Source organism: Aeromonas allosaccharophila (genome assembly GCF_000819685.1).
GTDB lineage: Bacteria > Pseudomonadota > Gammaproteobacteria > Enterobacterales > Aeromonadaceae > Aeromonas > Aeromonas allosaccharophila.
The window spans coordinates 1-57,671 of record NZ_CDBR01000040.1 but is presented as its reverse complement, the minus strand read 5'-3'; the positions used below and the strand labels follow the sequence as shown (position 1 = coordinate 57,671).

The following is a 57,671-nucleotide window of genomic DNA, read 5'->3' as shown; positions in this document are numbered from 1 at the left end:
CTCGGGGCGCCCCAGCCAGTAGGCGATAAACTCCCCCAGATCCTCTTCGCTGTAGCTGGCATCGATCACCCCGCACAGGCGGGCGAGGGCGGGCAGCTCCTCATCCGGTCGCCACTGCAGATGCATCTGGAAGGGGCGCTCCGGCAGCGGACTGCGCAGTTTCTGGGTCAGCAGCGGCAACTGGAATGGACACTGATGGTAGTGCTCACTCTCGGGCTGCGCCTCGATCTGCAGCAGGCCTGCCTCCATCAGTTCATCGAACAGCTCGGTGAGCTGGCGGGCATTGACCTGAAACGAGAAGCCGCAGGGATCGCCCGGGTCGACCACCGCCAGCGCCCGACCCAGCTCGGGATAGTTGAGCCGGGCCAGCTGATTTTCCAGCACCAGTCTGCGCAGCTGCAGGGTATAGAGACTGCGAGCCGGATGGGACAATCTGGGATGGGCAAGGGCGCTGTATTCGGCTGGGGTCATGGTCTTCTTCACGGGCTGGAATGGGGGCATTATCCCTTATGGCGCAGGCTTGCACAATTCGCACGGGAGGTGATGACCCGGTTAATCCTGACCCCTAGCCAAGAGGTCATGACGCGGGGGGCGCTGACAACGGATTGGGTCAGGCAGATGGCGTCTGGATATCGCCTCATCAATACGCGTGATGAAATCGAAAGCCGGGTAAACAGTCTCTTTTTGACGCAGGAATCGCTGCATTCCAGCCGATTTGGTCTAGTCTTATTACTTAAATAACCAATTGACTAATAAGGTTTTTATCAAGATGCCAAAAGCCGGGCTACGGATCCTGGTGGTGGAGGACGAAGCTGTTTTTCGCCACTCGTTAGTGAGTTACCTCGCACGGGACGGGGCAGCGGTGTTTCAGGCGGAGGATGGGATTGAGGGGATATCGGCGGCGGCCCTCTATCATCCCGACGTGGTGCTGTGCGATCTCAATATGCCCAATATGGATGGTCTCGAGGTGATCGCCTGCCTCTCTGCACGCTATCCCCATATTCCGGTTATCGTCATTTCGGCCCAGAGCACCATGGAGGCGGTCGCCAGCGCCTTGCGCGCCGGTGCGCGGGATTACCTGCTCAAGCCGCTGGAGGATTATGCACTGGTCGAGCGCAGCATCGAACAGTGCCTCAACGGCAGCGCCAATCGGGCGCAGCAGCTGGAGCTGATGGATCATATCGACTACTTCAGTGCCCACGACAAGGCGGCCAGCCGACTGCTGGCGGGGCTTAAACCGCCGGGCTTGCAGGAGTGGGGCCCCTGGCAGGTTACGTTCAAGGGGTTGGGCCATCTGTTCATTCCCGATACCTTTAAAGTTGAGGACAAACTGCTGGTGCTGGTGATGGAGCTGCCGATCATGGGAACGGATGCGGCATTTTGCGGGGCCTTGGTGCGTTCCTTGATGAACGTCCCCTACCGCCAGTTTCAGCAAAACGAGAGCCGTTTGCTAAGCCAGCCGCACCGGTTGCTCGACTACCTCAACCATCAGCTGATGGCGTCCGGGTTACGTCACTCTTTTGCCATGGCGGCGCTGCTGTTTGATCAGCACGATGGGCTGGTGTTTGCCAACGCCGGGCTCACCTCTCCCCACTGGTTGATGCGCTCCGGTGGCTTGCCCCTTGGTCTGATGCGCAGCAGCCATTACGCCCTGCACAAGCGCAGTTGGCATGAACCGTTTGCCCTGCAGTTTCGTAGCGACAGCGGCGGATCGCTGGATGTGCAGGTACGCCATCACTGATGCCGCCTGACAGCAGGCCAAAGCAAACAGGGCGCCCGCTGGGCGCCCTGTCTGTTTTTTACAATCCTGACCGTTTAGACGGCGGCGGAGTGCAGTTTCTTCTCTTGAGCTTGCGGCTCTTTGGCCGGGCCTTCGGCACCGTGCATCCAGTAAACCAGGCGGTTGGCCATGGTCAGCAGGATCAGGGCGCTCAGTAACGCAGCCAGGGCGATGCCACCGAAGATGGCGATCGGGCCCGCTTCACCCACGAAGGAGCCGATAAAGCCGGCTGCATAGTTGGCCAGGGCAACGAAGCCGAACCAGGCACCCATCATCAGGGAGGCCAGACGCAGCGGAGCCAGTTTGGTCACCATGGAGAGGCCGATCGGGGAGAGGCAGAGCTCGCCCAGGGTGTGGAACAGGTAAGCGCCAACCAGCCAGAACATGGAGGTCTTGACGGTCTGGTCACCACCTTGCTGCAGCACGGCACCGATCATGAACAGGAAGCCGACAGCCAGGAACAGCAGACCCATGGCGAACTTGACCGGAGAGTTCGGCTCTTTCTTGCCGAGCTTGATCCAGATGGCTGCCACGATCGGGGCCAGAGTGATAATGAAGAAGGGGTTCAGGGACTGGAACCAGGCAGTCGGCACTTCGAAGCTGCCGATCATGCGGTCGGTATACTCCTGGGTGTAGAGGTTCATCAGACCACCTGCCTGCTCGAAACCGGCCCAGAAGATGATGGTGAACAGACCCAGCACCAGGATGACCTTGATGCGATCCACTTCCTGCTTGGTCAGCGGTGCTTTCTGCTCGGTAGTACGCAGGGCTGCAGCACGCTGGGCGGCAGTGACACGACCGATGTTACCCAGGAAACGCTGGGCCATGGTGGCCTGGATCACCAGAGAGAGCAGCATGCCGATACCGGCGCCGACGAAGGCAGCTTGCCAGCCGTAGGCGGTGGCGGCAGCACCACAGATCACACCTGCCAGCAGGGAACCCAGGTTGATGCCCATATAGAAGATGGTGAAGGCACCATCACGGCGGTGATCGCCCTCTTCATAGAGGTCACCCACCATGGTGGAGATGTTCGGTTTGAACAGGCCGTTACCCACGATCAGCAGCGCGAGGCCGGCGTAGAACATGGTGTTGACCATATCCGGGAACATGGCGTGGGGCAGTGCCAGGGTGAACTGACCTGCGGCCATCAGCACGGCACCGATCAGGATGGCGCGACGTTGACCCAGGAAGCTGTCAGCCAGCCAGCCGCCGATCAGCGGAGTAATATAAACCAGACCGGTATAGATACCGTAGAGTTTGAGGGCATCTGCCTGACTCCAGCCCAGACCGCCGTTGGCAGTCAGGTCGGTCAGATAGAGCACCAGCACGGCACGCATGCCGTAATAGGAGAATCTCTCCCACAGTTCGGTACTAAAGAGCAAAAAAAGCCCTTTAGGGTGACCTAAAAAGGTCCCTTTTGACGGGTTATTCATTGGAACTTCCACCTGTGTCTTATATTTTTTTGAGTTTTTTCTGCAAGGGCGAGAAACACGCCTCAATCCTTATAGAGCATGCGTGAATAAATTACAACATTATGATTTGCTGAGAGTTTATTTACTATTGATTGATTTTTTGTTGCGCAAATGAAAAAGGAGCATCATTTGATGCTCCTTGAATACTTCTATAAAAAACAGATTTATCAGCGATTACAACTGCTTGACGAACTGCTTCAGCCAGCCGATGAATTCACCGTTCAGCTCCTGATGGCGCACGGCATATTCCACATTGGCTTTCATGTAGCCAAGCTTGCTGCCGCAATCGTGGCTCTTGCCTTTCATGAAGTAGGCGTTGACCTGTTCCTGCTCCATCAGCATGGCGATGGCGTCGGTCAGCTGGATCTCGTCACCGGCACCGGCCGGGGTCTTCTCCAGCAGCGGCCAGATATTGGAGGAGAGGACGTAACGACCCACCACCGCCAGATTGGAGGGGGCTTCGTCACGGGGCGGCTTCTCGACAATAGCCTGCATCGGCAGGGACATCCCCTCGCTCAGCGCTTCACCCTTGATATCGGCGATGCCGTACTTGTCCACTTCGCTCTCGGGCACCGCTTCCACCATGATCTGGCTGATCTGGTTCTCTTCGAACATGTGCACCATCTCGGCCAGGTTGTCCTGCTTAAGGTTGCTGGCAACCTCGTCGATCAGTACATCCGGCAGCAGCACGGCGAAGGGGTTGTCACCGATCAGGGGACGGGCGCAGAGGACCGCATGACCCAGCCCTTTGGCCTCGCCCTGGCGGACGTGCATGATGGTGACGTCTTTCGGGCAGATCTGTTGCACCTCTTCCAGCAGCTGGCGCTTGACCCGCTTCTCGAGGGTCGCTTCTAGCTCGAAGCTCTTGTCGAAGTGGTTTTCGATGGAGTTCTTGCTTGAGTGGGTGACCAGAATGATCTCCTTGATCCCAGCGGCGATGGCTTCGCGCACCACATACTGGATCAGCGGTTTGTCGACCACCGGTAGCATCTCTTTCGGGATGGCCTTGGTGGCTGGCAACATGCGGGTACCCAGACCGGCTACCGGGAGCACGGCCTTGCGAACAACAAGAGGAGTCTTTTTCATAGAAAACTATCCAGCGGGATTAAAGTGCGGCAATCATACTCCAAGAAAAATGGGGCATCCACCGGCTGCCCCATTTGTAACTGATCCATTCGACATTATTTGACTATTATCATATCCCTGTTGGCTTCCAGTGTAGCCGGGCCAATGCCATTGACATCCGCCAGCTGATCGACCGAGGTGAACTTTCCCTGTTTTTCCCGATAGTCGACGATGGCTTGTGCCTTCTTGTCGCCAATCCCTTTCAGGTTGGTGAGTTCGGCAAGGGTGGCGGTATTGATATTCAGTTTGCCGTCCTCCTTGGCGGCGGCTGTGGTTGTGGTGGTCTGCTTGGGCGCAGTTTTCTCCGCTGCCAGCACGGGTTGGCTGAACAGGGGCAAGCAGGCCAGCAGCATGACTGCAGAGAGTTTCTTCATCAGCATTTCCATTCCTCCATGATGTTGGATTGTGCCGAGTGGGCACTTTGAGAAATAGCGTATCGAACGGGTCTTTTTCACTGCAACTTCTGACAGGTCAAATTCTCATGCCGATGGTGGCGGATTTGCTATAAGCGCTCCGCCATGAATGCCGCCGTATAGCCAACCTTATGATCTGGAATGTATTTCAGATGCATCTTTGATTTGACGAGCACACGTCCCCGAGACGCTCTGCTCAAACCGTTGTTGAGGTGCCGGATGATATTATTCTGCGCAACACGGTGCGGATGGCATCTTTCACTGGTCTTCAAAAGAGAACCAATAAAAAAGGCTGCTCACCTGGGGTGAGCAGCCTTTGTGATCGGTTTTTTCAGGCTAGAGCTGATTAAGCTTGTTCGTCAGCCTGAGCTGCCTGGATACCGGTCAGAGCGATGGTGTAGACGATGTCGTCAACCAGAGCGCCACGGGACAGGTCGTTGACCGGCTTGCGCATGCCTTGCAGCATCGGGCCGATGGAGACCAGATCAGCAGAACGCTGTACCGCCTTGTAAGTGGTGTTACCGGTGTTCAGGTCAGGGAACACGAACACGGTGGCTTTACCGGCAACCGGTGAGTTCGGTGCCTTGGACTTGGCCACGTTCTCCATGATGGCCGCGTCGTACTGCAGCGGACCGTCGATGATGAGGTCGGGGCGCTTGGCCTTGGCTAGCTCGGTCGCTTCACGCACTTTCTCTACATCGGCACCGGCGCCAGAGGTGCCGGTAGAGTAGGAGATCATGGCTACACGCGGCTCGATGCCGAACGCGGCGGCAGAGTCGGCGGACTGGATGGCGATCTCGGCCAGCTGCTCGGCAGTCGGATCCGGGTTGATCGCGCAGTCACCGTAGACCAGTACCTGGTCAGGCAGCAGCATGAAGAAGATGGAGGAGATCAGGGAAGAGCCCGGGGCAGTCTTGATGATCTGCATCGGCGGACGGATGGTATTGGCAGTGGTGTGCACCGCGCCGGATACCAGGCCGTCAACTTCATTGCGCTCCAGCATCATGGTACCCAGTACCACGTTGTCTTCCAGCTGTTCGCGGGCAACCACTTCGGTCATGCCCTTGTTCTTGCGCAGCTCGACCAGACGCGGCACATAGCGCTCGCGTACCACAACCGGATCGATGATCTCGACGCGATCGGTCAGTACCACACCCTGCTGCTCGGCGACACGACGGATCTCTTCCGGGTTGCCCAGCAGCACCGGGCGGGCGATGCCACGCTCGGCACAGATGGCGGCAGCCTTGATGGTGCGCGGCTCGTCGCCTTCCGGCAGCACAACACGCTTGTTGGCATGGCGGGCCAGCTCGGTCAGCTGATAACGGAACGCCGGCGGGCTCAGACGACGGGAACGGGTAGAGCTGACAGTCAGCGACTCGATCCAGTGCTTGTCGATGTGGCCAGCCACATAGTCCTGCACCAGTTCGATCCGCTCGCGGTCATCTTCCGGGATATCGACGTTGAAGTTCTGCAGGCTGACGGCGGTCTGCCAGGTGTTGGTGCCGGTGATCATGATCGGCAGGCCGGTAGCCATCGCCTGTTGGCACAGGGCCATCACTTGCGGTTCAGGATGGTAGTTACCGGTCAGCAGCAGCGCGCCCAGCTTGACGCCGTTCATGGCGGCTAGGCAGGCGGAGACGATAACGTCGGAACGGTCACCAGAGGTCACCAGCAGGCTGCCCGGACGGAAGTGCTCGATCATGTTGTGGATAGAGCGGGCACAGAAGGTCACGGTCTGCAGGCGACGGCTGTCCAGCTCGCCCTTGTTCAGGATCTTGGCCGCCAGATGCTTGGCGAGATCTTTGGCGCGCGGGGCGATCAGCTGGGTGTTCCACGGGATGCAGCCCAGGATGCGCAGCGGGCTCTTGCCGAACACTTGCAGCACTTCCAGGTTGTGGGCGGCGTCAGACGCATGGTGATGCGCCTCGAACATCTCGGTCAGATCAGGGCGGGTTACGCCGTGCTCGTCAACCGGTGCACCCACCTTGTTGATCACGCAACCTACGATACGGGGGTTGTTGACACCACCGAAGTTGGAGCAGGCCAGCTCGATGCGCTCTTTCAGCTTCTGGCTGGAGTCATGGCCCGGATGGGTCACGAATACCATGTCAGCGTCCAGTGCCTTGGCAACGTCGTAGTTCAGCTTGTTGGCAAAGGGCTGCTTGTCGGTCGGCACCATACCTTCGACAACCAGCACTTCGGCACCGCTGGTTTTCACGTGCTCTTCGAAGCGGGCCACGATCTCTTCCAGCAGGATGTCGGTGTTGCTGGCGCTGATCATGTTCTCGGCGTAGGAGAGGGCGAACGGCTCGGGCGGATTGATGTTGGCAGCTGCGCGGATAACGGCGGTAGAGCGCTCGGTACCGGTTTCACCCGGACGCGGCTGGGCAACCGGTTTGAAGAAGCTGACATTGACCCCGTGACGTTCCATAGCGCGAACAACGCCAAGACTCACGGAAGTTACGCCGACACCAGTGCCGACCGGGATAAGCATAATAGTGCGTGCCACTTTATACCCCTTGTTCATTTTTTGGGATCAGGAAAAGGCCGCCCTGGTGGGCGGCCTCGAGGTTACTGCGTCAATTAAGCGCCGACCAGTTCCAGCGCGTCGTGGGCAATCACCCACTCTTCATTGGTCGGGATAACCAGGGCCTTGGTAGAACCGGCCTTGGTGATCTCGCCGCCCTTGCCAAAACGAGCCTTCAGGTTGGCGTCGTGATCGACGTCAAAGCCCAGCAGACCCAGCTTGTTCAGGGTGATTTCACGGATAGGTGCGGAGTTTTCACCGATACCACCGGTGAAGACGACGGCGTCCAGACGACCATCCATGGCGGCGGCGTAGGCACCGATGTACTTGGCCAGGCGGTAGCAGTAAACGTCCATGGCACGCTTGGCTTCTTCTTTGCTGTCGTAGTTGTCTTCAACGAAACGGCAGTCGGAGGTCACTTCGGTCAGACCCAGCAGGCCGGACTCTTTGGTCAGCATGGTGTTGATATCGGCAACGCTCATGCCCAGCTTGTCGTGCAGGAAGAAGATGATGGCCGGGTCCAGATCGCCGGAGCGGGTACCCATGACCAGGCCTTCCAGCGGGGTCAGACCCATGGAAGTATCGACAGACTTGCCGTTCTTGATGGCGCAGACGGAACCGCCGTTGCCCAGGTGGCAGTTGATGATGTTCAGCTCTTCAACCGGCTTGTTCAGCTGCTTGGCAGCTTCCAGGCTGATGTAGTAGTGGCTGGTGCCGTGGGCGCCGTAGCGACGGATGCCGTTCTCTTTGTAGAGCTTGTACGGCAGGGCGTACAGGAAGGCTTCTTCCGGCATGGACTGGTGGAACGCGGTGTCGAATACGGCCACGTTCTTGTCAGCCAGCGCAGGGAATACGCGGCGCGCTTCACGAATACCGATCAGGTGAGCCGGGTTGTGCAGCGGAGCGTAAGGCACAGCTGCTTCGATACCGGCAATCACGTCTTCGCAGATGACAACGGAAGAGGTGAAGCGCTCGCCACCGTGAACAACACGGTGACCGATGGCGATCAGGTTCTTGGCCAGTTCCGGATTGAGCGGCAGGATCTTGTTGACGATGAAGTCCAGTGCTTCCTGGTGAGCGGCACCTGCGCCCAGATCGGCACTGCCTTTCTCGCCATGCAGTTTCCACTTGATGCGGGCGTCGTCGAGGTTGAAGCACTCGGCCAGGCCGGACAGCAGGTCATCACCGGTGGTTGCGTCAATGACAGCAAACTTCAGGGAAGAGCTGCCACAGTTAAGAACAAGAACCAGCTTACTCATGAATAAATCCTATCGCAGATTGGGTTGTGTAGGCGGATGCGTTGGACGCGGTGCGGCCAAAAACTTTCAACTTATCCTTATGAGGGTTGGCAATCTGTTGCTTGCCCCTTGTATAGTGATACAAGACCCGAAATCCAGACGTCCCTGACAGGTCAATAGCAAGACGCTTTTGACGCAAAAATGGGCGTACAAAGGATAACCCGATTGTTGAAAAATAACAAAGTCATCCTCAACCTTTGTTACTTTGCATCAAATTTTGTCGAGGTTTTGCCGTTAGTACGTTCAAAAAGCGCTCGGAGGTAGTATGAGCATGAACATTTTTGGAACTAAGTTACAGCAAGGGCGCCATTATATGACGCTTTGGCCGCGCCGTCCCGAGCTCAATTCGATGTTTCCTGAAAATCGGGTGATCAAGGCGACAGAGTTCGCCCTCAAGGTAATCCCCGCGCTGGCGGTGCTGAGCGTGATGCTGCAGTTCCAGTTTGGCGAGCTGCACTACTGGCCCTCCGTCATCACTTCCGTGCTGTTTCTGCTCAGTTTGCCGCTGCAGGGTTACTACTGGCTCGGTCAGCGTGCCGACACCCGTTTGCCCCCTTCGCTGGCGAGCTGGTATCGGGAGATCAACGGCAAGATGAACGAGCAGGGTGGCCGCCGTCAGCTGGTGTCACAGCCCCGCTATGAAGAGCTGGCTGATACCCTCAAGGCCGCCTTCCAGCAGCTCGATAAATCTTTTCTCTACGAATAATCCGCTTCAGATGCAAAAAGGCGCCAGTGGCGCCTTTTTTGTTGCGGTCGGTGTGCGGATCAGGCCGCCAGTACCTTGCGGATCTCCTGGATGGAGAGCTTGTACTGACGCGGGCACTGACGCCATACAGTCAGCATCCGCTGGTATTTGTCGCGCATGGCGATGTCGCTGGAGAGCTCGTCGCACGGGCACTTGAGCTCGGGGAAGCGCTTGTCCACCTCCAGCAGGAAGCAGACGTAGTCAGCCAGCTCCCGCTCCTGGCTGCGGCTGTAGCCGTTGAACTCCAGCCGGCTGGCGTTGATCTCGCTCTGATCGGTTGCATCCAGATTGCCCCATGAGATGGCCAGTGCGTGGTGCAGTTCCAGGGTGTCGATCACCTCCTGGCAGGTCGCCAGATCCAGATGGCCGAAGCTCTTCTCCAGCTCGAGGATCTGCAGGCAGTAGCCGCGCTCGATGATGGTGCTGGCGCGCTGGTAGATGTCCGCCTTCTCCGGGTTGAGTTTCGCCAGAATTTCGTACTGGTTGCTCAGGATCAAACGCTCAGTGTTGCTCATGTTCATGGGGTATCTCGCTGGAAGATGATTCTGGGGTCACGTTAACCCATATATAAAATGAATTTTTTGATCTGGGCGGGGGAGTTGGTGAGAAAAATCTGCAGGCGAGGGGCGGCTGGCCAGACAAAAAAGGCCTGCGTGGCAGGCCTGTCAATCACGCAGGGGAAGGTTACCCCTTGAGGAAATCCAGCACCACCTGATGGTGATCGCTGGTCTTGAACTTGTCGAAGTGGTGGGCAATTTTGCCCTCTTCGTCGATCAGGAAGCTCTGGCGGTGAATGCCGTCATACTCCTTGCCCATGAACTTCTTCGGGCCCCAGACGCCAAAGGCATCGGCGACGGCGTGGTCTTCATCGGCCAGCAGGGTGAAGTTGAGCTGGTCCCGCTCTTCGAACTTTTTCAGCCGTTTGGCCGGATCCGGGCTGATGCCAAGCACCACCACATTGCGGGCGGTCAGCTCGGCGTTCACGTCGCGCAGGCTGCAGGCCTGGGTGGTGCAGCCCGGGGTCATCGCCTTGGGATAGAAGTAGACCAGCACTTTTTTGCCGCGCAGGCCAGCGAGGCTGACCTGATTGCCATTCTGGTCGGGCAGGGAGAAATCGGGGGCGGGGCTGCCAGCTTGTAGTGGTTGCATGGGGTCTCCTCGGGTAAAACGCCCTCAGGCGTGTTTGCGATTGACGATAAACTCGAACGATTCGGCACCCAGTTGACGACAGAATTCGGCGAAGGCGGTTTGCGAACCTTCCACTTCACCCTTTCTGGCCAGATTGAGCTGAAAACTGATCTTCAGCAGGTTGAACGGCTGCTGCTCCAGGGTCATGGATTGCATCGCCTGGATGTTCCAGCCATGTTCGCTGAAGAACTGGGTGCACTGGCTTACGATGCCGGGCTCGTCGCGGATCAACAGGTCGGCACTGGCGCGGACGTCATATTGCAGGGACTGGTGGCGTTCGGTGCGTTTCATCATGGTGATGAGATCCCACTCCTGACTACGCAGGGGCAGGCTGATTTCGAGTTGCATCAAGCTGTTCCAGTCGCCCGAGAGCAGCATGATAAAGGTAAATTCATTGCCGAAGATGCCAAGGCGGCTGTCCACAATGTTGCAACCACAGCCACTGACGTGGCGGGTCACTTCATTGACGATGCCAGGCCTGTCCGTGCCGATGGCCGTTACGACCAGGTAGTGAGTCATAAATCTTCTCTCGTCCGTTATTTCGTTGCGAAAGCCGCGCTGGCAAGCCAACCCTCCGGCCCTGATGACCACTCCCTGAGGGGCGCTGCCGACTTTCATCCATTGCTTTTTGTGCCGGATGGTATCACGGCTTGCCCCCTCTCTCCCTTGTTTTTCAAAGGGGGCAGCTTTACCATTACGCCCCTGAAAATCGGGAGAAAAGTCCATGTTACGCGGTAGTATTGTTGCGCTCGTTACCCCCATGCTGGCTTCAGGTGAAGTCGATTGGGCCAGTCTGGCCAAACTGGTCGACTATCATGTCAGCGCCGGGACCAGCGCCATTGTTGCGGTGGGTACCACGGGGGAATCGGTGACCCTGAGCGAGCAGGAGCATATCGCCGTCGTTGAAAAGACCGTTGAGTATGCCGCCGGACGCATTCCCGTCATCGCCGGTTGCGGCTCCAACAATACCGCCCATGCCATTGAATTGACCAGACGACTGGCCAAAACCGGCGTGGTGGCGGGCCTCTCGGTGACCCCTTATTACAACAAACCCACTCAGGAAGGTCTCTATCGTCACTATTGTGCGATCGCCGAGGCTAGTGGTCTGCCCCAAATTCTTTATAATGTGCCCGGTCGAACCTGTTGCGATCTCAAACCGGAGACCGTGGCCCGTCTGGCCAAGGTTCCCGGCATTATCGGTTTGAAAGAGGCAACCGGCGATTTGAGCCGCACCCCGCTGCTGCGCGAGCTGTGCGGGCCGGAGTTTGCTCTCTACAGTGGCGATGATGCCACTGGTTGTGATTTTATGCTGCAAGGTGGCGATGGCGTGATTTCGGTCACCACCAATATTGCAGCGGCCCAGATGGCCGACATGTGTCGTGCTGCGCTGGCCGGTGATGCCGGGCAGGCGCATGACATCAACAATCTCTTGATGCCGTTGCACAAGACTCTGTTCTGTGAACCGAGCCCCACCCCGGTGAAATGGGCCTGTGCCCAACTGGGGTTGATTGCAACAGCCACCTTGCGCCTGCCGCTGGTTGACCTCACCCCCGAGGGCGAGCAGCTGATGGCGCGAGCACTGACCACAGCGGAGTTGATGGCGAGTGTTTAAATCTAATGGAAAGGGAAATAGAGCCCGTTTGGTGCTGAGCGTTGCGACTGTGGCCGTCTTGGCCGGTTGCAGCACCCCCCAGGATCGCAAAATGGCCAACCGCGACTTCGGTTATGAAGATGCCCGCCTCGAGGGCCGCGCGTTCTTGATCCCCGCAGGATTGAGTGCCCCCACCTTCAACAGCCAGTACGATATTCCGCCGCTTCCCGAGAGCAGCCGTGAAGGTGCCCTCGGCGCCCAAGTTGATGTGCGCCCACCCGCTCAACTGCTGACCGTGGTACCGGGCAGCCAGGTGGTGCAGAGCGCAACCGAACCGACCGTTGCCTTCTATGCCCTGAGCACCAGCCAGAGCGTGGAGCGCGATACCTGGTCGTTCCTGATGAACTTCCTGGCCAAATACAAGGTCACCACCGAGAAGCTGGATCAGCAGGATGGCGTATTGCAGACCGGTTGGTTTGACAACACTGTCGCCCTCGATGGCTGGGGTGAAGATGACGAAGACTTCAAAATCCGTCAGCGTTACCAGTTCACCGTGCGCAACGATGCCCAGCGCCACGCCGTCAACATGTCGGTTCGGGTGCTGGATCACGAAGAGACCATCGATGGCGAGACCAGCAACAAGCTGACCCCTGCCGATGCCCAGCGCTATGCTGCGCGAGTGCTGAACCAGTTCTCGCTCTATTACGACAGCCAGCTGAAAGCCCGCGAGCAGCACAAGTCCAACGATGGCATGGGTCTGCAACTGGGTCTGGACAACAACGAGCTGAGCGCCTGGATTGCCGAAGGCTCCTTTGATCAGGTGTGGCGTCGCCTCAACCAGGTACTGCCTGCTTACGGTTTCACCATCAAGGATACCCAACAGTCTCTGGGCTGGATCGACGTCGAGTACGAAGAGCCGGGTGCCGAGTTCTGGAAGGCGAAAGGGAGCGAGCCGTTCAAACTGGAGGAGGAGAAATACCGCTTCCAGCTTGGCGAAATGGCGGGAGGCAAGACCTCCATCACCCTGTTCGATAAGGACAAGAAGCCGGTATCGTCCGGGGTTATCTCCCAGATGTATATCAGCCTGTCCGAGGCGTTCGCCAAGGGGCTGGCCGATCAGGCTGCAGCAAAAGCAGAATAAATACAGGGGCCTTGTGCCCCTGTTTTGTTATCAAAATCCCCCTGAAAACGCGGGGATTCCGAGCGGTTTTCGATGATGCGAGCCCCCTTGCCAGCCCGTTGCAAACAGAGCGCGCAGGTGAGTAACTCGCGATGTTTACCCCCCACAAACAGGAAGTGTTATTAGCCATGAGTCTTGCAGATCAAGTATTGGCGGTGAATGACGATTTGCCGATCCGTACCGATAAACCTGTCCATTCCGGCAAAGTGCGCAGCGTCTACTGGTTGACCCCCGAAGACAGTGCCCGGCTCATAAAAGAGAAAGGCTATGATGTGCCGGCCGATGCGCCCCTCGCCCTCATGGTGATCAGCGATCGCATCTCGGCTTTCGATTGCATCTGGCAAGGTGTGGATGGCCTGAACGGCGTACCGGGCAAAGGGGCGGCGCTCAACGCCATCTCCAGCCACTGGTTCAAGCTGTTCAAGGAGAAGGGACTGGCTGACAGCCACATTCTGGATATTCCGCACCCCTTCGTCTGGATCGTGCAAAAAGCCCGTCCGGTGATGATCGAGGCGATTGCCCGCCAGTACATCACCGGCTCCATGTGGCGTGCCTACAAGGATGGCGAGCGCGAGTTCTGCGGCATCACCCTGCCGGAAGGGCTGAAAAAGGATCAGAAACTGCCGGAGATCCTCATCACTCCCTCCACCAAGGGCGTGCTGAAAGGGCTGGATGGCGTGCCGGAAGCCGATGACGTCAACGTCTCCCGTGCCGATATCGAGCGCCACTATAAAGGCTTCAACTTCAGCAAACCGGCCGACATCGACCGCTACGAAGTGCTGCTCAAAGAGGGCTTCAACGTCATCAGCGACGCGCTGGCCGGGCTGGATCAGATCTTCGTCGATACCAAGTTCGAGTTTGGCTACGTCCACGATGCCGCCGGCAACGAGAAGCTGATCTACATGGATGAAGTGGGCACCCCCGACAGCTCCCGTATCTGGGATGGCGCGGCCCTGCGCGACGGTCAGATTGTCGAGAAGTCCAAAGAGGGTTTCCGTCAGTGGCTGCTCAACCACTTCCCGGATCCGGACATCCTGCTCAACAAGAACCGCATGCCGGAACGTTTTGCCCTGGCCCGCGACAACAAGCTGCCGACCGAAGTGATGATGGATATCTCCAACACCTATGTCGGAATCGCCGAGAAGATCATCGGCCACAAGCTGGCGCGTTCTGCCAATCCCAAGCAGGAGATCATCGAGGTGCTGCGCGATCAGTACGGTCTGATCGACTAAGGGTTGCTCTCTTTTTTTGTCGTCAACAAACAAACGTTTGCTGATAGCGAAGGAGATAGGCAGAGAAACAGACGGGCCCCGCTACGGGGCCCGTTTTTATTGCTGGTCTGGCGGCAAGCGAGCGGCGATCAGCCGTTGACCCTGAACACCTGACCTGTCTGAATGCCCAACACCGACTTCTTGTAAGCCTGCGCCACCTTGGCGGCTGGCACCGGCACGAACCCCGGGAAGAAGTCGGCGTATTTGTCCATCGACTCCGCCAGCACGGTCGGGCTTACCACGTTGATGCGAAGGCCTCTGGGTAGCTCGCAGGCGGCCGCTTTCACAAAGTGATCGATGGCGCCGTTGACGGTGCTGGCGCTCACGCCCCAGTTGATCGGCTCCTCGCTTAGAATACCGCTGATCAAAGTGATGGAACCCTTGTCAGTTAGATAGGGAATGGCGGCTCGGGTCAGGTTGATCTGGCCCATCAGCTTGCTCTCCAGTCCCACCTGCCACTGCTCGTCGGTCATCTCGGTCAGGCCGTTGAAGGCCACGCTGCCGCTGGCGACAACCAGTGCATCAAACTGGCCCACTTGGGCAAACAGCGCCTTGATGGAGGCGGGATCGCGCATGTCGACCGTGGCATCGCCACGGCTGTGGCCGACCCGGATCACCTGATGATCTTTGGCAAGCAGTTCACTGACCGCGGAGCCGACGGTGCCGGAGGCACCCACAATCACAATTTTCATCTGCATCACTCCTGGTTGGGATGTATCGATTCTAGCGCAACATAAAATGCGAAAAAGCGCGTAAAATAAACCCATTGTTTCCATATTGGAGCTAATGATGGATATCGCCCATCTGGCCAGCTTTTATGAGGTGGTGCTGCGCGGCAGTTTCTCGGCTGCGGCCGATACGCTGGGGGTCAGCAAGGGGATGCTGAGCCGCCACGTCAGCGCGCTGGAGTCCTCCCTCAATGCGCAACTGTTGCAGCGCACCACCCGCCGCCTCAGCCTGACCGAGGCGGGCAAGACCCTCTACCAGCAGGCGGGGGAGATCTTCGCGCTGGCGCGGCAAGCGGAGCAGGATATTCAGGCGCTGACTGAAGAGGATGGTGGCCGCCTGCGTTTTACCTGCCCGGTCAGCACCGGCGATCGCATGGTGAGCGAGCTGCTGACCAGCTTTGCCGCGCTCTGCCCGGGGGTGGAGGTGGAGCTCAACTTCACCAACCAGATGGTCGACATGAGTCAGGGGGAGAACGACATCGCCCTGCGCGCCATGAACGAGGTGCCGGACAATCTGGTCGCACTTCCTCTTGGCCGACTTAAGGATGTAGTGGTGGCCAGCCCCGCGCTTGTAGCGAGAGAGGGGCGTCCAGCCACTCCCTATGAGCTGAGCGGGCGCAGCTGCCTGTTGCAGGGGCACAATCCGGCTTGGGAGCAGTGGCACTTTATCCGTGAGGGGGAAGAGGCCCACATTCTGGTGCAGGGCAAGGTGCGAGCCAACCACTACAGCACCGTGCTGCAATTGGCGCGCGCCGGTATGGGCTATGCCAAGTGCCCGCTGATGCTGGTGGAATCGCTGCTGACGGCAGGAGAGCTGGTGACCGTGCTCGACGAATGGCAGAGCGGGCTGCATCAGCTCCATGTACTGCATGCCCAGCAGCGGCGGGTGCCGCGCAAGATCCGGCTGTTCAAGCAGGTGCTGGCCCAGTGGTTTGCCGAGCGACCCCGCTACCTGCTCTGAGCCGCGTTATTTTTCTGTCATCTTCGGCTGCTACCCTGCGCCCATCATCGGCATCAGGAAGATCAGCGGGAATGAAGAGCAATAGAAGGTTGACCGGGTTTGTGCTGCTCTGTGCAGCGTTGGCGGCGGGCAGTGCGCAGGCTGTGGTGGAAGTGAAGGTGCCGGAGAATTTTCGCATCCTCGCGGTGAGCAACGGCACCCTGCAGGATGAGCAGCATGCCACCCTGGCGGATGGCGAGCAGCAACTGCTGGTGCGCTTCGAGGGGGTGATCCCCAGTCGCAGCAGCAGCGAGAATGACCGGCAGGTGCGCTCCGAGCCGCAGGTGGTGCGCTATCAGGGCAGCAATCAACATTTGCAGCTGATGGCCAGCGTACCGGGAGACGAGCGGGGGATGCAGGCGTATGCCAAGGCACCAGTGGTAGCGCTGCAGGAAAATGGCCGGGCACTTGCCATCCAGCAGGATGCGCTGGTGACCAGTGGCATGCTGCTTGGGGTGGACTGGAACGGCAAACTGGCTGAATACAACCGCAGCGGTGGCAAGGCTGCGCTGACGGCCGTCGCCGTTGCTGCGCAGCCAACGGCTACGCTCGCCAGCGGGGCACAACCCGTTGTGGCTGCCAGCGAGCTGGAAGGGCAGTTACAGCAGTTGTTCCTGCAGGCCGATCCGGCCCTGCGCAAGCGCTTTATCGGTTGGGCCGTGCCGCAGCTTTAAGTTTTCCGCCCGTTGCAGTAACGTGGACACTCCTTTTTCAGGCGCTCTGTTCATCGTACTCAACGAGGTTTTCATGTTTGAATTGCATTCACGCCTGCAGGCAGATACCCGGTGGCTCGGGGATCTGCCCCTCTGCCGTGTCTTGCTGGCCAAAGACAGCCAGTATCCCTGGCTGATCCTGGTACCGCGAGTGGCCGATTTGCGGGAAATTCACCATCTGGCGCCGGAGCAGCAGCAACAGCTGATGCAGGAGTCCTGCGCCGTTGCCGCCCTGATGGAACAGGCCCTCAGCCCGGACAAGATCAACATAGGGGCGCTCGGCAATCTGGTGCCGCAACTCCACCTTCACCATGTCGCCCGCTTTGCGACAGATCGTGCCTGGCCCGGCCCCATCTGGGGAGCTCATCCGGCCGTGCCTTACGAGCCACAAGTTTTGGCGCAGCAGGCCGATACATGGCGTGCCCGGCTCGCCAAGCTGAGCGGTTTCACCCCTGTGGCTGCTGATAACGGAGTCAACTGAGAGGCGTGTCGCTATTTCAGTCTCCGGGCCGCGCCATCTGTTAGAGTTATGGTATAGATAAGCCCATTTTCGATGTTCAGGAAGGTCCCATGATAGTGACAAGATCCGATGACGATGCCGTATTGACCACAGAGGATGTGCTGCTCAGCCTGTGCAACTCGGTGACGGACGTTTTGAGTGCCGCGACCATGAGTCAGGTGCGTTTTTCCGGCATGGTGCAGCGGATCAGCAAGACCTGCCTCAAGCCCGATATCGGCTGTTTCGTGCTGTTCGATGGCGGTTTTTCCGGTCTGGTGGTGATCAACTTCTCCGCCGCCGCCGCCATGGAGCTGTACGAGAGCTACATGCTCAGCATGGGGCTCTCCAAGGAGGATCTCGCCATCTCCCACACCTCTGACGAGGTGAGCAACGTGATGGGCGAGCTGATGAACCAGATCGTCGGCAGCTTTACCGTCAAGGTGGGCCGGGATCTGCAGACCCACATCACCCAGAACCAGCCGAAGATGCTGGCCCTCAACAAACAGGTGATGCTGAGCGTCGATACCAATCTCGACAGCCCGGAGTCCCGCCGCGTCACCTTCTTCACCGCCCGCAACAACATCTTCTATCTGGAGCTGGCGATGGATAAAACCGAGTTCATCCGCATTCACAATGAGGGGATGGAGCATGAGGAGCTGGATCCCGATGCGCTGATCGCCCAGACCAAGCTGGATGCTGCCAAGCCGGTTCAGGCAGCAGCCCCGGTCGCCAACGATCACGACGATCTGCTCGACTCCCTCGGGATTTGAGGCGCAAGCCAGACGACATCAAGGCCACTTTCGAGTGGCCTTGTGTTTTTGCGCTGTATCGGGGGTCAGAAGTTGTAGAGCAGGCCGGTGCTGAAGCGGGTGGCTTGTGAATCGTAGAAGCTGATATCTGAGCTGGATTTGCCATACGCCGCGCTGGCGGTCGCCGAGAGGGCGCTAACGCCAAACAGGTTGTGCCAGAAGAAGATGGCGTTCGCCGCAAACTCGTCGGCATCGGCGTACTGGCCGAAGAGGGGGTTGGCCTCGTCATAGTTGCTCTGGCCGAGGTAGAGGTTGCTGACAAATGACCACTGGGCGCCCCGCTTGGCATAGGTCAGCTGTATGCCGCTCTGCTTGTAGCGCTGGGCGCGCCCGTCGAGATCCGCATCGCGATAGATCAGCGCGGGCTCAATCACGTGGCCGCCGCTCAAGCGCCACTGATAGGAGAGTTCGAGGGCGTGGATCTTGCCGTTGCGATCGAGGGCTGAGGCGTAGTTGGTATGGTGGATGGCGTCGTATTGCTGGCCGCTGCGCTCTTCATCCACGTCGATGTTGCGGGTGGTCAGGCTGCCATTGAAATTGCTGCCCCAGATATTGTCCCAGCTTGCCCGCACGCCGGTCGAGTTGATGTCGGTCGAGCTGCGGGCCACCCCCACGGCAAACGGATCGCTCCACTGCTCGGTTGGCATGGCGCTGAACACCAGCGAGCCGCCGACAATCCCCTTGTCCCCCAGCTCCTGCCGCAGCCCCAGTTGCTGGGTGAAGTCGAAGCGAATGGCATCCTGGATCAGGTTGCCGAGAAAAATTTGGGTGCGGGTATCGGCAAAGGTGTAGCGGATGTCGGCATTGATCAGCGGCGTGACGGCCGAACTGCTCTGCGGGCTGCCCAGACCGGAGAGGGTGTTGTGGTCATCATCGCCGCTGTAGAAGTTGGATTCGTAGTTGACGACATTGATGCCGCCCAGCAGAAAACCGGACCAGCCGGACTCTTTGGGTATGCTTCCCAAATCGGCATGGGCGCTGTTGGCGACAAGCAGGCCAAGGCCCAGCAGAGAGATGTGACGCATCGAAGTGTTCTCCTGATCCGATCGTTCGGGATGAAAAGATGAGGTTCAAGTTGCCGACATTCGTCAGCCAGCTCACAGAATCGTGACGCAACGGGATGAGATAAAGAAGAGTTCCCCCTGTTGTGCTGGTATTCTGTACCGCGAATATCGGGGGAAAACAACAAGATGAAACAGATTAAATCCTGGGCGCAATATTACGTCGATCTGATGACCAAGCTGGGACTGGTGCGATTCAGCATGTTTCTGGCGGCGGGCATCATAGTGCTGGCAGTCGCCATCCAGATGGGGGTTACCCTGTTCCTGCGCGGCAATATCGATGTGATCGACTTCGTTCGCTCGGTCTTCTTCGGCCTGCTGGTGACCCCCTGGGCCGTCTATTTTCTCTCCATCGTGGTGGATCAGCTGGAGGACTCCCGCCAGCGGCTGACGCGCATGGTGCGCAAGCTGCAGGATATGCGCGAGCGGGATCTGGAGCTCAATACCCAGTTGCAGGAGAACATCAGTCGCCTCAATGCCCAGATTGCCGAGACCAACCGGGCCGAGAGCCTGCGTCTGCAGGCCATCGAGGATCTGGAGAACGAGGTGTTCCAGCGCGAAAAAGCCCAGCTCCATCTGGGGGAGCGCACCGCCCTGTTGCGATCCTTTATCGACTGTTCTCCCGATCTGGTCTACTACCGCAACGAGGATGAGCAGTTCTCCGGCTGCAACCGCGCCATGGAGGAGCTGACCGGCAAGGTGGAGGCGGAGCTGATCGGCCTGACCCCGTTCGATGTCTACAAGCAGGAGATCGCCAACAAGATTGTCGAGACCGATCGGCAGGTCTTCGCCAGCAACGAGCCGCTCACCTACGAACAGTGGCTGGAGTATCCCGATGGCCGCAAGGCCTATTTCGAGCTGCGCAAGGTGCCCTTCTTCGATCGCTTCGGCAAGCGGCTCGGTCTGCTCGGCTTTGGCCGCGACATCACCGAGCGCAAGCAGTATCAGGACAAGCTGGAGAAGGCGAGTCGCGACAAGACCACCTTTATCTCCACCATCAGCCACGAGCTGCGCACCCCGCTCAACGGCATCGTGGGCTTGAGCCGGATGCTGATGGATACCCCCCTCGATCCCAAGCAGCATCAGCAGCTCAAGACCATCCACCTGAGCGCGGTGACTCTGGGCAATATTTTCAACGACATCATCGATCTCGACAAACTCGACCGGCGTCGCCTCGAAATCGCGCCGACCCGCATCGACCTGCCCGCCTTCCTCGACGAGCTGGAGACCCTGTCGCGTATTCAGGCGGAGCAGAAGGGGCTCTATCTGCACTTCGATCGCGACGGTGACATGCCGCAATTCGTGATGGCCGATGGCACCCGCCTGCGTCAGGTGTTGTGGAATCTGGTGGGCAACGCGGTCAAGTTTACCGATGAGGGGGGGGTCACCGTGCGCTGCCTCGCCCATCCTGCCGACGAACCGGGCAAGCTGGCCCTGCACTTCGAGGTGGAGGATACCGGAGTCGGCATCCCGCGCGCCCAGCAGGAAAAGATCTTCGCCATGTACTATCAGGTGCAGGGCAAGAAGCACGCCACCGGTACCGGCATTGGGTTGGCTGTCTCCCGTCAGCTGGTGCAGGCGATGGGTGGCCAGCTCTATGTGGACAGCGATCCGGGCGAGGGCTCCTGCTTCACCGCCGAACTGGAAGTGGCCTGTGCCGAGCCGGTGCTGGCCGAGCCGGAAGAGGAGATGCCTTCCCTCGATATCCTGCTGGTGGAGGATGTGGAGCTCAACGTGACGGTGGCTTGCGCGTTGCTCAACAAGCTGGGTCATCAGGTGCAGGTGGCACGGGACGGTACCCAGGCGCTGGCGATGGCCAACCCGGATGACTTTGACCTCATTTTGCTCGATATCCAGCTGCCGGACATGACCGGCTTCGATGTGGCGGAAAAACTGCTGGCGCGTTATGGCGACAGCCTGCCACCCATGGTGGCGCTCACCGCCAACTCCACCGGCGATCGCCAGTACTACCGGGATCACGGCATGCAGGATGTGATCAACAAGCCGCTCGGCTCCAAAGCGGTGCGGGAGGTGATTGGCCACCTGTTTGCCGGTCTGGCCGAGGATGAAGCGGACGAGCAGGCGGATGCGGGCAATCAGGATGCGCTGCTGGACTTGCCCTTCCTCACCGATTACGCCGATACCGTGGGCAAGCCGGTGCTGCTCTCCAGTGTCGATCTGTTCGAGAAGATGATGCCGGACTACATGGCGGTGCTCGACTCCAACATGATTGCCAAGGATCAGGCCGGCGTGGTGGAGGAGGCGCACAAGATAAAAGGGGCGGCAGGCTCCATCGGCCTGCGCCGACTGCAGCAGACGGCCCAGCTGATCCAGAGCCCGGATCACCCCGCCTGGTGGGAAAACGTGGAAGACTGGATTGAGACGCTGCGCCGCGAATATCCCGGCGATATCGCTCGTCTGCGGCGCTGGTTGTTGTCTTGAGGCGGGTGGTTGTCATGAGTCTGAGGGACGTTGCTGGCAAGGAGCTGCAAGATGTATAGCCGTTTGATTACCCCCGCGCGCATCCACTCCTGGGGTGACGAAGATCTGCTGGAGGCGACCGAGCAGGATCGCGCCCGCATCGTGCAGGCCGCGCCGGTGCGCCGGTTGCAGCAGAAGACCCAGGTCTTTCCGCTCGATGTGAAGGCCTCGGTGCGCAGTCGCCTCACCCACTCGCTGGAGGTGCAGGAGACCGGTCGCCAGATCAGCCGCCGTATTCTGGCCGCCTTGCCTGCAGGCATGGTCTGCGAAGGGGCCTTTATCAATCTGGTGGAGATGTCCTGCCTGCTCCATGATGTGGGCAACCCGCCGTTTGGCCACTTTGGCGAGCAGGTGATGAGCCAGTGGCTCGGCGAGATGCTCGATCCCCTCTATCAGCAGGCGCTGGCGCAGCCCCCCTCGGCCCAGTGGGCTGAATTGCGTCAGGATCTGCAGCTGTTCGATGGCAACGCCCAGAGCCTGCGGCTGGTGCATAGCCTGCACGAACTCAACCTGACGCTCGGGCAACTGGCGGCGCTGTGCAAATACCCGCAGCAGCCCCAGCCGGGAGTCCACTACGGCCAACATCATGGCTGGAGCAGCAAGCGCGGCATCTTCTTCAGTGAGCAGCCGCTCTACCGCGCCCTCGGCCAGAGTCTGGGGCTGGCCCCCGGCTGTCGCCATCCGCTGGTCTACATCATGGAGGCGGCGGACGACATCTCCTACTGCATCGCCGATCTGGAAGATGCGGTGGATCGGCGGATCCTGACACTGTCAGAGCTGCTGGTGGCATTGCGCCGTGCTGATGGAAGCGACTATCTGGCTACGTTGCTGGATGAGGCATTGGCCTCTGGTCGGGGCTTTTTCCCCCATTTTCGCCAGCAACTGACCCGGGATCTGGTGGCGCTGGCGGCGCAGAGCTATGTCAGCGAACATCAGGCCATTTTGCGGGGCTCCTACCCGCAAGCACTGCTGCACGGTCAGGCGCCGGCGGCGCGGGTGCTCGATATCCTCAAGCAGGTGGCCCGCGAGCTGGTCTTTATGCGCCCCGAGGTGGAAGCGCTCGAGCTGGAAGGGTATGCGGCGCTGCGCGGGGTGCTGACCAGTTATGCCTGCCTGTTGGCGCTGCCGGCGCGGCAATTTGCCCGCCTGCTGGCCGGGGAGGGGAGTCAGGATCTCTTCTTCGCCCGTCGCCTCTATCACCGCCTCTCGGCCCGCCACCTCAAGGCCTACCGGCTGGCGATCGCCACCCCGGACTCGCGCTTTGCCTGCCAGCATGAGCAGGAGTGGTATTACCGGGTGCGGCTGCTGCTCGACTACGTCAGCGGCATGACAGATACCTATGTGCTAGAGGAGTACAGGCTGCTCTCCGGGATCTGATGCCCGGGGTTACCCCTGGTCAGGCAGCATAAAATGCCAGGAAAACGTTTAAAAAGGAGTCGCAGGAGGCTTGTTTTAAATTCGGATATTTTTTAGACTTCTGCAACCTGTTCAACTTTTACCCGGTAAGGAGACGAATATGCAACATCTGATGCTCAATATTGCATTCTCTCGCGGCACTGCGTGCGGCGTGAAATCTCGTGCTCTTTTACCGCGTGGCGTAAACAGGTAACCCCTGTCTTTTTATCACCCGCGGTTCGTCCCGCAGGGTGATATCCACTTTCTCCGGGAGAACCGCATGTTCTACTGGAGAATGTCATGTCTATCGAACTGGTTTTACTGCGCAGTGTTGAATCCCTGGTCCAGAGAAGGATTGCCCGGGTCGAGCGTCGTCTCGTGCAGGTCAATCTGTCACCCGCCCTGCTCAGGGATATCGGGCTGGAAGGGTATCAGGGTCAGATCTCCCTCGTTCGCGAGCGGGAGTATCAAACCGGCTTCCGACTCGGGAATCGAATAACCTGATGGAAGGGGCCTGTATGGCCCCTTTCTTGGCATTGATGGCAGACCCCGGTCTGCCATTTTCATTTGATTAAGCTGTGGTTAAGTTAAAGCGCGAATATCCATTCGCGAATTTTGCGAAATTCTCTATTATTTGCGGCCGACTTTTCTTTGGATTCAGGTTATGAGCCGCACTCGCCGTTTATTTCAGTTTATATTCCTGCTGCTATGGTGTGTGCTGGGACTGGGCGAATCTAAAGCAGGGCTTAATCCATTGGCGCTTACAGAGGCCGAACGTCAGTGGAGCGCGGCCCATCACGAGCTGATCATCGGTATGCCGATGATGGGCTCGCCCCCTTATAGCTACAAGGATGCGGTACAAGGGTTCAACGGTCCGGTGCCCGAGATGGCGCTACTGATCGCCAGAGCGCTCGGCTTGCCCCTGCACTACAAGGAGTTCACCTCCTATGACGAGGCGCTGAGCGCGTTGCAGGCGGGCAAGGTGCATATCATCATCAATTTTCAGCCCGGAGATCAGTGGGAAAACCAGATAGCCTCGGTGCCCTTCCCGTTCTTCATTCCGCAGGGGGTGCTGCTGAATCGCACGCTCACCCGGCTCTCTCTTGACGAGGCTCGCAAGCTTAAATGGGTCTGCATGGTCGGGACTGACTCCTGTGGCCAACTCGAGGCGCTGGGTCTGGTGCCGGTCAAGGCGGTGGAGCGGCGCAGCGAAGCCACCTTCATGCTCAAGCAACAGCTGGCGGATGCCTATCTGGCGGATATGCCATCGCTATTGTCGGAGCGGGCACAAAACCCCAATGCCGGTTTCTCGATTGTCAAACCGCAGTGGGCGCCGGTCTCCTCCCTGTCCGTCAATATGCTGCGCAACAACCCCGGGCTCACCAGCCTGATAAACCGGGTCATGCCCGAGCTGCCGGTGACGGATATGCGTCCGATCCTTGAAGCCATCAATGGGGGGCAGACTACGGCATCGGGGGAGATCACCACGGTCAAATTTACCCCCGAGGAGCAGGCGTGGCTGCGCACGCATCCGATCTTGCGCTACGGCATCTCGCCGCACTGGGTCTCGATGAGCGAGTTCAATTATCGTGGCAAGCTGGTGGGCTACGTACCCGATATGGTGGCCCTGCTGCGCCGCTACTCCGGGCTGGAGTTCTCGCTGGTGCGTACCGAATCCTGGCGAGAGACCCAGAATTTGCTCAAAAGCCACCTGATCGACTTTATTCCGGTGATGAGCCCGTCGGCAGAGCGTGAGCATCTGGGGATTTACACCCCCAACTACATGTTTGTTGACCGCGTCATCGTGGGAGGGAGAGAGAGCAAAAACCTCTCCGACATCGAATTGGTGCGAGGCACGCGGGTCGGCATTGTGGATGCGTCCATTGACGAGGAGCTGTTAGCCTCGCTGGGGGCAATTCCGGTGGAGGTGAAGGATGACAGCCGCCTGCTGCGCCTGCTCGATGAGGGGCGGGCCGATTATGTGCTGCTCACCATGACCACCCTGCCAGCAGCCCTGGGGCGAGGCTTTGAAGATCGCTATCGAGTGGTCTACTCCGGGCAAAACTTGCGTCTTCCCGGCGCCATGGGGGTATCCCCTGCCGACCCCATGTTGCAGCAGATCCTGACCAAGATCCTCTATGCCATCCCCCAGCACGAAATTGACAAGCTTGAATCCCGTTGGTTGACAATGCGGCTGCAGACCGGCCTGGATACCCGCACCGTGGTGTTGTGGTTTCTGGTCTGCGCGGGGGGGGCGCTGGTGTTCTTTACCATCTTCTGGCACTGGAACCAGACGCTGCAGCGGCAAAATGATCAGCGAAAACAGGCCCAAAAACAGCTCAACGAGCAGCTGGCCTTTGTCCAGACGCTGCTCAACTCCTTGCCGAGCATGGTGGCACTGCGGGATCGCCAACAGAACCTGACCCTCTGCAACAAGGCGTACCGAGAGGCCTTTATCGGCGCCGAATCCGGCGGGGATGGCTGGAGCTATATGCAGACCGAGGAGCGGGAGCAGATGCTGCGTGAAGAGCTCTCGGTCTGGGAGACTGGCGCCATGTATGAAGGTGCCGGCTTTACCCGGCGGATCGATGACTCCCAGTTCCATGTGGTCTATGTCAAGTTGCCCTATCGGGGGCCTGACGGAAAAATCCAAGGGGTATTGACCGTACTGACCGATGTCAGCGCCCTGAAAGCCGCCGAAGACAAGGTGCGCGAAGTGGAGGCCATGCTGCGGGACATGACCGACAGCATGCCGGGGGTGGTGTACCAGTATCAATGGCACCGTTCGGGTCAGGGGCGTTTTCTCTATGTCTCGCAAGGGGCGGGGGAGACGCTGGGGGTTCCCTCCCAGGCCTTGATGTCCGCCAAGTCCGAATGGAAAGCCTTTGGTGTCAGTGAGGAGGCTTTGCAGGAGTTCACCCGTCGGGTAGCCGCCAATGCGCCAACACTGACCCCTATCGACTGGGAGGTCAAGGTGCCCCATTCTGGTGGGGAGCGTTATATCCAGGTGCGAGGCAGCTTTGTGGAGCAAGGGCCGGATACCCTGCTGCTCAACGGCATGGTGCAGGACATCACGGCCCTCAAGCAGCAGCAGTATGAGTTACATGAGGCCCGCGCCAGCGCCGAACAGGCCATGCAGGCCCGCAGTCGCTTTCTGGCCACCATGAGCCATGAGCTTCGCACGCCGATTTCGGGGATGCACGGCATGCTGGAGCTGCTGCGGATGAGCAACGTGGACGATGATCAGCGCTATCTGCTGCGCAACGTGGTCACCTCGACCAACAACCTGCTCTATCTGGTCAACGATATCCTCGATTTCTCCAAGATCGAGGCGGGCCAGCTTCATCTGGATTATCAGTCGAGCCCGTTGCAGTCGGTGATTTGCGATGCGGTTCGTGGTCATGCCGCCCAGGCCCATGGCAAGGGGTTGCAAGTCGAGTTCAGCTGGGAGAGCGAGGTGCCGGATCGGGCGGATATCGATGCCATCCGGGTGGCGCAGGTGGTCTCCAACCTGCTGAACAATGCGGTCAAGTTTACCGAGCGCGGGGTGATTGCCATTCGCGTCAGGTATCGGGATCAGCAGCTCGCCATCACGGTAGCCGACTCCGGCATCGGGATCGCCGAGGAGAAGCAGGCGCTGCTGTTCACCCCGTTCGAGCAGCTCGACTCCGATATCAATCGTCGTTATGGCGGCACCGGGCTGGGATTGGCCATTTGCGATCAACTGGTGCGCAAGATGGGGGGCTCGCTGAGCCTCAATAGCCGGGCCGGTGAGGGGGCCAGCTTTTGCTTCACCATCCCGCTGAGCAACCCCCACTGGGATCTCCCGGCGCTGACTGGCAGCGAGTGGTGGTATCTCGGTGACGACCACCTGCTGGAACAGACGATGGCGCGGTTGGGGGCCAAATTGCACCCTATCGATGCCAACCGGTTGGCTCGGGGGGTCAATGGCCTGCTGCTGGCCGACGAGCGCTGGCTGGCGCGCGATCTCGGCCACAACTGGTTGGAGCGGGTGCAGCAGCCCGGGCTCAAGGGGATCGTCTTCTCCCCTGACGAGGTGCTGCGCACCCGGCTGGGCCCGGCGCGCTGGTGGCGGCTGGGGCTTTCCCCTCTCTATCCGGACCTGCTGCTGGAGAGTGGCCGCGAGTTGCTCTGCGGGGTCGTCAATCCGGTGATGGCAACACATGCCGACAAGTTGAACGGTCGGGTACTGGTGGCGGATGACCATCCGGTCAACCGGGCCCTGCTGGAGCGCCAGCTGGGGATCCTGGGGGTCGAGTGCGTGGTGGTAGAGAACGGCGAGCAGGCGCTGCAGGCCTGGCAGGCAGAGCCCTTCTCGCTGTTGCTGACCGACTGTCACATGCCGGTGATGGATGGCTATACCCTGACCAACACCCTGCGGGCCAACGGCGATCAGGCCCCCATCATAGGGGTGACGGCCGATACCTCGGAGGAGGCATCGGCCCGCATGGTCGCCGCCGGCATGAACGGCATGCTGATCAAGCCTTATATGCTGGAAGCGCTGCGCCAGACGCTGGTGCAGTGGCTGCCAGCCTGCGCAGCCGTGACGCCGGAGCCGCTCACCGGCGCGTCGGCGCTGGCTGCCCGCTGGATGGCGCTGTTTGGCGATGAAGAGGATGCCAGAGCCATGGCCAGCGAATATCTGGCCTCCAATCTGCTGGATCGCGAAGAGATGATGGCGGCGCTGGCGGTCCGCAACGGGGACGCGTTGCTGGAGATCGCTCACCGCATCAAGGGGGCCGCCCGCATGGTGGGGGAGTGTGCCCTGGCCGAACAGGCCGAACTGCTGGAGAGTGCCGCACGGCTCAAGCAGCTGGATGAGTTTGCCGTGCTGGGGCAGGAGGTTGATCTGCTGATCAACCGGGTTACCTACGAGACAGGATTATGGCTGAATGAACAAGCGCGAGCATGAAGTGGTCATCATGGTGGCTGAGGATCACACCTTTCAACGCAAGGCGCTGTTGCATCAGATCCGCGGCCTGGGCTATCGGCAACTGCTGGAGGCGCGGGACGGGGTGGAGGCGCTGGCGCTCTGCCAGCAGCAGAGAGTCGATATCCTGCTCTGTGACCTGCGGATGCCCGGCATGGATGGCATGGGTTTGCTGCGCCGTCTCTCGCAGGCGGGCTTTCGCGGCGGCATCATCCTCTCCAGCGCACTGGAGGGAGATGTGGTCGAGGCGGTGCTGCGCATGAGCGCCGCCTATGGCCTGCATGTGCTGGGGCGGCTCGACAAGCCCGCCCGGCCGGGGCAACTCGCACAGCTGATTCAGTCATGGTCTCCCGCCCGGGAGCCCTCCCGTCAGGAAGAGGGGCACAGGATCGATCTCGATCAACTCAAACGCGGCATCGAGCAGCAGCAGATCTTGCCCTGGTATCAGCCGAAGGTGAGCTTCGCCACGGGTCAGTGGGCCGGGATGGAGGCGCTGGCTCGCTGGCAGCATCCTGAATATGGACTCATCTCGCCGGGACTCTTTATCCCGATGGCGGAAGAGCACGACCTGATTGCCCCCCTGACCGAGATCATCATTGGCAAGTCGTTGAGTGATGCCCACCTGTGGGGGGAAACCGGATTGTCGATCAATCTGTCGATGAATCTGTGTGCCAGCTCCCTCAATGACGGCAGTCTGTGCCAGACCCTGATTGACCAGTGTCGGCACTGGAGTGTGGATCCGGCCCTCATCACCCTGGAGGTGACCGAGAGTGCTTTCATTCGTGACATCGGTGCCATGCTGGAGGCGCTGACCCGGCTGCGGATGCACGGTTTTGGCCTCTCCATCGATGACTTTGGCACCGGCTACTCCTCGATGCAGCAGCTGGCGCTGCTGCCCTTTACCGAGCTGAAGCTGGATCGCTCCTTCGTCGATCGCTGCCATGCCGATCCGGCGCACCTGGCAATTATCGAGTCCAGTATCGAGCTGGCCCGCAAGCTCGGGCTCAAAACGGTGGCAGAAGGGGTGGAGGACGAGGCGACCTGGAACCTGCTGGCCAGGCTAGGCTGTGACCTCTGCCAGGGCTTTTTCTCCGCCCGCCCGATGCCGCACAGTGAGTTGGCAAGTTGGCACCGGACTTGGCAAGATAGATTGCCTACACTGATATCTATCTGATTCTGTTGGCTAGCTCCCCCCGTTTGAACAAGGATGTTCATGAAAATCTCAAGCAAGCTGTTGCTCAGCTTCGGTTTTATCAACCTGCTGATCCTGCTCTCCTCCACCCTGGTCTATTACCGGCTCACCCAGATCAATCAGGCCCAGTACACCCTGCTGGAGCAGGCGTTGCCCGCCCTGCAGCGGGATGAGGCGAGCCAGAAGGCGCTGGTGGCGACTGTCTCTGCCCTGCGTGGCTATCTGATCCTCGGCAAGGATCCGGCTCAGGCCTCCCGCCTCAAGCAGGAGTGGGAGTCGGCCTGGCAGGCTATCGCCCATCAGACGTTCAGCCCGGCGCTCGCCCAGTCTCTCGAGACCTTCAAAAGCCATCAGGAGAAGGTGTGGGCCATCGCCCAGAGCGAAGAGAATCTGCCTGCCCACACCCTGATGCTGCAGGAGGCGGGGCCGCTGGCGGAAGCGGCGCTCGATCAGCTGCAATCCTTTGCCAATGAAGAGGTTGGCACTCCTCAGGATCAACTCTCCGGCGATCGCCGCATGCTGCTCAAGCAGGTGGGGGATGCCTACAACAGCCTCGCCAACGCCCTCTCCGCCCTGCGGGATTTTCTCATCTCAGGCGATCCCGAATACCGCAGCAAATATCAGGATTACTACCAGTTTCACCAGCAGCGGGTGGCCGAGGTGCAGCAGCAAGCCGCGCTCTTTACCGAGACTCACAAGAGCCTCTGGCAGCTGTTTGAAGAGATGGCGACTCCCTTCTCCGAGCTGGTGGGGCAGGTGATCGAGAAGCGCCAGGCGCCGGATTGGGATAAGGCCAACTACCTGATGGCTACCGACATCGAGCCGATGCAGTTCACTCTCAGTGAACAGCTGGTCCAGCAGGTGGGGAAAACTCGCGCCGAGGTGGCGCAGATCTCGGCGCAGATGACCCGTGCCGGGAGCGCCATCAACCAGACCCTGCTGCTGGCTACCGGCAGTGCCATCGTGCTTGGCATGCTGGTCGCCTGGCTCTTTAGCCGCCGTCTGACCCGTGACATTGCCAGCCTGGTGACCCGGGCGGGGCAGGTTGCCGATGGCCGACTGGCGGCCGAGCCCTTGCCGATAACGGGGCAGGATGAGTTGGGAGAATTGACTGGCTCTATCAACCGGATGTCTGTCCAACTGCGCCAGTTGGTAGGTGAGTTGCAGGGGGCGGTGGGGCATGTAGAAGAAGCCTGTGGTGAGGTAGGCAGCACCACGCGGGCCATCGTCGTGGATTTGACGGTGCAGGATCAGCGGGTCGATGCGGTGGCGGCGGCTATCGATCAGATGTCGGTCAGCGCCCGGGATGTGGCCGGCAATATCACCGCCGCGGCAGGTGGCGCCCAGCAGGTGCAGCAGCAGACCCGACAGGGGCAGGCCGCGCTGGCGCGGATGACCGACGCTATGCAGCAAATTGCCGCCATGATTGGGCAGGCCAACGAGGCAATGGGGCTGCTGGCGCATCAGAGCGAACAGGTGGGGCAGATCACCGAGGTGATCGCCACGATCGCGGAGCAGACCAACTTGCTGGCCCTCAATGCGGCGATTGAGGCGGCGCGGGCTGGCGAGCAGGGACGCGGGTTTGCGGTGGTGGCTGATGAGGTACGCCAGCTGGCGACCCGCACCCATCAATCAACCGCCGAGATCAGTCAGACCATTGCGGCCATCTCCCAGCAGACTCGCCAGACGGTGAGTACCGTCAGCAGCGGTACCCGGCTGGTGGAGCAGGGGCGGGAGGTAGTCGGCTTGGTGACCGATATCCTGAGTGCCATGAACCAGCTGGTGCAGTCGCTGTCGGGCCAGCTGGAAGCCATTTCGGTGGCGACAGAGCAGCAGTCGCGGGTGGCCGCCGAGGTGGCCGGGACGGTCGATGACATTGCCGCGCTCAGTCGACAATCCTGCCAACGCAGTCAGCAGGGGGAGGAGATAGTGGCCAGACTGGCTGGCGATACCGGCAAGCTGACGGCGGTGATCGCCCGCTTTGATCTTGAGGCATGAGATGGCGGGATCACCCCGCCCTTGCCATTTATCCGGTCGTTTGGACTGTTGGTTTAGTCCAGCCGTCTGAAGGCGTGGTTATCGAAGCTGCTGGTGGTCTCGCGATTGAGCAGGCTGACCAGTAAAATCGCCCGTTTGTCCCCATCAGGTTCCATATAGATGGCTTCGAAGCCAGCCAGTGGCCCCTCTTCAATCAACACCTTGTCGCCCGAGCAGGGCAGGTTGGCGTAGCAGGCTCGTGCCTCGTCGCTGTCATCACGGCTCATCAGCTGATAGACCAGCTTGCTGCTGATCGGGGTCCATTCACTGCCAAAGTGGATGATCCGGCTGATGCCACGGGTCGATTTCAGGGTGACCGGTGTCACCTCTTCCAGATCGACGAAGATAAACAGATAGTTGGGGAACATGGGTTCCCGTACCGGAACTCGCTTGCCCCGGCGCAGCTTCTCGATCTCCACCATGGGGTAATAGGATTCGATACCCTGGGCATCGAGGTGGGCGCGGGCGCGGGCCTCTTCTTTTGGCTTGCAGTAGGCCAGATACCATTTTTTCATGTTATGAGTATGTTCGTGTTGCCGTGCTCGCGGATATGATAGCGGCGCCAATAAAAAAGGCCACGCATTGCGTGGCCTTTTTTGCCAAGTGAGCAATTACCAACCTTTTACCAGGCCGCCCTTGAACAGCTCCAGACCCTTCTTGTAGACCTCGTCGGTCTGATAGGACTGGACGAACTGTTTGACCTTCTCGTCATCCTTGTTGTTGTCGCGAGCGACGATCAGGTTGACGTAGGGGGACTCCTTGTCTTCAACAAACAGGCCGTTTTCGGTCGGGGTCAGACCAATCTGACCGGCGAAGGTGTTGTTGATGATGGAGAGATCCACATCTTCCAGTGAACGGGGCAGTTGGGCTGCTTCCAGTTCGACAATCTTGAAGTTGCGCGGGTTGCTGGCGATATCCAGCACGGTGGCTTCCAGACCGGCGCCATCCTTCAGGGTGATCAGGCCCTGTTTGGCCAGCAGGATCAGCGAGCGACCCAGGTTGGTCGGATCGTTCGGTACCGCGATCTGGGCGCCATCTTTCAGCTCGCTCAGCGCCTTGATCTTCTTGGAGTAACCGGCGATCGGGTAGACGAAGGTGTTGCCAACCGGCACCAGCTTGAAGCCGCGATCACGCACCTGCGCATCCAGATAGGGTTTGTGCTGGAAGGCGTTGACGTCGATGCTGCCATCGTTCAGCGCCACGTTCGGGGTGACGTAGTCGGAGAAGTTGACGATCTCGACGGTCAGACCGTATTTCTCTTTGGCGACCTTGGCCGCCACTTCAACCAGCTCGGTCTCCGGGCCGGCAATGGCGCCCACTTTCAGAACCTTGCTCTCTTCTTTTTGACCGCAACCGGCCAGAACCAGACCAGCCAGCAGCGCAGCTGCAACGGATTTGATGCCAAATTTCATAAAACCTCCTGTCAGAAATCGACGATTAACGATGATCACATTTGTGGACCAGGCGCTCACCCGCGCTCTGGATAAGTTGAACCAGTACTACCAGGATAACCACGGTCACCAGCATGACGGTCGGGTCAAAACGCTGATAACCATAACGAATACCCACATCCCCCAGACCGCCGCCACCGATGGCCCCGGCCATGGCCGAGTAGTTAACCAGCGTGACGAGGGTAATGGTGACGCTGTTGAGGATGCCGGGCAGAGCCTCGGGCAGCAGCACCTTGGTGATGATTTGCAACGGCTTGGCGCCCATCGCCTTGGCCGCTTCCAGCAGGCCGTCCGGCACCTCCATCAGGGCCCCTTCCACCAGACGGGCGATGAAGGGGATGCAACCCACGGTCAGCGGCACGATGGCGGCGATGGTGCCGATACTGGTGCCGACAATCAGCCGGGTCAGCGGAATGATGGCGACCAGCAGGATGATAAAGGGCACCGAGCGACCCACGTTGACCACCATGCCCAGAGTACGGTTGAGCAAGGGGTTTGCCAGGATCTGGCCCGCTTTGGTGACGTGCAGTGCCACGCCAAGCGGCAGGCCCAGCAGGCAGCCGAACAGGGCGGAGGCAAACACCATGATCAGGGTGTCGCCCAGGGCCGTGATGAGCAGATTAATCATGGCTTCGGACATAACCCATTACCTCCAGCTGAATGTGGTTGTCGATGAGGAACTGCTGGGTTGCCTCGCACTGGGCTTCATCCCCGAACAGCTCGGCCAGCAGGAAACCGAATTTGACGCCACCGGCGTACTCGATGTCTGCGCTCAGAATGCTGATGTCGATATTGAAACGGCGGCTCGCCTCGGAGATCAGCGGCGTATCGACCGTGCTGCCGGTAAAGCCGAGCTTCACCAGCGGGTAGCTACCCGGCACCCGCTCGCTGCTCATTCGATCCTGATACTCCTGCGGTACCTCCAGATGGATGGTGGAGTGGATGAAGTCACGGGCCAGCTGGGTCTTGGCATTGCTGAAGAACCAGGCCACTTCGCCTTGCTCAATCAGGCGGCCGTCGCTGATGATGGCCACTTCGTCACAGATCCCTTTCACCACGTCCATTTCATGGGTGATGAGCAGGATGGTGAGCCCCAGCTTGACGTTGATCTCCTTGAGCAGGGTCAGGATCGAGCGGGTGGTCTGCGGGTCGAGGGCCGAGGTGGCCTCGTCACAGAGCAGCACCTTGGGGGCCGGTGCCAGTGCGCGGGCAATGGCGACACGCTGTTTCTGACCGCCGGAGAGCTCGGACGGATAGGCATGGGAACGGGCTTCCAGCCCGACCAGCGCCAGCAGTTCGGCAACCCGTTGCTGGATCTGCTCTTTGCTCCAGCCTGCCAGCTCCAGCGGAAAGGCGATGTTGGCAAACACGGTGCGGGAAGCGAGCAGGTTGAAGTGCTGGAAAATCATCCCGATCTGGCGGCGAGCCTGGGTCAGATCCCGTTCGCTCAGGGCGACCAGATCCTGGCCATCGACAATCACCTGACCCTCTGTCGGGCGTTCCAGCAGGTTGACACAACGAATGAGGGTACTCTTGCCGGCACCGGAGGCACCGATCACCCCGAAAATTTTGCCTTGGGGTACATGCAGACTCACATCACGCAGGGCGTGCACGGCGTCACTGCCTGTACCGTAGACTTTGTTGAGACCTTTCAACTTAATCATGGATTCTTCCGTGCTAACAGCCTTACAGCACAGGGCGCTACAGGCGGGGAAATTGGGCAGAGGTTCCACTGGGTTACTCTGCCATCATGGAGGATGATGCTAAGATGTCTGGATGGCCGTGTCAACGCATGTTTTTACGTCTAGACGTCTAAAAAAGTGATAAGGATATCTGTCTGGTGGATAACGATCAGGGTGGATATGTCTCGCATCCAGATCCTGTTTCGCCAGCTTGGCATATGGCCGAATTAAAGATGGTTTATATCGGGTAGACGCTGGTTTTATTAGTGTGTCAGCCCGATGTCACTCATGTCAGGTGTCGAGCCTGAAACGCCATCATAGTTGCACAAATAGCTGCACAAATCGTTCCCTATTCGCGACCGGATCACCTGTCCGCCCCTTTGTCGGCGTCAACCTTGATGCAGCGCAAGGGGGGCTCGGATAGGGATTGGGTCGGTTGCGCTTGTTTTTTATACTGATGATGCCGACAAGCATGGAGGGCAGTGCGATGAGATTCCAACAGATCAAAGAGTTGCTGCACTATCTTGAACAGGTTCATCACCAGCTCGGACTCTGTTACGGGCGATTGACCAGTCAGGTGGACAGCGAACGCAGCCGGATGTTGCTGGTCTATCTGCAAGGGCGTGAGGATGCGGCCAGTGCCCATCTGCACGAATATGCAGCTCAGCTGGGAGAGGCGGTCAGGGATACCTGGCTGAACCAGAGTTTCAGCGAGGATATGCTGCCTGCCATTACCCGCTTCGAGCTGCCGGCATCAGTCCAGACCCAGGATATCATCACTCAGGTATGCCGCTGGGAAGAGCAGCTGGTGGGCGAGCTGAGCCATCTGGCCCGGGAGTGCCCGACACCGGCCACCACCGCCTTGCTCGAGAATTTGGCCGGGCTGGAGCAGACCCGCCTGACCCGACTGGTGCACGGGGTACACCGACTCGATGACATGTAACGGGTGATAAGCGCCAAACACGCAAGATAGCGGTCAAACAAAAGGCTATGTACCAATTACGTGTTGCATAGGGCGCCCCAGCGCCTCATGCAAACATGCTTTGATATTTACGCCCCTCCCGTAACGCTCCAGCATCCTGCGCCAACCCAGGTAATTCTTCAGGTAGTGCGTCGCCACGCCATGGAACCGCTCCATCCACTCTTTCAACCGATGGTGATACCCGTTCACGTGCTGGATGTGATACGCACCGACCACCCGTTCGCCTTGGCGATTGTGCACTACCTGATGGGTTACGCCCTGCTCTTTACTGAAACAGGCATACACACCCGCACCATCGCTACACAGCACCGCATCCGGTAACACCAGCGGCTTCAACACCGCGATGACCGTCTCGGCATTCATCTGCTCCAGCTGAAAATCCGCATGGTGGCCTGCTCGGTCTTGCACCACTATCACCGGGATGTAATCCGGCCCGGTTCCACGAGCTCGACCTTTACCTCCACGATGTCGCGGTGGACGCGGCAGTCCCCACTGCCCCTTGCACGACTCGAGGAAGAAGGTCTCATCAACCTCAACGATGCCCTCTTCCCGTGTGGCTTGATGAGCTGCCATGGCCCGCAAGAAGCGGTGACGCCAGAGGAACGCGGTGTTTTTGCTGACCCCACAGCGCCGCGCTGCTTGGCGGACGGTCAGTCCTTCAATGAGGGCTTGCGCGTAGTCTTCCCAGCACTGGGCTTTACGCAATCTGGCTAAGGGCGTCTTGGTGAGGATGGAGCTTGTGCGCAGACACTGTTTGCAACGGTAGCGGCGTAGTCCCCGACTCCATCCCCAAGGCGCCAGCTGGGTGACATCGGCCTGACAACGTGGGCAGCCGCTGCATGCAGGTAACTGGGTATTGAGCGAGGTAATGGTGTGGGGGGCAGTGAGTTCCTGCTGAGCAACACGGCGCTGGCGCAGGGTTAACTGGGGAAATAGTGACAACAGGTGTTGAAAGGCTGGGGTATCCATGATGGTAGACCTCAAGGTGATGGCCTACTTCAAGATTAGCCTTTCAACACGTAATTGGGACATAGCCTTTTTTATCCGGTTTGTCTGGCCTGCTCAGCCGTGGCCATAGCCCCAGCGGCGGGTCAGCTCATGCTCGACACCCAGATGATCGAGGATGCGGGCGACCATAAAGTCCACCAGATCCTCGATACTTTTCGGCTCATGATAGAAACCGGGCGCGGCAGGCATGATGGTCACCCCGAGCCGCGCCAGTTTCAGCATGTTCTCCAGATGGATCGCCGAGAAGGGGGTTTCGCGGGGCACCAGGATCAGCTGGCCGCGCTCCTTGATCACCACATCCGCCGCCCGCTCCAGCAGGTTGTCCGAGGTGCCGTTGGCAATGGCCGAGACGGTGCCCATGGAGCAGGGGCAGACCACCATCTGTTTCGGTGCCGCCGAGCCGGAGGCCACCGGCGAGAACCACTCCTCCTTGCCGCAAGCCACAATCTGCCCCTCCTTGGCGCCATATTGGCGGCAGAGATAGGCAGAGAGCTCTTTCGGCGAGCCGGGCCACTCCTGCTGCTGCTCGGTCTTGAGTACCACCCGTGCCGCCGAGGAGGCGAGCAGGTAGACCCGATAGTCTGCCTGCACCAGACACTGGAGCAGGCGCAGGGCGTAGGGGGCGCCGGAGGCACCGGTCAGCGCCAGGGTGATCGCTTTGTTCATAGTTCGCCGTGGTAATCCTTGAGGCGGGCGATCAGCTTGTCATGAATACCGCCGAAGCCGCCGTTGCTCATGATCAGAATATGGTCGCCATCGCGGCTCTCGGCCACCAGCCGGTTGATCAGGGTCTCCAGATCGTTGAACACCTTGGCGGGTCGGGTCATGTGGGCGGTCACCTCGCCGAGATCCCAGCCGATGTTGGGCGGCTGGAAGAAGAACACCTCATCGGCGCCATCGAAGCAGCCTGCCAGCTCCTCCTTGTGAACCCCCAGCTTCATGGTGTTGGAGCGAGGCTCCAGCACCGCCAGAATACGTGAGCCGCCTACCTTGGCGCGCAGACCGCCGAGGGTGGTCTCGATGGCGGTGGGGTGGTGGGCAAAGTCGTCATAGACGCTGATGCCCGCCACCTCGCCCTTGAGCTCCATCCGCCGCTTGGGGGATTTGAACTGGCAGAGCGCTGCGATGCCGTGCTCCACCATGACACCGGCATGGCGGGCGGCAGCGATGGCCATCAGACCGTTGTTGACGTTGTGCTCGCCGATGCACTCCCAGTGCACCTCGCCCTGCTTTTCGCCATCCAGCCACACCTCGAAGGCGGAGCCGTCATCGGCCAGCTTGACCGCCTTCCACTTGGCGTCGTCCTGACCCACCAGCTCCACTTCGCTCCAGCAGCCCATCTTGCGCACGGCCGTGAGGTTGTCATCGGCTTGCGGGAACAGCACTCGGCCATTGCTCGGCACGGTGCGCATCAGGTGATGGAACTGGCGCTGGATGGCGGCGAGATCCGGGAAGATGTCCGCGTGGTCGAACTCCAGGTTGTTCATCACCAGAGTGCGCGGGTGGTAGTGGACGAACTTGGAACGCTTGTCGAAGAAGGCGCAGTCATACTCGTCCGCTTCGATCACGAAGAAGGGGGCGGAGCCCAAGCGGGCGGAGACCGGGAAGTTGCCTGGCACGCCGCCAATAAGGAAACCGGGCTCCAGCTTGGCGTACTCCAGCACCCAGGCCAGCATGCTGGCGGTGGTGGTCTTGCCGTGGGTGCCGGCAACGGCCAGTACCCAGCGATCCTGCAGCACATGCTCCAGTAGCCACTGGGGGCCGGAGATATAGGGCAGATTGCGGTCCAGCACATATTCAACACAGGGGTTGCCGCGGCTCATGGCGTTACCGATCACCACCAGATCCGGCGCCGGATCGAGTTGGGAGGGGTCATAGCCTTCGGTCAGTTCGATGCCCTGTTGCTCGAGCTGGGTACTCATGGGGGGATAGACGTTGGCATCCGAACCGGTCACCCGGTAACCAAGCTGTTTTGCCAACACCGCCAGACCACCCATAAAGGTGCCGCAGATCCCGAGAATGTGAATATGCATACCGCTTCCTTTCGCAGTAAAGGGAAGTGCGCATTCTAGGGGGTGTTGCGGTGGTGGCACAAGCCGCACTCATGGTGAGAGACCCACAGATGCGGCACTGGAGGCAGAAATCTTGACGTTGTTAGGGTGTGCGAAACTGGAATGGGGTGATGGGCTTTATTTGAGGCTTGATTTTGTGTCGCACTTTCTTACAATTCTTCGGTTTTGTGACGCACCCTACAGTTTTACCATATCGCCCTTTTCCAACGGAGAGTCCCCATGGGCAAGTTCCTGCTTTGCTATCTGGTCGGTGGTCTGGTGGCCATCAGTTGGGCTGCGCTGCCCGCTCATGGTCCCTGGGATCAGTGGGACCTCGCGATTTTTCATACCGTTAACGGCTGGCTCGGGCAGTCGCCGTTGTGGACCGATCTGGTGGCCATCACCAATAATCGGCTGTTCGATCTGGCGGTATTGGCCTGCATGGGACTGATCCTGGCCCGCTGCTTCTTCGCCCGTGATATTGCTGGTCGTCGTCAGCTGGTGGCGATGGGCATTGTGATGCTGCTGAGTGCGCTGGCGATCAATCAGCTTGGTCATCTACTGCCGGTGGAGCGACCCAGCCCGACTCTGATGGTGAGCGACGCCTTGCGAGTCACCCATCTCAGTGCGATCCAGACCAAGGACTCTTCCGGCGATAGCTTCCCGGGGGATCACGCCCTGTTCCTGATGATCTTCGCCGGTTACGCCTTGCGTTATCTGCCGCGCTGGGCCGGTGTCAGTGCATTGCTGATGGTGCCGATCTTTTCCGCGCCGCGCATTCTGGCGGGCGCTCACTGGTTTACCGATGTCTATGTCGGCGCGCTGGGGCTGGCGACCCTCTGCCTGCCCTGGTTACTGCTGACCCCGCTGGCGGATCGGCTGATCGCGCGAATCGTTCCCTATCTCTCGCCATTGCCGTTGCTGCGCAGCCAGACCCACTGCCAGACCCACTGATTGAGCACCGCAAAATAAAACGCCCCGACATCTTGATGTCGGGGCGTTTTGTTATCAGCCCGCTAGAGCATCAGCCTTGATAGCCGTTCGGGTTGTTGCTTTGCCAGCGCCAGGTATCGACCATCATCTGCTCCAGACCACGCTCTGCCTGCCAGCCCAGCTCGGCACGGGCCAGCGTCGGCTCTGCCCAGCACTCGGCGATGTCGCCCGGGCGACGGGGTTTGATCTGGTAGGGAATGGGGCGGCCGCTGGCGGCCTCGAACGCCTTGACCATCTCCAGTACCGAGTAACCCTGACCGGTGCCCAGATTGTAGGTGAAGACGCCGGTGTCGCTCTTGATGCGCGCCAGTGCTTTCAGGTGGCCGATGGCCAAGTCCACCACATGGATGTAGTCGCGCACGCCGGTCCCGTCTGGCGTCGGGTAGTCGTTGCCAAATACCCCCAGCTCCTTGAGCTTGCCGACACCCACCTGGCTGATATAGGGCAGCAGGTTGTTGGGGATGCCGTTGGGATCTTCACCAATCAGGCCGCTCTCGTGGGCGCCGACCGGGTTGAAGTAACGCAGCAGCACGATGGCCCAGCGGGGATCGGACTTTGACACGTCGCGCAGGATCTCTTCCACCATCAGCTTGGAGCGGCCGTAGGGGTTGGTGGCGCTGGTGGGGAAATCTTCCCGCAGCGGTACCGAGGCGGGATCGCCATAGACGGTAGCCGAGGAGCTGAACACCAGCCGGAACACGCCCGCCTTGGCCATCTCCTCGCACAGCACCAGAGTGCCGCTGATGTTGTTCTGGTAGTAGGTGAGCGGGATCTGGCTTGACTCGCCCACCGCCTTGAGGCCCGCGAAGTGGATCACCGATTCGATCTGGTGGTTGGCAAACAGCTGCTGCAGACAGGCTCTGTCCAGCACATCCCCTTCGACGAAGGTGACCGGCTTGCCGGTGATCTGCTCTACCCGCTTGAGTGACTCCGGTGAGGAGTTGGAGAGGTTGTCGAGTACCACGACCTGCTGCCCCGTGCCGAGCAGCTCAACCAGGGTGTGGGAGCCGATATAGCCGGCGCCCCCTGTGACCAGTATTGTCATTTTTTTATCCCGTGTTCTGGTGAAACTGGGGGCAGAGTCTAGCGCCCCTGCCTACTTGGGAAAAGGTTGGGATACCGATGACGCCTTCACCACACCTCAAATAAATCTTCGCCACGCCTTAAAAATCGAGGCTGATATCCCCCTGTGCAGTGCAGGAGCAGGCCAGTGCCACGCCGTTCGCCAGATCCTGTGCATTCAATGTCATCACGCTCTGGCGCTCGATATTGCCCTCGGTAGAGCACCGGCAGCTGCCACATACGCCTGCGCGACAAGCTGCCATCATGGTTTCACCTGCCGCTTCCAGCGCCGCCAGCAGGGTCTGGCCCGGCAAAATTTTCACTTTCTTGCCGCTCTTTTTCAGGGTCAGCCAGAAGTGGTCGTTGGTGGTCGCGGCTGGCTCTGCGGGGGGAAGACCAAAGGACTCCTGATGCAACTGCTCCAGTGGCAATCCCAGCTCCGCCAGCATGGTGCTGATAGCCGCCATATAGGGGGTTGGGCCGCAGAGATAGACATGGCGCTCGTGCAGGTCAGGGGCCAGTTCGGCCAACATGGCGGGGGTGAGTCGGCCAATCCAAGGATGGTCAGCCGGTGCTTGCTCCAGCACGAATGCATGACGTAGCCCGATATGTGCCTCAGTCAGCGCAGCCAAGTCGTCTGCGAAGATCACATCTGCTGGCGAGCGGGCGCTGTGAATAAAGCGGATATCGGCGTCCGGCCGTTTGGCAAGCTCGTCCCGCAGCATGGCCCACATGGGGGTGATGCCGGAACCAGCGCTCAAGAGCAGCGGCCGCTCGCAGGGCAGGGCGGTCAGGTTGAAATCGCCGAACGGGCCATCAGCCCGGATCTTGTCTCCCACTTGCAAGGTCTGGTGCAGATGGTGGGAGACTAGCCCCACATCCTTGATGGTGACCTGCCAGCACGAATCTTGCGGGCTGGAGGAGAGGGTGTAGGCGCGGCTGTATGGCTTGCCGTCAATTTCGGTGTGCAGGGTGATGCACTGGCCAGCCAGTACGGGAGGGAGGCTGCCAGAAAGCGGCGCCAGCTGCCAGCTCACTACGTCGCGGGTGTTCTGTTGGCGGCCAATGCAGGTGAGCGTGAGAGAGGTCATCACAAGGCTCCTTATGTTTGAAACGGTTTGAAAAACGTCTGATGAAAAAGCCGAGGCCAGAAAAAAGGCGAGCCGGGCGGCTCGCCAAACGCTTACAACATGAGATGCCGATCAGGCCGCCAGGATCTCGGCCAAGTCAGCCTCGGCCGTGGTGGTCCCTTTCAGGCCAAACTGCTCCTCCAGCACCTTGAGCAGGGCCGGGGTGAGGAAGGCGGGGGCGGTCGGGCCAGTACGAATGTCTTTCACCCCGAGGGAGAGCAGGGTGAGCAGAATGACGATGGCTTTCTGCTCGAACCAGGAGAGCACCAGCGTCAGCGGCAGATCGTTGACCCCGCACTCGAACGCCTCGGAGAGCGCCAGTGCCAGCTGGATGGCAGAGTAGGCATCGTTGCACTGGCCCACGTCCAGCAGGCGCGGAATACCGCCGATGTCGCCAAAGTCGAGCTTGTTGAACTTGTACTTGCCGCAGCCCAGGGTGAGCAGCAGGCTGTCGCGTGGCGCAGCCTTGGCAAACTCGGTGAAATAGGCTCGCTCGGCCTTGTCGCCGTCACAGCCACCCACCAGGAAGAAGTGGCTGATCTCCCCGGCTTTTACCTTCTCAATCACCGCGGGTGCGGCCTGCATCAGGGCGTTGCGGGCAAAGCCGATGGTGATGAAGTGTTCGAGCTCGGTGTGCTTGAAGCCATCGAGTGCCAGTGCCTTGGCAATCACGGCGGAGAAATCATCTCCCTCCAGATGAGTGACGCCCGGCCAGCCGACGATGGAACGGGTGAAGATGCGGTCACTGTAGTTGCCCACGTTCGGGTCGATGATGCAGTTGGAGGTCATCACCACGGCGCCCGGGAAGTTGGCAAACTCCTTCTGCTGATTCTGCCAGGCGGAGCCGTAGTTGCCCACCAGATGGGGGTACTGTTTGAAGAAGGGGTAAGCCAGCGCGGGCAGCATCTCGCCGTGGGTGTAGACATGGATGCCGGTGCCCATGGTCTGCTCCAGAATGAGCTTGAGATCCATCATGTCGTGGCCGGAGACCAGAATGCACTTGCCGGGGATGGGGGTGACGCGTACCTGGGTGGGTTCAGGATGGCCGAAGGCGCTGGTTTCACCCAGATCCAGCATCTCCATGATTTTGAAGTTGAGCTGACCGATCTCCATGGCGCAGTTAAACAGCCGACCCATTTCGCTCGGGTCTGTGCTGAGCCAGCTCATGATGCGGTGGAATTCGGCGGCCACCTCGTCACTCTGCTGATCCAGCACCCGAGCGTGCTCCATATAGGCGGCGGCGCCCTTGAGGCCGTAGAGGCAGAGCAGGCGCAGCCCCATGATATCTTCGTTCACCTCGCTCTTGCCCCGATTGGGGGCGGCTGGCGCAGCATGGGCGAGCTGTTCTAGCAGCTCGGCGCCGGGCTCGAAGTAAGCGGACTGCGGCAAATCGTTCACCAGCACTGCCATGGCGGCCAGACGATCGGCCAACTGCTGGCGATAAGCGAGGGCCTGATTGACGTAGGCCACGATGCGATTCGAGTCGAAGTTGACGTTGGTGAGGGTGGCGAAGAAGGCCTTGGGCACGAAGGCATCGATCTCGCGGTCGATGATGCCCTGCTCGCGGGCGGCCAGCGCCCAGGCGCTGAGTCCCTGCAGGGTATAGATCAGCACATCTTGCAGATCCGAGGTTTCCGCCGTCTTACCGCACATACCTTGTGCGTAGGCACAGCCGTTGCCAGCCGGGGTACGAATTGTCTGTTCACATTGCACACAAAACATCATGTCTCTCCTAATTGGACATTTCAGTTGTTTGTTTTGTGGCGATTCTATTCCCCTCGTGAAAAACTTAATAGGCATTCAATTTGCCAATTAAGGTTCCCTTGATGCAGATCAAAAATAAAAAAAGCCGCCCAAACAGGGCGGCAAGCGGGTGGATAAAAGGAGAGACAACTCAGGTTTGCAACAGAACATAACAATCAAGCGGGTTGGGCCGAGTCAGGTCAGGTGCCCCCGGCCCGGTACTTCATCAAGCCTTCATACGTGCGTATAGCCGGCTTGGTTCACGATCAGGCCAGATAAGCTCGCAACATCCAGACCAGTTTTTCCTGCTGCTGCACATAGTCGGAGAGGATGGAGGCGGTGCCCTCATCACCGGCTTCGGCGGCCTGACCCAGAATGCGGCGCTGGGCGACCAGCAGTTCGCGGAAGCTCTCCAGCAGTGATTCGACACAGGCGCGGCCATCGTGCAGCCCTTTCTGCTCGTGGATGGCAGAGACTTTCAGGTAGTCGCTGAAGCTGTGCATCGGCACCCCGTCCAGCGTCAGGATCCGCTCGGCCAGCGCATCGACTTTGAGCAGCAGGTCGTTGTAAATCTCTTCAAATTTCAGGTGCAGTTCGAAGAACTGGTTGCCACGGATATTCCAGTGGAAGCCGCGCACGTTCATGTAGAGGATCTGGTAGCTGGCCAGCAATTTGTTCAACTCGGCTGCCAGGGCTTGTGATTGAGCAGTATCAAGACCAATCGGGCTTTTCATCATTCACCTCCAGATTTGGACATCGGTTTTAAATTATCTTTCGGAACGCAGTCAGAATAACGCCTTGCAAATTGCAGGGACAATTGCTTGTGCCTAACTGTTTGATAGCTAACGGCTATCAAACAGTACGCAGCAGCGGGGGCAATGGATGAGGATTAGGGGAAATATTTTTCGAGCAGCGCCATCAGGATGGCCTGACACTCGCGGTCCGCTTCGCTATCGACCTTGCTGGCGCGAAAGTGGAGCTGAAAGGCGCGCATGACGGCGCGGCTCTGCTCATCCCACTGGCCGCTCTGGGGCAGGCCGTAGCCATAGCGGGCCAGTTGCTGTTGCCACATGGCCGCATCCCAGTCGGGCAAGGGGCTGGCCAGGAGAGCAGCCACCCGATCTTCATCGGGCCAGGCGCCGACCCCGTACGTCAAATAAAGCTGACGCCAGGGGAAGTGGGGGCCGGGATCCTGCTTGCGCTCGGGGGCGACATCGCTGTGGCCCAGCACCTGGGTCGGTGGAATGCGGTAGCGGGCGACCAGCTCCCGACTGAGGGCGCCGACGGCGGCAATCTGCTGCGGGGTATAGGGTTGCCAGCGGCGGGCATCGGGGGCCAACGACTCATCTTCCGCTGGATAGCCGAGGTTGACGATCTCGATGCCAAGGGAGCTGGCATTGAGCCCGGCATATTGGTGCCAGCGGCTGCGCCCTGCATGCCAGGCGCGCGCACTGTCCGGCACCAGCTGATAGACCGGTAGCGGGGTCTCGCGGCTGTCGCGGGGGATCAGGTAGTGGGCGCTCACCTTGTGCTCCGGCTCGGTCAGCAGGCGCAGGGAGTTGGCATCGTCTTCGTCGGTGTAGTGGAGGATCAGAAAGGCGATCCGCTCGTTCTGGTTGGCGCTCTGATAGCGGGCAGAGAGCTGGTACTCGGACGGAGTACAACCACCCAGCAGCAGAACTAGTGGCAGAAAGAAGAGAGGAAGAAGACAGCGCCAGCGCCATCCCCCTGCGACAGCCAGGCTGCTGAGCGTGGGGGGAGTGAGTCGCTGGCACATGTCGAAGGCCCTGCCCGGTCAGTCGCGCTGCTGGTTAGCTGCGGTACTTGGCAGTGAGGCCAATCAGGAAGTTGCGCAGGATCTGATCCCCGCAATCCTGATAGTGCTTGTGATCCTTGGAGCGGAACAGGGCACTGAGCTCGGACTTGGAGAGGTTGAAGTCGGCGAGCTTGAGCGTGCCGAGCATGTCCTCTTCCTTGTAGTTGAGGCCGATGCGCAGCTTGCGCAGGATCATGTTGTTGTTGATCCGGTTCGGGATCACCTGGGCCGGGGCATCTTCCCGCACGCCACGGCGTGCGATGATGAAGCCATCGAGGAACTGGCTCAGGGCCGAGTCGGGACAGGCGACATAGCCTGCCTCTTGCTCTTCACCTTCCGCCGCCTCTTTCATCAACCAGCTGTGCAGCTGGGCGTGAGTGACCGTCAGGTTGCCCTTGGCAAACATCTCGACCATCTCGTCGTTGCTGATGGTGAGGGCATAGCGCAGACGGCGCAGAATATCGTTGTTGGTCATGCTGACTCCTGTGTAAACGGCGCAACTTTACCATCTGGCGGCCCTCGCGTCAGAAAAAGCGGGGGCCGGTACAGTTCGGGTCAAGCTCATCAAGCCTTATCGAGATAACGGGGCGCCTCCTGGCGCACCAGTTCCAGCGCATCTTGCAGCTCCAGCAACTCGGGTTCCAGCTCGCTGACCGGAACGCCGTCGCGCAGCTGTTGCTCCAGCTGGGAGAGCAGCCGTTGCAGCCCCGGCACCCCGGAATAGGCACAGCCACCGTTGAGGCGATGGAGCTGGGCCAGCACCTCGCTATCTTCAATTTCGCCCGCCAGTGCGCTATCCAGCACCGGCTCGACCTCGTCGAAACTGGCCAGCAGCATGGTCAGCATCTCTTTGGCGAGATCCTCTTTGCCCGCCGCCTGACGCACCGCCAGCGCCCAGTCTATCTTCTGGGCACCGTCATTCTGGTGGCGGCGATAGGCAAAGTCGGTGATGAGCTGGGCCAACATGGTCTCGTCGATGGGCTTGGCCAGATAGTCGTCCATCCCCTGGCGGATCAGGCGCTCACGCTCGCCGGGGATGGCGTGGGCGGTCACCGCCACAATCGGGGTGGTGGTGTTGAGTGACTGGTAGCGGATCGCCTGGGTGGCGCTGATGCCATCCATGATCGGCATCTGGATATCCATGAATATGATGTCGAACGGCTGGCTCTGGGCCTGCTTGACCGCCTCCTTGCCGTTTTTGCACACCACCACCTGACTCACCATCTCCTTGAGCATGGCGGCGATCAGCTTGAGGTTGGCGGCGTTGTCATCCACCGCCAGCACCTTGATCGGTTGCAACTGGCGCGGCGCAGGCTGCGCGGGCAGCTTCTGGCGGCTCGCCTCGGGCGAGAGCAGGGCGTGCAGCAGCTTGCGGTGGTTGACCGGTTTGGAGAGGCAGTGCTGGGCGCCGTGGGCCAGCATCGCCTCGTAGAGCGCCGGCTCGTGGCTGCTGAGCAGCACTATGGTGTTCTGCTGCTGGCCGCTCAGGCTGTCGAGGCGGCCGATCACCTGCTGTGGCGTATGCAGGGTGCTGCTGCCGATGATCACCATCTCCTGCTCGCTCATTTCTGGCCAGGGGTCATCGCTGGTCAGTGGCTGCACGTCGAGCTGCCACTCCGCCAGCAGGGCGAGCAGGGAGGCTTGGGCGAAGGGATCCGGTTCCAGCAGCCAGAGCCGTTTGCCACGGATCCGATCCAGCGGCAGTTGATCGCTCTGGGGCAGGGGCGATACCTCCACATCGAGACTGAACGAGAAGATCGAGCCCTTGTCCAGCTCCGACTCGAAGCGGATCTGGCCGCCCATCTGCTGCACCAGCTTCTGGGTAATGACCAGGCCAAGACCGGTGCCGCCATAACGGCGGGAGATGGAGGAGTCGGCCTGATTGAAGGCCTGGAACAGTTGGCGCTGCTGCTCTTGCGAGATGCCGATACCGGTATCGCGGATCCGGATGTTGAGTCTCACCTTGTGGTTGCCGCTGCCTATCTGCTCGATATGGACATCCACGTTGCCCTGCTCGGTGAACTTGATGGCGTTGCCGGCGAGGTTGGTCAGCACCTGCTGCAGCCGCATGGGGTCGCCGGTGAGGGAGTCCGGCACGTCGGCATCTACCCGCAGGGAGAGCTCCAGTTGCTTGTCGTGGGCGCTGGGGCCGAGCAGGTGCATGGTTTCGTTGAGGGTGTCGCGCAGGCTGAACGGGATATGCTCCAGCTGCAGCTTGCCCGCCTCCAGCTTCGAGAAGTCGAGGATGTCGTTGATGATGCCAAGCAGGTTGCGCGCCGACTTCTCGATGGTCTGCATGTAGTCTGTCTGGCTCGGGGTCAGGCTGGTTTTCAGCAGCTGGCGGGTAAAACCGATGACGCCGTTTAGCGGCGTGCGCAGCTCGTGGGACATGTTGGCGAGAAACTCCGACTTGACCCGCGCCGCCTCTTGCGCCCGTTTCTTGGCCATGTCGAGCTCGACGTTCTGGATCTCGATCTGCTCCAGCGTTTCGCGTAAATCCGAGGTGGCCTGATCGATATTCTGCTGCATCTCTTCGTGATATTCGGAGAGCGCCTTGGCCATGGCGTTGATGCCGTTTTTCAGCATATCCAGCTCGCCGGTCAGCTCGCCGCTGACCCGGGTATCGAGTCGCCCCTCCCTGATCTTGTGCACCGCCTGCACCATGTTGGTGATGGGCTGGGTCACGCTCTTGACCAGACGGAAGCCAAACAGGGTACTGAAGGCGACCCCGATGAGCACCATGATCACCGCAAAGAAGGTGTCGCGGTACTGCAGCAGCATGGCCCGATCGGTCGCCATCTGCATCGAGATGTAGCCGATCATCGGCGGCTCTACATCGCTGGGCAGCGGGAAGCCATCGAGGCTGGTTTCGGCCTGGATCGGGGTACGCAAAATGATGTCGTCCCCCTGAAACGTCACGCTGGTCAGATCCGGAATCGGCTCGCCATCGGGCAGTCTGAGCCGGGTGAAATCCCGGTGGTAGTTCGAGGTGACGAACAGCTGGTTGTCCTGGGTGAAGACCGCGATGGACTTGATGAAGGGGGAGTTCTTGCGATGGGTCAGGCCAATCAGCCGCTTGAGGGATTCGCGACTGTGCTGGGTCATGCCATATTCACTGGCGATCGCCAGCGGTTCGATGATGTTGATCCCCTGATCAATGAGGTTGTTTTCCAGCTGCTGGTAGCGGTGGAAAGTGAAGTAACCGGCCATCAGGCCACCGATGATCAGGGTCGGCAGGATGGTGAAGGCGAGAACGCGTGCTCTCAGGCCATATTTGGTCATACGAACAGGCCACCAGTGAACAGGGTTGGCGATAGGGTTGATGGCAATGCACGGGCTCTCAGGCCGTATTTGGTCATACTATTATTCTTGTGGGACAATACCCGGCAGCAGATTCCACAATCATGACATAGCCACCTATAGGCACCAAGTTTTATGGCCCAGTTTTTCAAGCCCCAAAAGAAGTCCACCCAGCTCCAACGCATTGAATTTACGATAGACACCCTCGATCACCACTGCGTCGGTATCGGTCGCCATCAGGGCAAGGCGATCTTCGTCGAAGGGGCGCTGCCCGGCGAGACCGTCAAGGCGCGCATCACCGAAGAGAAAAAACAGTATGGTCACGCCGCCTTGCAACAGGTGGTGACCCCGGCGGCCAACCGCATCGCCCCCTTCTGCAGCCACTACCGCGAGTGCGGTGGTTGCAGTGCCCAGCACATGTCGGTTGCCGATCAGCAAGCGGCCAAGGCGGCCGGGCTGGTCAGCCTGTTCGAGCGGTTGGGCAACATCAAGGCGCCAGCACTGGAGCCGGTACTGACCGGTGAAGATCGCGCCTACCGCCGGGTCTGTCGCCTGGCCATCAAATTTGACAAGAACGGTCGCTGCACCCGGGTCGGTTTCCGCCGCCGCAACAGCAACGATCTGGTGGAGATTGACGGTTGCCCGGTGCTGGCTGAGCCGCTCTCTGCGCTGATCCCTGCACTGCGTGAGTGCCTCAATCGCCTCAAGAGCCAGCGCGAGCTGGGCCATGCCGAGCTGATTCAGGCCGAGCAGGGGATCATGATGCTGCTGCGCCACACCGGCCGCCCCAATGAGGCGGATCGCGCCCTGCTGGTGGAGTTTGCCAAAGCGCAGGGGATCGACCTCTATCTGCAGGCGGCTGATGAACGCATCGAAGCGCTGCAGCAACAATTTTCCCCATCCTACTCGCTGGATGGCCTGTCTCTTGCATTTGCCCCCGGTGATTTTATTCAGGTCAACGGCCCCATCAACCAGAGCATGGTGGAGCAGGCGCTGACATGGCTCGGGGCGAGCAAAGATGACAAGGTGCTCGATCTCTTCTGCGGTATCGGCAACTTCACCCTGCCGCTGGCCCGTCAGGCTCGCGAAGTGGTGGGAGTGGAAGGTGAACTGGCGATGGTGCAACGGGCCGAAGAGAACGCCCGTCGCAACGGCATCAGCAATGCCCGTTTCTACAAGGCCGACCTGAGCGATGACATCGTCGGCATGTCCTGGGCGCGGGAAGGGTTTGATCTGGTGCTGCTGGATCCGGCTCGCCCCGGCGCGCTGGAAGTGATGGGGCACGTCGTGAAACTTTCACCCAAGCGGGTGGTCTACGTCTCCTGTAACCCGGTCACCCTGGCGCGGGACAGTCAGGTTCTGGTGAAAGGGGGTTACCGTCTGGTACGCCTCGGCATGCTCGACATGTTCCCTCACACCGGCCATCTGGAGTCCATGGCGCTGTTTGAACGGATCTAGGCTGTGGGGTATCCAGATATTCCGTAGCAGCGGTCATCTGGAGTCTATGGCGCTGTTTGAACGGATCTAGGCTGTGGGGTATCCAGATGTTCCGTAGCAGCGGTCATCTGGAATTCATGGTGCTGTTTGAACGGGAGTAAATGACTCATCAGTTTGGCGATGCCGGATAGGTCATCCGGCTGTTTGATCAGATGTGATTGGGGTAATCTAGACCCTCGTCGTTCGGCAGGGCCTGTTGGCGCGCTCTATTGTCTTTCTGGACAATATGCCTTGAAAAGCGCGCCGGATATCCCCATTTGAGGCAATCTCATGAGAGGGAGAAAGTGACAGCTTTCGGCCCGATAATTTAAAGGATTGATACCATGGTTGCGGTTCGCGATATTCATTTGAAAGACAACTTCACCCTGGAGGAGTGGGTCGGCTCGCTCTCCTTGAGTGACAGTGACAAGGATCAGCTGCGAACCGTTTACCAGTACTGTCTGACGCTCGGTGACGAGGCGCTGACCAGCAAGTTGCTGGTGCGCGGCATCGAAATGGTGGGCATCCTGCAGATGCTCAGCATGGATATCGGTACCCTCAAGGCCGCCATCATCTACCCCTTCGTCGAAGCCGGTCTCATCAGCCAGGAGCGGATGGACGAAGACTTCGGCTCCAAGATCGCCAAGCTGGTGGAGGGGGTGCTGGAGATGGAGGCCATCCGCTCCCTGCAGACCCTCCATCGCAGCGAAACCTCGCCGGAGCAGGTCGACAACGTGCGCCGCATGCTGCTCGCCATGGTCGAGGATGTGCGCGCCGTGGTGATCAAGCTAGCGGAGCGAATTGCCTGCCTGCGCGAGGCAAAGACGGCAGATGAAGAGACCCGGGTGCTGATGGCCCAGGAGATCACCAACATCTATGCGCCGCTCGCCAACCGCCTCGGCATCGGCCAGCTCAAGTGGGAGCTGGAAGATCTCGCCTTCCGTTACCTGCACCCGGATACCTACAAGCAGATCGCCAAACAGCTCGATGAAAAGCGGCTCGATCGGGAGCGCTACATCCGCGAGTTCGTGCAATCTCTGCGTAATGGCCTGAAAGAGGCCGGGGTGGAAGCGGAGGTTTATGGCCGTCCGAAACATATCTACAGCATCTGGCGCAAGATGCAGAAGAAGCACCTCGAATTCAACGAGTTGTTCGACGTGCGCGCAGTGCGGGTAGTGACCAAGCGGCTGCAGGATTGCTATGCGGCGCTCGGTATCGTGCATACCCAGTTCCACCACATTCCCCGCGAGTTTGACGACTATGTCGCCAACCCCAAACCCAACGGCTATCAGTCGATTCACACCGTAGTGGTGGGGCCCGAGGGCAAGACCGTCGAAATCCAGATCCGTACCGATCAGATGCATCAGGATGCCGAGCTCGGCGTCGCGGCGCACTGGCGCTACAAGGAAGGAGCGCAGGCTGGCGGCAAGGCCAACACCTTCGAAGACAAGATCGAGTGGCTGCGCAAGCTGCTCGCCTGGCAGGAGGATCTCTCCGAGAGCGGCTCCCTGCTCGAGGATCTGCGCAGTCAGGTGTTCGAGGACCGGGTCTACGTATTCACCCCGAAAGGGGATGTGATCGACCTGCCGGCGGGTGCCACCCCGCTCGACTTTGCCTATCACGTCCACAGCATGATCGGCCACCGCTGCATCGGCGCCAAGATCGACGGTCGCATCGTGCCGTTTACCTACGCGCTGCAGACCGGCGATCAGGTGGAGGTGATCACCCAGAAAGAGCCGAACCCGAGCCGCGACTGGATGAACCCCAACTCCGGCTTCCTGCGCTCCAGCCGGGCGCGGGCCAAGGTGGCCACCTGGTTCAGAAAGCTGGATCGGGACAAGAATATCGTGGCCGGTCGCGAGCTGTTCGAGAAGGAGCTGGATCGCCACAACCTCAGCATGTCCAAGATCGACAAGGGCAACATGCTGCGCCGCTTCAATCTGGAGAGCACCGACGATCTGCTGGCCGGTATCGGCAGCGGCGATATCCGCATCAACCAGGTGCTCAACTATCTCGACACCTGCTACAACAAGCCGACGGCGGAAGAGGAAGATCGTCGCCTGCTGGAGAAACTGGAGCAGAAGGCCAATGCGCCGATGCGCCACAAGCCCAAGGATCACATAGTAGTGGAAGGGGTCGGCAACCTGATGACCCATATCGCCCGCTGCTGTCAGCCGATCCCGGGAGACTCCATTCAGGGCTTCATCACCATGGGGCGTGGCGTCTCGATCCACCGGGAAGATTGCGAGCAGCTCAAGGAGCTGTCACGGCGCAATCCGGAGCGGCTGATCGATGCGGTGTGGGGGGAAAACTACTCCGGTGGCTACGGCCTCACCATCCGGATTATCTCCAACGATCGCTCCGGCTTGCTGCGCGACATCACCACCGTGTTGGCCAACGAAAAGATCAATGTGATGGGGGTGCGCTCGCGCTCCAACGTGCGCGAGCAGACCGCCGAGATCGACATGGAGCTGGAGATTTACAACATCAACGCCTTCAACCGGGCGTTGGCCAAGCTCAGTCAGCTTAACGACGTGATCAGCGCCAAGCGGCTGTAACTATCGAACCGACCGGCCCCAGTGGCCGGTCTGCATTTCCGACCCTTTTTGAACGAATCAACAAGCGAATATCCCATGTCTCAACGTTACGACCTCTCTCAGCTGCTCGACATCATGTCTCGTCTGCGCGATCCGCAAAACGGCTGTCCCTGGGATCTGAAACAGGACTTCCAGAGCATAGTGCCGCACACCCTGGAAGAGGCCTACGAGGTGGCCGATGCCATCGAGACCGAGGATTGGCAGGGGTTGAAAGGGGAGCTGGGGGATCTGCTGTTTCAGGTGGTGTTTTACGCCCAGTTGGGTAAAGAGCGGGGCTTGTTCGACTTTGCCGATATCGTCGACACGGTGAGCGAAAAACTGATTCGCCGCCATCCCCATGTGTTTTCCGATGCAGACCTTTCCAACGAGCAGGCGGTAAAAGCGAACTGGGAGGCTGAAAAAGCCAAGGAGCGGGCAGCCCTCGATCAAGAGAGCGTGCTGGACGATATCCCGCAGGCGCTGCCGGCCCTGACCCGCGCCGCCAAAATTCAGAAACGCTGCGCCACCGTCGGTTTTGACTGGAAGACGCTGGGGCCGGTGGTGGACAAGATCCACGAAGAGATCGACGAGGTAATGGAAGAGGCGCTGATGGCCGATGTGGACGAGGCGCGGGTGAGCGACGAGCTCGGCGACCTGCTGTTTGCCACCGTCAATCTGGTGCGTCATCTGGGCAAGGATCCGGAGCAGGTGCTGCGGGGCGCCAACGCCAAGTTCGAACGTCGTTTTCGTCAGGTTGAGCAGTTTATCGCCGCAGAAGGCTTGAAAATGACCGATTGCACCCTCGAAAAGCTCGATGCAGCCTGGGATCGGGCCAAGGAAATCGAGCAAAGTTGATTTGGCGCAAGATGGGGGGGCGGTGAGCCTGATAGATTTTTGCTCATTGTTTGGGAGAGGGGTTTTTGGTATACTGTTTCCCCGTCCTGCTTCATCCCCGAAGCACCCCTTAAAATTCCCTAAACTTCTTTCAGGTTCAGCATGACGACCAAATATATTTTTGTTACTGGTGGCGTTGTTTCATCCCTCGGCAAAGGCATTGCCGCAGCTTCTCTGGCAGCCATTCTGGAAGCCCGTGGTCTGGATGTGACCATCATGAAACTGGACCCGTACATCAACGTGGATCCGGGCACCATGAGCCCGACCCAGCATGGTGAAGTGTTCGTAACCGAGGACGGGGCCGAAACCGATCTGGATTTGGGCCACTACGAGCGTTTCATCCGCACCAAGATGACCCGTCGCAACAACTTTACCACCGGCCGTATCTACGCCGACGTACTGCGTAAAGAGCGTCGTGGTGACTATCTGGGCGCCACCATTCAGGTTATTCCGCACATCACCAACGCCATCAAAGAGCGGGTGATTGCCGGTGCCGAAGGCCATCAGGTTGCCATCGTCGAAGTGGGCGGTACTGTGGGTGACATCGAGTCCCTGCCGTTCCTCGAAGCCATTCGTCAGCTGGCTGCCGAAGTGGGCCGCAACAACGCCATGTTCATGCACCTGACGCTGGTTCCTTACCTGGCTGCTGCCGGTGAAGTGAAGACCAAGCCGACCCAGCACTCCGTCAAAGAGCTGCTCTCCATCGGTATCCAGCCGGATGTGCTGATCTGCCGCTCCGACCGTGCCATTCCGGCCAACGAGCGCGCCAAGATCGCCCTGTTCTGCAACGTGCCCGAGCGCGCCGTCATCTCCATGAAAGACGTCGACTCCATCTACAAGATCCCGGCACTGCTGAAATCCCAGAATCTGGACTCCTACTTCACCGAGCGTTTCGGTCTGGAGTGCAAAGAAGCCGATCTGTCCGAGTGGGAACAGGTTGTCTTCGAAGAGGCCAACCCGACTGCAGAAGTGACCATCGGTATGGTCGGCAAGTACGTATCCCTGCCGGATGCCTACAAGTCCGTCAACGAAGCACTCAAGCACGGTGGTCTGAAGACTCGTCTTTCCGTCAACATCAAGTACATCGACTCCCAGGACATCGAGACCCGTGGCTCCGAGCTTCTGGAAGGTCTGGATGCGATCCTGGTACCGGGTGGCTTCGGTGAGCGTGGCGTGGAAGGCAAAATCCTGGCTGCCCAGTATGCCCGCGAGAACAAGATCCCTTACCTGGGTATCTGCCTCGGCATGCAGGTTGCCATGATCGAATTCGCTCGCAACGTCGCGGGCATGGCAGGGGCTCACTCCTCCGAATTCAAGAAAGATTGCGCGTATCCGGTCGTCGGCCTCATCACCGAGTGGGTGGATGAAGAAGGCAACGTCGAGACCCGTACCGAGAAGTCTGATCTGGGCGGTACCATGCGTCTGGGTTCCCAGCTCTGCCACCTGGTCGAAGATTCCAAGGTGCGTCAGATGTACGGCAGCCCGACCATTTACGAGCGTCACCGTCACCGTTACGAAGTAAACAACAAGCTGCTGCCGCAGATTGAAGCGGCAGGTCTGAAAGTGACCGGTCTCTCCGCCGACAAGAAGTTGGTGGAAATCATCGAGATCCCGGATCACCCCTGGTTCGTGGCCGCGCAGTTCCACCCGGAGTTCACCTCAACTCCCCGTGATGGCCACGCTCTGTTTGCCGGTTTTGTGAAGGCGGCAGGCGAGTATCAGAAGCGTAATTTGAAGTAATTTAAAATAAATGCGGTTGGGGCCTGTGCCACAGCCGCTTTTTTTGGCATATTTTTGTTGTTTTTTTACGAAACCTGAGGAAATACACATGTCCAAGATCGTTAAAGTGATCGGTCGTGAAATCATCGACTCCCGTGGTAACCCGACCGTTGAGGCCGAAGTTCACCTGGAAGGTGGTTTTGTTGGTATGGCAGCCGCTCCGTCTGGCGCGTCTACCGGTTCCCGCGAAGCGCTGGAACTGCGTGACGGCGACAAGAGCCGTTTCCTGGGTAAAGGCGTGCTGAAAGCCCTCGAAGCCGTAAACGGCCCGATCGCTCAAGCTCTGCTGGGTAAAGATGCCAAGGACCAGGCCACTGTTGACCAGATCATGATCGACCTCGACGGTACCGAGAACAAATCCAAGTTCGGCGCCAACGCCATTCTGGCTGTTTCCCTGGCTAACGCCAAAGCTGCTGCTGCTGCCAAAGGCATGCCGCTGTACGCCCACATCGCCGAGCTGAATGGCACTGCTGGTGTTTACTCCATGCCGCTGCCGATGATGAACATCATCAACGGTGGTGAGCACGCCGACAACAACGTCGACATCCAGGAGTTCATGATCCAGCCGGTTGGCGCCAAGACCCTGAAAGAAGCTGTCCGCATGGGCGCTGAAGTGTTCCACAACCTGGCCAAAGTGCTGAAGTCCAAGGGCTACAACACTGCAGTCGGTGACGAAGGTGGTTTCGCTCCTAACCTGAAATCCAACGCCGAAGCGCTGGAAGTGATCGCTGAAGCCGTTGCTGCTGCCGGTTACAAGCTGGGCACCGACATCACTCTGGCGATGGACTGTGCTGCTTCCGAGTTCTACGACGCAGAGAAGAAAGAGTACAACCTGAAAGGCGAAGGTCGTATCTTCACCTCCAACGAGTTCTCTGACTACCTGGCTGACCTGACCACCAAGTTCCCGATCGTCTCCATCGAAGATGGCCTGGACGAATCTGACTGGGACGGTTTTGCTTACCAGACTGCTGAACTGGGCAAGAAAATCCAGATCGTGGGTGACGACCTGTTCGTAACCAACACCAAGATCCTGAAGCGTGGTATCGACAACGGCGTTGCCAACTCCATCCTGATCAAGTTCAACCAGATCGGTTCCCTGACCGAAACTCTGGCTGCCATCAAGATGGCCAAAGACGCTGGCTACACTGCCGTCATCTCCCACCGCTCCGGTGAGACCGAAGACGCGACCATCGCCGACCTGGCTGTTGGTACCGCTGCTGGCCAGATCAAGACCGGTTCCATGAGCCGTTCTGACCGTGTTGCCAAGTACAACCAGCTGATCCGTATCGAAGAAGCTCTGGGTGCCAAAGCTCCTTTCCGCGGTCTGAAAGAAGTTAAAAACCAGGCTTAATTTGCTGGTTTGCCAGCCTCGGCTGGAATGAAAAAAACCGGAACCCTTGGGTTCCGGTTTTTTTATGTCTGATCCTTGCCATAACGGCCTGAGAGGCGAGGGCGTTGAGTCTCTGGTCTCGGGTCAGACAAAGGGGAGCATGCGCTGATAGCGCCCTGCATGCGCCTTGAAGCCCAGTTTTTCAAACAGGGCGATAGAGCGGACGTTATCTGCATCGATATCTGCGGTGAGGCGGGTGACTCCCAGCGTGCTGGCGTGGGCGAACAGCAATCCGAGCGCCTCCGACATAAACCCTCTGCGCCAATAGGCCGCATTAAGCAGACAGCCCACCTCGCAGCAGCGGCCCGCCTCGCTGAAACTGTGCAGGCCGCAGGTGCCGATCACCTTGTTGCCCTCCCGCTCGACAATCGCCCACTCCAGCGACTCACCCGTTTGCTCCAGCCGCACCACGCTCGCCATCATCTGCGCCACCATGGCGGGAGAGGTAAAGCAGGGATCAGAGGCAAACTCCATGGTCAGCGGATTGCCATAAATCTCGAACAGATCGGCAGCATCCTGCGGGCCAATGGTGCGCAGTACAATCCGAGTGCCGGTTAAGTCTGGCTTCATAAATCTCCTTGGGATGTGTTACGCCAGCAAAGATACAGGTGAAAAATGAGACAGCGTGAAAGTCGGTCTCTGAAGGCAACTGGCACTATCACGAAATATTTCTATCGTGAACGTCCGATTACGCTTCGCTAATCGACCTACGGGCTTTGTTATTCATTAACCTTGCATCTATTTTATTCGAAAAATCTGAGAAGCCATCCAAGTCAAAAGGGGCGTAAATTCTCTTGCGACTGTTAGTACGAATGACCATGCAATCCACTATGAGTAATTTTCCCATACTCACACTGATCATCCAGGGTAAGAGCATGAATG

48 protein-coding genes and 1 pseudogene (1 of these 49 running past the window's edge) are annotated in these 57,671 nt (G+C 59.4%); 22 read left to right on the top strand and 27 right to left on the bottom strand.

All coding sequences use genetic code 11. The features are described from left to right. Positions 1–471, bottom strand: partial view of a DnaT-like ssDNA-binding domain-containing protein gene (locus tag BN1115_RS08500; RefSeq protein WP_042656822.1) — the 5' portion only. It extends 228 nt beyond the left edge of the window; 471 of the gene's 699 nt are visible here — the first part of the coding sequence; its start codon is at positions 469–471; the stop codon falls past the left edge of the window. Positions 472–769: 298 nt separating this feature from the next. Here BN1115_RS08500 and BN1115_RS08495 point away from each other — a divergent pair, with 298 nt between their 5' ends. Further along, entirely contained in the window at positions 770–1,741 is a 972-nt protein-coding gene (locus tag BN1115_RS08495) for a response regulator (RefSeq protein ID WP_042059874.1), read from the top strand. A 74-nt stretch (positions 1,742–1,815) separates the two neighbouring features. Here the strand turns inward: BN1115_RS08495 and BN1115_RS08490 are convergent, their stop codons facing one another. From BN1115_RS08490 to BN1115_RS08470, 5 genes are all read right to left on the bottom strand, one after another. Further along, positions 1,816–3,213, bottom strand: coding sequence for a peptide MFS transporter (locus BN1115_RS08490; protein ID WP_042059875.1), 1,398 nt, complete (start codon positions 3,211–3,213; stop codon positions 1,816–1,818). A 213-nt stretch (positions 3,214–3,426) separates the two neighbouring features. Next, the gene (gene galU, locus BN1115_RS08485; protein WP_042656815.1) at positions 3,427–4,338 is read right to left on the bottom strand and encodes a UTP--glucose-1-phosphate uridylyltransferase GalU; all 912 of its coding nucleotides are present in this window, start codon (positions 4,336–4,338) and stop codon (positions 3,427–3,429) included. Between the two features lie 95 nt (positions 4,339–4,433). Then, the gene (locus tag BN1115_RS08480) at positions 4,434–4,757 is read right to left on the bottom strand and encodes a ComEA family DNA-binding protein (RefSeq protein WP_042656814.1); all 324 of its coding nucleotides are present in this window, start codon (positions 4,755–4,757) and stop codon (positions 4,434–4,436) included. Between the two features lie 379 nt (positions 4,758–5,136). Then, positions 5,137–7,317, bottom strand: a complete 2,181-nt coding sequence (gene pta, locus BN1115_RS08475; RefSeq protein ID WP_042059882.1) for a phosphate acetyltransferase — start codon at positions 7,315–7,317, stop codon at positions 5,137–5,139. A 56-nt stretch (positions 7,318–7,373) separates the two neighbouring features. After that, entirely contained in the window at positions 7,374–8,576 is a 1,203-nt protein-coding gene (locus tag BN1115_RS08470) for an acetate kinase (RefSeq protein ID WP_042059883.1), read from the bottom strand. Between the two features lie 304 nt (positions 8,577–8,880). Here BN1115_RS08470 and yfbV point away from each other — a divergent pair, with 304 nt between their 5' ends. After that, positions 8,881–9,321 (top strand): terminus macrodomain insulation protein YfbV, encoded by a 441-nt coding sequence (gene yfbV, locus BN1115_RS08465; protein WP_005339116.1) that lies wholly within the window; start codon positions 8,881–8,883, stop codon positions 9,319–9,321. A gap of 59 nt (positions 9,322–9,380) precedes the next feature. Here the strand turns inward: yfbV and BN1115_RS08460 are convergent, their stop codons facing one another. The 3 genes from BN1115_RS08460 to BN1115_RS08450 all read right to left on the bottom strand — a co-directional run bounded on the left by BN1115_RS08460 (position 9,381) and on the right by BN1115_RS08450 (position 11,067). Next, a complete protein-coding gene (locus BN1115_RS08460; protein ID WP_042656813.1) occupies positions 9,381–9,881 on the bottom strand; it encodes a YfbU family protein in 501 nt (166 codons plus the stop codon). A gap of 163 nt (positions 9,882–10,044) precedes the next feature. Then, on the bottom strand, positions 10,045–10,509 hold the full coding sequence (bcp, locus tag BN1115_RS08455) for a thioredoxin-dependent thiol peroxidase (RefSeq protein WP_042656812.1): 465 nt from the start codon (positions 10,507–10,509) through the stop codon (positions 10,045–10,047). Between the two features lie 24 nt (positions 10,510–10,533). Continuing rightward, the gene (locus BN1115_RS08450) at positions 10,534–11,067 is read right to left on the bottom strand and encodes a glycine cleavage system transcriptional repressor (RefSeq protein ID WP_042656811.1); all 534 of its coding nucleotides are present in this window, start codon (positions 11,065–11,067) and stop codon (positions 10,534–10,536) included. Between the two features lie 205 nt (positions 11,068–11,272). On the opposite strand from BN1115_RS08450, the gene dapA reads away from it, so the two are divergent. From dapA to BN1115_RS08435, 3 genes are all read left to right on the top strand, one after another. Beyond that, positions 11,273–12,160 carry a 4-hydroxy-tetrahydrodipicolinate synthase gene (gene dapA / locus BN1115_RS08445; RefSeq protein WP_042656810.1) on the top strand — a complete coding sequence of 296 codons (888 nt, stop codon included), beginning with the start codon at positions 11,273–11,275 and terminating at the stop codon, positions 12,158–12,160. Further along, positions 12,153–13,280 carry an outer membrane protein assembly factor BamC gene (gene bamC, locus BN1115_RS08440; protein WP_005349235.1) on the top strand — a complete coding sequence of 376 codons (1,128 nt, stop codon included), beginning with the start codon at positions 12,153–12,155 and terminating at the stop codon, positions 13,278–13,280. The genes dapA and bamC overlap by 8 nt, the downstream gene beginning before the upstream one ends. A gap of 167 nt (positions 13,281–13,447) precedes the next feature. Then, complete coding sequence (locus BN1115_RS08435) at positions 13,448–14,551, top strand: phosphoribosylaminoimidazolesuccinocarboxamide synthase (protein WP_040065098.1); 1,104 nt, start codon at positions 13,448–13,450, stop codon at positions 14,549–14,551. Between the two features lie 128 nt (positions 14,552–14,679). Here BN1115_RS08435 and BN1115_RS08430 read toward each other — a convergent pair whose 3' ends face one another. Beyond that, a complete protein-coding gene (locus BN1115_RS08430) occupies positions 14,680–15,282 on the bottom strand; it encodes a short chain dehydrogenase (protein WP_021231956.1) in 603 nt (200 codons plus the stop codon). 97 nt (positions 15,283–15,379) lie between these two features. Here BN1115_RS08430 and BN1115_RS08425 point away from each other — a divergent pair, with 97 nt between their 5' ends. From BN1115_RS08425 to BN1115_RS08410, 4 genes are all read left to right on the top strand, one after another. Further along, positions 15,380–16,279, top strand: coding sequence for a LysR family transcriptional regulator (locus tag BN1115_RS08425; protein ID WP_042656809.1), 900 nt, complete (start codon positions 15,380–15,382; stop codon positions 16,277–16,279). Between the two features lie 71 nt (positions 16,280–16,350). Continuing rightward, a complete protein-coding gene (locus BN1115_RS08420) occupies positions 16,351–16,992 on the top strand; it encodes a DUF2057 domain-containing protein (protein WP_042656808.1) in 642 nt (213 codons plus the stop codon). A 73-nt stretch (positions 16,993–17,065) separates the two neighbouring features. Then, positions 17,066–17,512, top strand: a complete 447-nt coding sequence (locus BN1115_RS08415) for an HIT domain-containing protein (protein WP_042656807.1) — start codon at positions 17,066–17,068, stop codon at positions 17,510–17,512. Positions 17,513–17,601: 89 nt separating this feature from the next. Next, positions 17,602–18,300, top strand: a complete 699-nt coding sequence (locus BN1115_RS08410) for a DUF3334 family protein (protein WP_042656806.1) — start codon at positions 17,602–17,604, stop codon at positions 18,298–18,300. 65 nt (positions 18,301–18,365) lie between these two features. On the opposite strand, the gene BN1115_RS08405 is transcribed toward BN1115_RS08410, so the two are convergent. Continuing rightward, positions 18,366–19,364 (bottom strand): DUF2860 family protein, encoded by a 999-nt coding sequence (locus BN1115_RS08405; RefSeq protein WP_042656805.1) that lies wholly within the window; start codon positions 19,362–19,364, stop codon positions 18,366–18,368. A 165-nt stretch (positions 19,365–19,529) separates the two neighbouring features. Here BN1115_RS08405 and arcB point away from each other — a divergent pair, with 165 nt between their 5' ends. From arcB to BN1115_RS08375, 6 genes are all read left to right on the top strand, one after another. Then, positions 19,530–21,842, top strand: a complete 2,313-nt coding sequence (gene arcB / locus BN1115_RS08400; protein ID WP_042656804.1) for an aerobic respiration two-component sensor histidine kinase ArcB — start codon at positions 19,530–19,532, stop codon at positions 21,840–21,842. Between the two features lie 51 nt (positions 21,843–21,893). Continuing rightward, positions 21,894–23,258 carry a dGTPase gene (dgt, locus tag BN1115_RS08395; protein ID WP_042656803.1) on the top strand — a complete coding sequence of 455 codons (1,365 nt, stop codon included), beginning with the start codon at positions 21,894–21,896 and terminating at the stop codon, positions 23,256–23,258. Positions 23,259–23,576: 318 nt separating this feature from the next. Next, positions 23,577–23,780 carry a hypothetical protein gene (locus BN1115_RS08390; RefSeq protein ID WP_042059910.1) on the top strand — a complete coding sequence of 68 codons (204 nt, stop codon included), beginning with the start codon at positions 23,577–23,579 and terminating at the stop codon, positions 23,778–23,780. Between the two features lie 160 nt (positions 23,781–23,940). Next, positions 23,941–28,209 carry an ATP-binding protein gene (locus BN1115_RS08385; RefSeq protein ID WP_050070500.1) on the top strand — a complete coding sequence of 1,423 codons (4,269 nt, stop codon included), beginning with the start codon at positions 23,941–23,943 and terminating at the stop codon, positions 28,207–28,209. After that, positions 28,190–29,401: an EAL domain-containing response regulator gene (locus BN1115_RS08380; RefSeq protein ID WP_042656802.1), complete on the top strand. Its 1,212-nt coding sequence runs from the start codon at positions 28,190–28,192 to the stop codon at positions 29,399–29,401. Before BN1115_RS08385 ends, BN1115_RS08380 begins: the two co-directional genes overlap by 20 nt. A 39-nt stretch (positions 29,402–29,440) precedes the next feature. After that, positions 29,441–31,417 (top strand): HAMP domain-containing methyl-accepting chemotaxis protein, encoded by a 1,977-nt coding sequence (locus BN1115_RS08375; RefSeq protein ID WP_042656801.1) that lies wholly within the window; start codon positions 29,441–29,443, stop codon positions 31,415–31,417. A 53-nt stretch (positions 31,418–31,470) separates the two neighbouring features. On the opposite strand, the gene rfaH is transcribed toward BN1115_RS08375, so the two are convergent. The 4 genes from rfaH to metN form a co-directional block, all read right to left on the bottom strand. Beyond that, complete coding sequence (rfaH, locus tag BN1115_RS08370; RefSeq protein ID WP_042059913.1) at positions 31,471–31,971, bottom strand: transcription/translation regulatory transformer protein RfaH; 501 nt, start codon at positions 31,969–31,971, stop codon at positions 31,471–31,473. A 96-nt stretch (positions 31,972–32,067) separates the two neighbouring features. Then, positions 32,068–32,868, bottom strand: a complete 801-nt coding sequence (metQ, locus tag BN1115_RS08365) for a methionine ABC transporter substrate-binding lipoprotein MetQ (protein ID WP_042059915.1) — start codon at positions 32,866–32,868, stop codon at positions 32,068–32,070. Between the two features lie 25 nt (positions 32,869–32,893). After that, positions 32,894–33,547, bottom strand: coding sequence for a methionine ABC transporter permease (locus tag BN1115_RS08360; protein WP_042031786.1), 654 nt, complete (start codon positions 33,545–33,547; stop codon positions 32,894–32,896). Continuing rightward, on the bottom strand, positions 33,528–34,571 hold the full coding sequence (gene metN / locus BN1115_RS08355; protein WP_042656800.1) for a methionine ABC transporter ATP-binding protein MetN: 1,044 nt from the start codon (positions 34,569–34,571) through the stop codon (positions 33,528–33,530). The genes BN1115_RS08360 and metN overlap by 20 nt, the downstream gene beginning before the upstream one ends. 505 nt (positions 34,572–35,076) lie before the next feature. Here metN and BN1115_RS08350 point away from each other — a divergent pair. Continuing rightward, complete coding sequence (locus BN1115_RS08350; RefSeq protein WP_042656799.1) at positions 35,077–35,532, top strand: hypothetical protein; 456 nt, start codon at positions 35,077–35,079, stop codon at positions 35,530–35,532. Positions 35,533–35,577: 45 nt separating this feature from the next. On the opposite strand, the gene BN1115_RS08345 is transcribed toward BN1115_RS08350, so the two are convergent. The 3 genes from BN1115_RS08345 to mpl form a co-directional block, all read right to left on the bottom strand. After that, on the bottom strand, positions 35,578–36,540 hold the full coding sequence (locus BN1115_RS08345) for an IS1595 family transposase (RefSeq protein WP_042656798.1): 963 nt from the start codon (positions 36,538–36,540) through the stop codon (positions 35,578–35,580). 93 nt (positions 36,541–36,633) lie between these two features. Next, positions 36,634–37,245, bottom strand: a complete 612-nt coding sequence (locus BN1115_RS08340) for a flavin prenyltransferase UbiX (RefSeq protein WP_042656797.1) — start codon at positions 37,243–37,245, stop codon at positions 36,634–36,636. Then, positions 37,242–38,612 carry a UDP-N-acetylmuramate:L-alanyl-gamma-D-glutamyl-meso-diaminopimelate ligase gene (mpl, locus tag BN1115_RS08335; RefSeq protein ID WP_042063094.1) on the bottom strand — a complete coding sequence of 457 codons (1,371 nt, stop codon included), beginning with the start codon at positions 38,610–38,612 and terminating at the stop codon, positions 37,242–37,244. Before mpl ends, BN1115_RS08340 begins: the two co-directional genes overlap by 4 nt. A gap of 258 nt (positions 38,613–38,870) precedes the next feature. On the opposite strand from mpl, the gene BN1115_RS08330 reads away from it, so the two are divergent. Then, on the top strand, positions 38,871–39,584 hold the full coding sequence (locus tag BN1115_RS08330) for a phosphatase PAP2 family protein (RefSeq protein WP_042656796.1): 714 nt from the start codon (positions 38,871–38,873) through the stop codon (positions 39,582–39,584). 70 nt (positions 39,585–39,654) lie between these two features. On the opposite strand, the gene galE is transcribed toward BN1115_RS08330, so the two are convergent. The 7 genes from galE to barA all read right to left on the bottom strand — a co-directional run bounded on the left by galE (position 39,655) and on the right by barA (position 48,656). Beyond that, positions 39,655–40,668: a UDP-glucose 4-epimerase GalE gene (gene galE, locus BN1115_RS08325; RefSeq protein WP_042656795.1), complete on the bottom strand. Its 1,014-nt coding sequence runs from the start codon at positions 40,666–40,668 to the stop codon at positions 39,655–39,657. A gap of 118 nt (positions 40,669–40,786) precedes the next feature. Then, positions 40,787–41,776, bottom strand: a complete 990-nt coding sequence (locus BN1115_RS08320; protein WP_042656794.1) for an FAD-binding oxidoreductase — start codon at positions 41,774–41,776, stop codon at positions 40,787–40,789. Between the two features lie 111 nt (positions 41,777–41,887). Continuing rightward, complete coding sequence (gene hcp / locus BN1115_RS08315) at positions 41,888–43,537, bottom strand: hydroxylamine reductase (protein ID WP_042656793.1); 1,650 nt, start codon at positions 43,535–43,537, stop codon at positions 41,888–41,890. Positions 43,538–43,824: 287 nt separating this feature from the next. Next, positions 43,825–44,292, bottom strand: coding sequence for a Dps family protein (locus BN1115_RS08310; RefSeq protein ID WP_042656792.1), 468 nt, complete (start codon positions 44,290–44,292; stop codon positions 43,825–43,827). A 155-nt stretch (positions 44,293–44,447) separates the two neighbouring features. Further along, positions 44,448–45,335, bottom strand: a complete 888-nt coding sequence (locus tag BN1115_RS08305) for an N-acetylmuramoyl-L-alanine amidase (protein ID WP_042656791.1) — start codon at positions 45,333–45,335, stop codon at positions 44,448–44,450. A gap of 34 nt (positions 45,336–45,369) precedes the next feature. Continuing rightward, positions 45,370–45,849, bottom strand: a complete 480-nt coding sequence (locus tag BN1115_RS08300) for a YehS family protein (protein ID WP_042063090.1) — start codon at positions 45,847–45,849, stop codon at positions 45,370–45,372. 89 nt (positions 45,850–45,938) lie between these two features. Continuing rightward, positions 45,939–48,656 (bottom strand): two-component sensor histidine kinase BarA, encoded by a 2,718-nt coding sequence (gene barA, locus BN1115_RS08295; RefSeq protein WP_042656790.1) that lies wholly within the window; start codon positions 48,654–48,656, stop codon positions 45,939–45,941. Positions 48,657–48,809: 153 nt separating this feature from the next. Here barA and rlmD point away from each other — a divergent pair, with 153 nt between their 5' ends. The 5 genes from rlmD (at position 48,810) to eno (ending at position 56,750) form a co-directional block, all read left to right on the top strand. After that, complete coding sequence (gene rlmD / locus BN1115_RS08290; RefSeq protein WP_042656789.1) at positions 48,810–50,132, top strand: 23S rRNA (uracil(1939)-C(5))-methyltransferase RlmD; 1,323 nt, start codon at positions 48,810–48,812, stop codon at positions 50,130–50,132. A 362-nt stretch (positions 50,133–50,494) separates the two neighbouring features. Next, positions 50,495–52,708 carry a GTP diphosphokinase gene (gene relA, locus BN1115_RS08285; RefSeq protein ID WP_042063087.1) on the top strand — a complete coding sequence of 738 codons (2,214 nt, stop codon included), beginning with the start codon at positions 50,495–50,497 and terminating at the stop codon, positions 52,706–52,708. A gap of 75 nt (positions 52,709–52,783) precedes the next feature. Then, positions 52,784–53,581, top strand: coding sequence for a nucleoside triphosphate pyrophosphohydrolase (gene mazG, locus BN1115_RS08280; protein WP_042656788.1), 798 nt, complete (start codon positions 52,784–52,786; stop codon positions 53,579–53,581). Positions 53,582–53,722: 141 nt separating this feature from the next. Continuing rightward, complete coding sequence (gene pyrG / locus BN1115_RS08275; protein ID WP_042656787.1) at positions 53,723–55,360, top strand: glutamine hydrolyzing CTP synthase; 1,638 nt, start codon at positions 53,723–53,725, stop codon at positions 55,358–55,360. Positions 55,361–55,448: 88 nt separating this feature from the next. Continuing rightward, positions 55,449–56,750 (top strand): phosphopyruvate hydratase, encoded by a 1,302-nt coding sequence (gene eno / locus BN1115_RS08270; RefSeq protein ID WP_042063085.1) that lies wholly within the window; start codon positions 55,449–55,451, stop codon positions 56,748–56,750. A gap of 123 nt (positions 56,751–56,873) precedes the next feature. Here the strand turns inward: eno and BN1115_RS08265 are convergent, their stop codons facing one another. Further along, positions 56,874–57,359 carry a GNAT family N-acetyltransferase gene (locus BN1115_RS08265; protein WP_042656786.1) on the bottom strand — a complete coding sequence of 162 codons (486 nt, stop codon included), beginning with the start codon at positions 57,357–57,359 and terminating at the stop codon, positions 56,874–56,876. Between the two features lie 118 nt (positions 57,360–57,477). Further along, positions 57,478–57,671 (bottom strand): annotated as a pseudogene (locus BN1115_RS22660) (hypothetical protein); the annotation flags it as partial.

Excerpts from the sequence above, each read along its gene's own strand:
- BN1115_RS08265 (WP_042656786.1), bottom strand. The coding sequence starts at position 57,359 with ATGAAGCCAGACTTAACCGGCACTCGGATTGTACTGCGCACCATTGGC.
- eno (WP_042063085.1), top strand. The coding sequence starts at position 55,449 with ATGTCCAAGATCGTTAAAGTGATCGGTCGTGAAATCATCGACTCCCGT.
- BN1115_RS08345 (WP_042656798.1), bottom strand. The coding sequence starts at position 36,540 with ATGGATACCCCAGCCTTTCAACACCTGTTGTCACTATTTCCCCAGTTA.
- BN1115_RS08390 (WP_042059910.1), top strand. The coding sequence starts at position 23,577 with ATGTCTATCGAACTGGTTTTACTGCGCAGTGTTGAATCCCTGGTCCAG.
- BN1115_RS08405 (WP_042656805.1), bottom strand. The coding sequence starts at position 19,364 with ATGCGTCACATCTCTCTGCTGGGCCTTGGCCTGCTTGTCGCCAACAGC.
- rfaH (WP_042059913.1), bottom strand. The coding sequence starts at position 31,971 with ATGAAAAAATGGTATCTGGCCTACTGCAAGCCAAAAGAAGAGGCCCGC.
- metQ (WP_042059915.1), bottom strand. The coding sequence starts at position 32,868 with ATGAAATTTGGCATCAAATCCGTTGCAGCTGCGCTGCTGGCTGGTCTG.
- dgt (WP_042656803.1), top strand. The coding sequence starts at position 21,894 with ATGTATAGCCGTTTGATTACCCCCGCGCGCATCCACTCCTGGGGTGAC.
- yfbV (WP_005339116.1), top strand. The coding sequence starts at position 8,881 with ATGAGCATGAACATTTTTGGAACTAAGTTACAGCAAGGGCGCCATTAT.
- BN1115_RS08310 (WP_042656792.1), bottom strand. The coding sequence starts at position 44,292 with ATGAAAAGCCCGATTGGTCTTGATACTGCTCAATCACAAGCCCTGGCA.
- BN1115_RS08415 (WP_042656807.1), top strand. The coding sequence starts at position 17,066 with ATGTTTGAATTGCATTCACGCCTGCAGGCAGATACCCGGTGGCTCGGG.
- mazG (WP_042656788.1), top strand. The coding sequence starts at position 52,784 with ATGTCTCAACGTTACGACCTCTCTCAGCTGCTCGACATCATGTCTCGT.
- BN1115_RS08385 (WP_050070500.1), top strand. The coding sequence starts at position 23,941 with ATGAGCCGCACTCGCCGTTTATTTCAGTTTATATTCCTGCTGCTATGG.
- relA (WP_042063087.1), top strand. The coding sequence starts at position 50,495 with ATGGTTGCGGTTCGCGATATTCATTTGAAAGACAACTTCACCCTGGAG.
- BN1115_RS08435 (WP_040065098.1), top strand. The coding sequence starts at position 13,448 with ATGAGTCTTGCAGATCAAGTATTGGCGGTGAATGACGATTTGCCGATC.
- BN1115_RS08450 (WP_042656811.1), bottom strand. The coding sequence starts at position 11,067 with ATGACTCACTACCTGGTCGTAACGGCCATCGGCACGGACAGGCCTGGC.
- pyrG (WP_042656787.1), top strand. The coding sequence starts at position 53,723 with ATGACGACCAAATATATTTTTGTTACTGGTGGCGTTGTTTCATCCCTC.
- rlmD (WP_042656789.1), top strand. The coding sequence starts at position 48,810 with ATGGCCCAGTTTTTCAAGCCCCAAAAGAAGTCCACCCAGCTCCAACGC.
- BN1115_RS08380 (WP_042656802.1), top strand. The coding sequence starts at position 28,190 with ATGAACAAGCGCGAGCATGAAGTGGTCATCATGGTGGCTGAGGATCAC.
- galU (WP_042656815.1), bottom strand. The coding sequence starts at position 4,338 with ATGAAAAAGACTCCTCTTGTTGTTCGCAAGGCCGTGCTCCCGGTAGCC.
- BN1115_RS08350 (WP_042656799.1), top strand. The coding sequence starts at position 35,077 with ATGAGATTCCAACAGATCAAAGAGTTGCTGCACTATCTTGAACAGGTT.
- BN1115_RS08340 (WP_042656797.1), bottom strand. The coding sequence starts at position 37,245 with ATGAACAAAGCGATCACCCTGGCGCTGACCGGTGCCTCCGGCGCCCCC.
- BN1115_RS08490 (WP_042059875.1), bottom strand. The coding sequence starts at position 3,213 with ATGAATAACCCGTCAAAAGGGACCTTTTTAGGTCACCCTAAAGGGCTT.
- BN1115_RS08470 (WP_042059883.1), bottom strand. The coding sequence starts at position 8,576 with ATGAGTAAGCTGGTTCTTGTTCTTAACTGTGGCAGCTCTTCCCTGAAG.
- galE (WP_042656795.1), bottom strand. The coding sequence starts at position 40,668 with ATGACAATACTGGTCACAGGGGGCGCCGGCTATATCGGCTCCCACACC.
- BN1115_RS08300 (WP_042063090.1), bottom strand. The coding sequence starts at position 45,849 with ATGACCAACAACGATATTCTGCGCCGTCTGCGCTATGCCCTCACCATC.
- metN (WP_042656800.1), bottom strand. The coding sequence starts at position 34,571 with ATGATTAAGTTGAAAGGTCTCAACAAAGTCTACGGTACAGGCAGTGAC.
- dapA (WP_042656810.1), top strand. The coding sequence starts at position 11,273 with ATGTTACGCGGTAGTATTGTTGCGCTCGTTACCCCCATGCTGGCTTCA.
- BN1115_RS08425 (WP_042656809.1), top strand. The coding sequence starts at position 15,380 with ATGGATATCGCCCATCTGGCCAGCTTTTATGAGGTGGTGCTGCGCGGC.
- pta (WP_042059882.1), bottom strand. The coding sequence starts at position 7,317 with ATGAACAAGGGGTATAAAGTGGCACGCACTATTATGCTTATCCCGGTC.
- BN1115_RS08430 (WP_021231956.1), bottom strand. The coding sequence starts at position 15,282 with ATGAAAATTGTGATTGTGGGTGCCTCCGGCACCGTCGGCTCCGCGGTC.
- BN1115_RS08330 (WP_042656796.1), top strand. The coding sequence starts at position 38,871 with ATGGGCAAGTTCCTGCTTTGCTATCTGGTCGGTGGTCTGGTGGCCATC.
- barA (WP_042656790.1), bottom strand. The coding sequence starts at position 48,656 with ATGACCAAATATGGCCTGAGAGCACGCGTTCTCGCCTTCACCATCCTG.
- BN1115_RS08305 (WP_042656791.1), bottom strand. The coding sequence starts at position 45,335 with ATGTGCCAGCGACTCACTCCCCCCACGCTCAGCAGCCTGGCTGTCGCA.
- BN1115_RS08375 (WP_042656801.1), top strand. The coding sequence starts at position 29,441 with ATGAAAATCTCAAGCAAGCTGTTGCTCAGCTTCGGTTTTATCAACCTG.
- bcp (WP_042656812.1), bottom strand. The coding sequence starts at position 10,509 with ATGCAACCACTACAAGCTGGCAGCCCCGCCCCCGATTTCTCCCTGCCC.
- BN1115_RS08460 (WP_042656813.1), bottom strand. The coding sequence starts at position 9,881 with ATGAACATGAGCAACACTGAGCGTTTGATCCTGAGCAACCAGTACGAA.
- BN1115_RS08360 (WP_042031786.1), bottom strand. The coding sequence starts at position 33,547 with ATGTCCGAAGCCATGATTAATCTGCTCATCACGGCCCTGGGCGACACC.
- BN1115_RS08495 (WP_042059874.1), top strand. The coding sequence starts at position 770 with ATGCCAAAAGCCGGGCTACGGATCCTGGTGGTGGAGGACGAAGCTGTT.
- mpl (WP_042063094.1), bottom strand. The coding sequence starts at position 38,612 with ATGCATATTCACATTCTCGGGATCTGCGGCACCTTTATGGGTGGTCTG.
- hcp (WP_042656793.1), bottom strand. The coding sequence starts at position 43,537 with ATGTTTTGTGTGCAATGTGAACAGACAATTCGTACCCCGGCTGGCAAC.
- BN1115_RS08410 (WP_042656806.1), top strand. The coding sequence starts at position 17,602 with ATGATAGTGACAAGATCCGATGACGATGCCGTATTGACCACAGAGGAT.
- BN1115_RS08480 (WP_042656814.1), bottom strand. The coding sequence starts at position 4,757 with ATGCTGATGAAGAAACTCTCTGCAGTCATGCTGCTGGCCTGCTTGCCC.
- BN1115_RS08420 (WP_042656808.1), top strand. The coding sequence starts at position 16,351 with ATGAAGAGCAATAGAAGGTTGACCGGGTTTGTGCTGCTCTGTGCAGCG.
- BN1115_RS08320 (WP_042656794.1), bottom strand. The coding sequence starts at position 41,776 with ATGACCTCTCTCACGCTCACCTGCATTGGCCGCCAACAGAACACCCGC.
- arcB (WP_042656804.1), top strand. The coding sequence starts at position 19,530 with ATGAAACAGATTAAATCCTGGGCGCAATATTACGTCGATCTGATGACC.